Raw genomic sequence first — 54190 nt, forward strand, 5'->3', positions numbered from 1 at the left:
TCCTCCAGGGACGGATTTACGGCGTCCCCGCACTCCGACACCGCCCCGCCATCCCACGGAATGCACGCTGTTGCTGTTGCCGTTGCCCCGGTTTGTAGCGGGTGCAGGGCGCAGCCCTGCAAAGAACCCTACCCTCGCGGTCGGCTGCGCGACGGCACCAGTGCGAACGTATCCACCGCCAACTTCTCGGCATGGTTCAACCACGCGCGGATCTCCAGATCATCCACTTCGTGGTCCAGCCCGAACGTCACGTTGATCTTGCCGTCGGCATCGGGCTGCACCCACTGCTGGGCCAGCACCACCTTGCGCTGCGACGACACTGCTTCGATCCAGAAGCCGCGATCCGGGCGCGTGCTCGCCACCAGCTGCAACATGTACTGGCCGGCACGGGTACGGCGGCCCTTCTGGGTGATCATGTGCGCCTGGCGCACGCTCGGTCGCGGTCCCTGGAACGCATCCAGCGGCGCATCCACGGCGATGCCGGCACGCAGGTCGTTGTCGCGGTACAGCTTGATGCCGTTGTCGCGGTTGACCAGCAGCGCACACCAGTCGCCGTCGGCCGAGCCGTCCTCGAACGCGGTGCAGCGATCAACATAGGCCAGCGTGTTGTCCGGATCCGCGTCATCGAACTGGCGCGAGGTGTTCTCCAGGTAGACCGACTTCAAACCCCAGTCCTTGTCGTACTCGAGCAGCACCGGTGGCTGCACGTGCTGCAGGCCGACCACCACCTGGTCGTCGCCGTCGATCTTCAGTTCACGCGTAGGTTCACCCAGCCACAGCGAACGGGCGAACGCCAGATACTGCGGGTAGTCGCGACCCTGGTCGCGTCGCGCGGCCACACTGGCGCTGGGCGCGCGTTGCGGGTCGATCAGTGAACGGCCGAAGCCCATCGTCTTCAGGTTCGGGTCCAGCAGGCTGAGCAGAGTCGCACCCGAATCCAGCGTGGTGCCGGCGTCGGCGCTGAGCTGCTGCGGCGTAATGCCATCGCCCAGGAACAGCAGCAGGTTCTCGCGCTTCTGCCGGGTCAGGATGTGGGTCAGATCGTTGGGCATCGCCAGGTGGTCGGAGGCGATCACGATCAGCGTGTCCTTGCCGTACGGGCTGGCCTGGATGCGTTCGACCAGCTGCGAGATCAGCCGGTCACTGCATTTGAGCGCGTTGAGCATGTTGATGTTGCCGTACTGGCTCTGGTAGCGCTCGCCCTTGCACGACACCGGCAGGTGGCCCGCCGGGTGGTGGGTGTCCATGGTGAGCGTGGTGAGCATGAACGGCGAGCCGGCGCGCGAGAGCTGTTCGAAGCGCTGGTAGGCGGTATCCAGCAGCACGTCGTCGTGCACGCCCCAGGCCGAGTAGTGGATGCGACCGATCTTTTTCTGCTGCTTGAACCAGGCGAGGTCATGCACTTCGTCAAAACCGTGGCTGGCCAGGAACTGGCCCTTGCCGGCGAACTGGCCGTTGGCTCCGCCCAGGTAATGGTTGGTATAGCCCTGCTGCTTCAGGTAGTCGCCCAGGCACACTGCCTTGGGCAGGAAGCTGCCCATCCGGTCCATGCTGTTTTCATCGCCCTGCGAGGTGGTCAGCGGCACGCCGCACATCGACGACACCAGACCGGCGATGGTCCAGCCGCTGCCTTCGGCCGAGGCAAGGCCGCGCACGTCCAGCGACTTCGTGGCCAGGCGGTTGAGATTGGGCATCAGGCCTGGGAACACGTTCTCGTCCAGGTAGGTGCGCTCCAGGCTCTCGCCGTAGATCCAGACGATGTTGCGTGGGCGCTGCAAGGGCTGCGTCGGTACTTGATACTCGGGGGCGATGCGGGAGAAGTCGACCGGGCGCAGCTGCTGGTACAGGCGTTGGCCGTCGCGGGCCAGCGGGCTGATCATGATCGTGGCCACCCACACGGCCGCGAAGCCCGCGAACAGCGCGCCACCGTGGCCGGGCCGGCGCCAGCGCTTCACCCGCGTGGCGAACAGCGGCAGCAGCGAGACCAGCGCCAGCACGATGAAGCCGGCGATGTAGCCCTTGAAGTCGGAGACACCGGCGCCTTCCATGTCGGCGCCGAGGTGGTAAAGGGTGGCAGCGTTGAGCCCATCACCGGACAGCTTGTCGATCAGCCACCATGCGCTGAGCATGAGCAGCAGCAGCGAGAACGCACTGGCCTTCCACCACACCCATTTCTCGGACGCGAGGAACAACCAGCACAGCAGCAACAACGACAGCAGCAGTATCCAGAGCATAGGCAGCTTCGGCAGTGACGGGGTGGTGGTGATGGACGTCGTACCGACGCGTGTCCATCCGACCGGCGCTGCCGCAAGCACATGCATGTGACAGGCCGATGACCCGATAGTGCATGCACGAACCTGACTGAAATGTTTGTTGAAATGACGCGCGCGCAATCGCGCTCAGAAGGTAAAACAAGCGTGAAAGGCTTCGTTGGATTACATTAAAAACCGCATGAATACGTGTTTTTCCCCGATTCGCTAGCGATGCCCGCGTTCTTCGCGTGCCCGCGCACGACGGTCGAACAGCAATGCACTGGTTACGATGCCAAGGCCGAGCACCACGCCGATGAACAACAGAATCAGGGCGATGAGCGGATAGCCGAACAGGTGCCAGCCGGTGTCGATCTTCATCATCATCGCGGCGGCCATGATCAATGCCGCGCTGATGATGCCGGCCGCCACGCGGTTGGCGATCTTCTGCAGGTTCTCCATCAGCCGCGATTCTTCCAGGCCCGTCACCTTCATCTGCAGACGGTTCTCGGCCAGCAGCGCCATGATGTCCGACAGCTTGCGCGGCCCATCGCGCAGCAGCTGCTGCAGCTCCATCGCCTCGCTGGCGATGTTGGCTGCGGACAGTGATTTTTTCAGGCGCGCACGCATCACATGCTGCAGCTGGCGCTCGACGATGCGGCGCGTGTCCAGCTCTGGCGCCAGCAGCCGGCACACGGTTTCCAGGTTGAGCAGGGCCTTGCCGAGCAGGCTCAGTTCCGGCGGCGTGCGCAGGCCGCAGGCGGTGGCGATGCGCACCATGTCCAGCACCACGCGGCCTTCGGAGAACGTGCCGCTGGCGGCGTAACGCGCGATCAACTGGCCGGTCTCGCGCAGATAACGTTCCTCGTCGAACGCCTCCAGCCGCGTGCTGATGCTGATCAGGTCGTCAGCCACTTCCTCGCCACGGCCATCGACCGCTGCGAACAGGATCTTCAGCAAGCGCTCGCGCAGGCGCGGCGGCATGTGCGCAACCATGCCCAGGTCGAAGATCGCCAGCCGTCCATCGGGCATCACCCGCAGGTTGCCGGGGTGCGGGTCGGCGTGGATCTCGCCGTGCACGAAGATCTGGTCCAGGTAGCCGCGGATCAGCGCCGCCGCCAGCGGGTCCATCGATTGTTCGGTGCGGCGCACATCGGGAATCGCATCCACGCGCACGCCGGTGGCCAGTTCCATGGTCAGCACGCGCTGGCTGCTGTAGTCCCACAGCGGCTGCGGAATCCACAGGCGGCGGAACGGCTTCAGATGCCGGCCGAAACGGGCCAGGTTCTCGGCCTCGGCGTGGTAGTCCAGCTCCTGCATCAGGGTCTTGGCGAACTCGTTGAGCCAGTCGCGCAGGCGCACGCGGCGGCCCACCTGGGTCAGGTGGTCGGCGGCCAGCGCGAAGCTGCGCAGCGCCTCCAGGTCCGAGCGAAGTTGTGCGGCCACTTCAGGCTTCTGCACCTTCACCGCCACCTGGCTTCCGTCGTGCAGCACGGCCCGATGCACCTGCGCGATCGATGCGCAGCCCAGCGGCTCGGGGTCGAACGCGGCAAACAGTTTGTTCACCCCTACGCCCAGCTCCTGCTCGATGATGGCGTGGATGCGCTCGACGGGAATCGGCGCTACCTTTTCCTGCATGCGCTCCAGCGCCGTGGCGAACTCTACCGGCACCATGTCCGGGCGCGTGGACAGCATCTGGCCCAGCTTGACGAAGGTCGGGCCCAGCGCTTCCAGATCGCTGACGAACTGTTCCGGGTTGCCATCTGCCGGTACGTCGGCCGGATTGCCCGCGGCATCCAGGTTCATTCCCGAGAACACCCCTGAATGGCGATAGCGCATCAGCAGGCGCAGGATCTGGCTGCGCCGGTTCATGCCTTTGACCAGCGGAGGATTGCCATTGGCGGTGGGCGGATTGCTCAAGCGGAACTCCCATGCGACGAAGACAGGTAGCGCCGGCCACGGGCCGGCAATGTCCGGATTCCGCAGTGTCGCCGGGGGGCGGTGGGCACGCGGTGAATCCGACGTCTTCCGCAGTCCACACCGGATCGGTCAGAATCCGCTCATTCCCTCTCTGGACTTCCCATGGCCGGTGCCAGCCTGTTCGCCCTGCTCGACGATATCGCCACCCTCCTCGACGATGTCTCGGTCCTGACCAAGGTCGCGGCGAAGAAAACCGCCGGCGTGCTGGGCGACGACCTGGCGCTGAACGCGCAGCAGGTGACCGGAGTCAACGCCAACCGTGAACTGCCGGTGGTGTGGGCGGTGGCCAAGGGCTCGCTGGTCAACAAGGTGATCCTGGTACCGGCAGCACTGGCGATCAGCGCCCTGGAGGCCTGGCTGCGCAGCCGCGGCTGGAACGTGCCGCTGATCGTGCCGCTGATGATGATCGGTGGTGCCTTCCTCTGTTTTGAAGGCGTGGAGAAGCTGGCGCACCGCTTCCTGCACTCAGCTGAGGACGACGCCGAGCATCAGGCCGAACGGCGCAAGGCGCTGGCCGATACGCAGGTGGACATGGTGGCGTGGGAGAAGGACAAGGTGAAGGGCGCGATCCGCACCGACTTCATCCTTTCGGCCGAGATCATCGTGCTGACGCTGGGGGTGGTCGCCACCGCACCGTTCACCAACCAGCTGGTCACGCTGGCCGTGGTTGCACTGGCAATGACGGTCTTCGTCTATGGGCTGGTGGCGGGCATCGTGAAGCTTGATGACGTCGGCCTGTACCTGTCGCGCAAGGGTGGGGCTTTGGCCGCCTTCGGTCGCGGCCTGGTGGCCTCGGCGCCGTGGCTGATGAAGTTCCTGTCGGTGGCTGGCACCATCGCCATGTTCCTGGTCGGCGGCGGCATCCTGGTGCACAACGTGCCGGCGCTGCACCACGCGGTGCAGGCGCTGGGCGGTGAAGGGCAGTGGGGCTGGCTGATCAGTGCTGCGGCCAACATGGTGGTCGGCATCATCGCCGGCGCCATCGTGCTGGCGGCGGTGACCGGGTTCCAGAAGCTGCGCGGGAAATGATCTGTAGAGCCTAGCCCACGCTCGGCTGCTCTACGGCGCTGCGCGCCGCCGCCCGAGCATGGGCTCGGGCGCTACACCGTCTGCACGCTGGATCATCAGCCCGCCTGCACCCGGTTCTTGCCTTGCCGCTTGGCCGCATACAGCGCGTCATCGGCGCGGCGCAGCAGGGTCTCGGTATCGTCACCGGGTTGCCATTGCGCCAGCCCGGCGCTGAAATGCACCGGCACGCGCCGGTCCTGCACGGTCAGCACGCGGTGCGACAGTGAACGTTGCAGGCGCTGCACGGTGGCCATGCTGTCGGCGCCCTGGGTTTCCGGCAGTACCAGAACGAACTCGTCGCCGCCCAACCGTGCGATGCCGTCGGTGGCGCGCAGCAGCAGCTTGCACACGGCCACCAGGTGCTGCAGCAACGCATCGCCACCAGCGTGACCGTGCGCCTCGTTGGTCAGGTGGAAATCATCCAGATCGATCACCGCCACGCCCAGCGGCGAGTTGTTGCGCATGGCACGCGCCAGTTCACGCTGGAGCAGTTCGTCCAGGCCGCGGCGGTTCAGTGCCTGGGTCAGCGGATCGATACGCGCCAGGTCACCGGCAGCACGCAGTTCCTGCTCCAGCTCGGCAATGCGCTGCTCTGCGCGTTCCACTTCCTGCCGCGCGCTGGCCAGGTGATCGCGGGCCTGCGCGGCCTGCTGCTGCACCTTGCCGGTATCGCGCATCACCTCCTGCAGCAGCTGGTTGAGGTCGGCGATGCTGCGTGCCTCGCGCAGCTGCAGGGCGTAGCTGCCGATGCGGTCGTGGTATTCACCGGTGCTGGTGGCCATGCCATCCATGCGTTCGATGAACTCGCCCATCAGTCCGCGCATCGCGGCCTTCGAATCATCAATGCCCTGGCGCAGCAGGCCCTGCTTGTAGATCACTTCGCGCAACTCGGCGCGGGTGCGCTCGACCGCTTCCGCTTCCAACGGCCCGTCCAGCAGCTGGCGTACTGCCGCGATCTGGCCCTGCAGCCAGCTGCGGTCATCCAGCAGCTCGCTGACGTTCTCCAGCAGCAGCGCGAACAGCTCCAGCAGCAGCGCCTGCTGCTCCTGCCAGCTCTCGGCACGCACACCGACCTGGTGGCCGAGTTCGCGCACTCCTTGTTCGATCGGCTCCAGTGCGGTACCCGGCTGCCACTGGCGGAGGCGCGTGGCCAGGGCCTGCGCCTGTTCGCGCAGGTCCGGGTCGTGCTGCAGCAGGGCCACCACCGCACCGCCCAGCAGCAGCCGCAGCTGCTCGGACAGGCGCAGGCTTTCCGGCTGCCCGTCTGGGGAATGCTGTTCGATGGTGCGGATGTACTTGTCGATCAGCTGCCGCATCGCGCGCCCATAGCGCGGCCAATCGGCGCTGGCCTGTGCCGACTGCAGGCGGTCGCCCATGTCGCCCAGCTCGCCCGGCAGGGTGGCCATGCCGTTGGCGAACGCCGCCAGCAGCGGTTCCGGCGCGTCGGCGCCTGAGAACAGCTGCTGCAGGGCCACGCCACCGCCGCCCTGCAGCACCACGCGGTCACCCAGCCCATCGTCCACCACCGCGCGCACGCGTGCCGGCGGCCCAAGGGCGGTACCGGAGGCAGGGCGGTGGTCGGGCTGGTCCGTCATGGAGCGAATCCTGGGGCTGGCAGGGACTGGTTCCAGCATATCGGCGCGGCCGCCGACGGCTTGAACGGCTAGGATGGGCGACAGGATGCCGCAGTGGAGGTGCTGATGCGCGTGATGTTGCTGGGGGCGACCGGCCTGGTCGGTGGGCTGACCCTGTCCAGGCTGCTGGACGACCCGCGCTGCAGCGCCGTGGTGGCGCCCACTCGCCGTCCGTTGGGTGTAACTCACGGGAAGCTCGAGAACCCGGTGCTGGCCTTCGACGCGCTGCCCACTTCGCCAGAATGGGCGCGCGTGGACGCGGTCATCTGCGCACTGGGCAGCACCATCGCCCAGGCCGGCAGCCGCGAGGCCTTCCATCGCATCGATCATGACTACCCGCTGGCGTTCGCACGCCTGGCAAAAGCACAGGGGGCGCAGACCTATGTGCTGAATTCCGCAGCCGGCGCCAACCCACAGTCGTCGATCTTCTACAGCCGGGTGAAGGGCGAGCTGGAGCGTGATCTGCGTGCGCTGGGCTTCAATTCGTTGACCCTGGTCCGCCCAGGACTGATCGGTGGCGAGCGCAACGAGGTTCGCCGCGGCGAACGCCTGGCACTGACGGTGCTGGGTGCACTGGGGCCGGTGTTGCCACGGGCATGGCGGATCAACCCGGCCAGCGAAATTGCCAGGGCGCTGGTCGAGGCTGCGCTGGCCCCGCAGCCGGGCGAGCACGTGGTGGCGTCGAGCAGGCTGGTCGGCTGATGTCGCGAGCGCTGCGCCTGACCCAGCTGCTGCAGCTGCTGCGCCGTCATCGACGGCCGGTGGCCGGGCAGGCGCTGGCCGAAGCGCTGGGCATCAGCCTGCGCACGCTATACCGCGATATCGAGACCCTGCGCGAGCAGGGCGCCGACCTGCGTGGCGAGGCCGGCGTCGGCTACCAGCTGGCACCCAGCGATACCCTGCCGCCGATGACCCTGCCACCGGCCGAGATCGACGCGCTGGTGCTGGGACTGCGTTGGGTCGCGGCGCGCACCGAGCCGGCGCTGGCCGAGGCTGCACGTGACGCCCTGGCGCGCATCGCGCACGTATTGCCCGTGGCGCGCCGCGAGGCCCTGCGTGACAGCGGCCTGCGCGTTGGCCCATCGCGTGCTGCGGCCAAGGTGCCGGCTGCACGCCTGCAGGCCGTGCGCGAAGCCGTGGGATCGCAGCAGCGCCTGAAGTTCGCTTACGAGGATGCGCACGGCCAGCGCAGCGTGCGCGTCGTCTGGCCGTTCGCGCTGGGCTACTTCGATGAGGTGCCGATGCTGGCGGCGTGGTGCGAGCACCGCGAGGATTTCCGCCACTTCCGGCTGGATCGCATCCGTCAGGTGCGTGTGCTGGAGGACCGCTACCGCGTGCCGCGCGCCACCCTGCTGCGGCGCTGGCAGAAGGCGCAGGGCATCGCGCCGGACTGGTTGGACCGTTCGTAGCCAGAGCAACAGCGGGGAGCGGGCGGCGGGGTAGAGTCGACTGTTAGTCGACTATCGCGCGCAGCGCGGGGTTTCAAGCGCATTGAAGGAAGAGCAGTCGACTAACAGTCGACTCTACCGACGGTCGACTCTACCGGCAGTCGACTCTACTGACAGAATCTGTCAGCAGGGCCGTACCACCATGATCGCTCCCAACAACGGAGCTTCCCCATGTTCAAGCCCAGCACCCTGCTGCAGTACGTGCGCGACGTCGCCGCCAGCGCCACCTTCTACAGCGGCATCCTCGGCAAGCCGCCGGTCGAGCAGTCGCCCGGCTTCGCCCTGTTCCTGCTCGGCGATGGCGCCGCACTGGGCCTGTGGCAGCGCGACGACGTGCAACCGCCGGTGTTCGCGCAGGCAGGCGCCGCCGAACTGGCAATGGTGGTGGCCAACCCCGACGCCGTGCAGCAGATGCACGATGCGTGGCGCGCTCTTGGTGTGGAGATCCTGCAGGCGCCGGTGACGCTGGAGTTCGGCCATACCTTTGTCGGGGCAGATCCTGATGGCCACCGCCTGCGGGTCTACAGCCGTGCCGAGGGCTTGGTCGCGCGCGATTGATCGCCCGCATTGTGTAGATCCACGCCATGCGTGGATGGAGCGCGACGGAGCAGGCACAAAAAACGCCGGGCTGTGCCCGGCGTTTTTCCAGTTCATGTGCCAACCAACGGTTGGCACCTACCGGTCAGGTGGCCGATCAGCTGGCCAGCGCCAGGTCGTCCATCATCGCGCGCAGGAAGCGGGCGGCTTCACCACCCGTAGCCGCGCGGTGGTCGAAGGTGACCGACAGCGGGATCACCTTGTGCGCTTCCACGCCGCCCATCACCGGGGTCATCTGGTGGCGGGCACGGCCGGCACCGACGATGGCCACGCACGGCGGCACCACGACCGGGGTTGCGTAACGACCGGCGAACATCCCGAAGTTGGACAGCGAGATGGTGTAGCCGCTCAGTTCCGAGGCAGCGATCGAACGCGATTCCACCTGCTCGCGCAGGCGGTTGACGCCCTCGCGGATGCCGCGTGCGTCGAGCATGTCGGCATTGCGCAGGGCCGGCACGAACAGGCCGTCGTCGGTGTCCACGGCGATGCCGATGTCCACCTGCGCGTGCAGGGTGCGGGTCAGCGCTTCGCCGTCGAACCAGGCGTTCATCGCCGGCACCTTCTGCGCGGCGACCACGATCGAACGCACCAGGCGCGCGGTAACGTCGTTGCCCGGCAGCCAGGCGTGGATGTCGGCGTCGTCGTTCAGCGTGGTCGGCACGACCTTGCTGTGCGCGTCGGCCATCACGCGGGCCATGTTGCGGCGCACGCCCTTCAGCGGTTCCGGCTGGCCCTTGGCGACCACGCCCGGCGGCTGGGTGCGCATCGGCTTGCCGGCGGCAGACAGCGGGGTGCGCGCTTCGCTCTGCACCGGGGCAGACACCTGCGCCGGGGCCGGCGCGGCATACGCGGCGGCAGCGACCGGTGCCGGAGCGGCGCCGAGCTTGGCGGTGCCGTTGGCGGCGGCCTGCTTGACGTCGGCCATGGTGACCGCGCCATCGGTGCCGGTAGCGGCCACGCGGCTCAGGTCCACGCCCAGCTTGCGCGCCATCGCACGCACGGCCGGCACGGCCTTGACGCCACCGACGGCCAGTGCCTGTTCGGCATGCACAGCATTGGAGCTCTGCATGGCGCCGACCACGGTACCGGCGTCATCGCGCTCGGCTGCGGAGGGCTTGGCTTGTTCCGCGGCGACCGGCGCAGCCGGCAGCGGCGGCGGGGTCGGTGCGGCAGCCGGCGCGGCCGGCGCAGCGTGACCATGGCTGTGGCCGGTGTCCTGGCCATCAGCGCGCTGCGGCAGGTTCGGGTCCAGTTCGAAGCTGGCCAGCACCGAGCCGGTCGGGATGATGTCGCCGGCGCCGCCGGACAGCTTCAGCACCTTGCCGGAGAACGGCGAGGGTACTTCCACCACGGCCTTGGCGGTCTCCATCGAGACCAGCGGCTCGTCCAGCTTGATCACATCGCCTTCCTTGACGAACCACTCGACGATGGTCGCGTCCGGCAGGCCTTCGCCCAGGTCGGGCAGGTTGAAGTTCTTGGTCTGGCTCATTTGCAGTTCTCTTCCAGCAGTTCCAGTTCGCGGGCCGGCAGCCAGCCCGTCGCGCCATTGGCGCGCTCGGACCACCACCACCCACCGTGTTCGTGATGAAGCTTCACCATCTCGCCACTTTCCACATCCAGCTCGCGGGCGTCGTAGTCGCACAGGGCTTCGGCGCGACCCTCGTCCAGCAGCTGCAACCAAGCGATGGGCGCCCAGCCAGCGCGCCCATCGTTGGTGCGTACCCAGGCAAACGCCGGCCATTCCTCGTCACGGACACCTACTTCGACGATCTGGCCGGTGTGGAACCGGAGCGGGTTGGGATACTGGCTGCGGTAAGCCCCCAGAAGGCGGGCCCGCATGTCAGCCGGCCGCCACCGCGCGCTTGGCTGCAGCCACGATCCGCTCAACGCTCGGCAGGTACTTCATTTCCAGGCGGAACAGCGGAATGTGGGTGTCGTAGCCAGTGACGCGTTCGACCGGCGCCAGCAGGTCGTAGATCGATTCCTCGGCCAGGCGCGCGGCGATCTCGGCGCCGAAGCCCGCGGTCTTCGGGGCCTCCTGCACGATCACGCAGCGGCCGGTCTTGGCCACCGATTCGGCGATGGTGGCGAAGTCCAGCGGACGCAGCGTGGCCACGTCGATGACTTCGGCACTGATGCCTTCGCCGGCCAGCTTGTCGGCCGCTTCCAGCGCTTCCTTCACCTGCGCGCCCCAGGTCACCAGGGTCACGTCGGTGCCGTCGCGCAGCACGAAGCAGACGTCCAGCGGCAAGGCTTCGCCGTCGTTGACGACCACTTCCTTGTACTGGCGGTAGATGCGCTTGGGCTCCATGTAGATCACCGGATCCGGCTCGCGGATCGCGGCCAGCAGCAGGCCGTAGGCGCGCTGCGGCGACGACGGCAGCACCACGCGCAGGCCCGGCACGTTGGTGAAGATCGCCTCGTTGGCTTCGCTGTGGTGTTCCGGCGCGCGGATGCCACCGCCCCACGGCACGCGCAGCACCATCGGGCAGTGCAGGCGGCCACGCGTGCGGTAACGCAGGCGCGCGGCGTGGCAGACGATATGGTCGACCATCGGGTACATGAAGCCATCGAACTGGGCTTCGGCCACCGGCTTCATGCCCTGCGCGGCAAGACCAATCGTCAGGCCGGCGATGGTGGTTTCATCCAGCGGGGTGTCGAGGATGCGGTCCGAGCCGAAGCGCTGCTGCAGACCGGCAGTGGCGCGGAACACGCCGCCGTTGACGCCCACGTCTTCGCCCAGCACCAGCACCGACGGGTCGTGTTCCAGCTCCCAGGCCAGCGCCTGGGTGATGGCTTCGATGAGGGTGATCGGGGTGGTGGTCATGCTCTCTTCTCCGCGCGCGACCGCAGCGCTGTCGGCGGCGTTGGTGTGCGCGCCGGGCGCGCCGTTCTTGATCTCATCCATGGCGCTTCTCCAGGGCGATCGCCTGGGCACGCTGGGCCAGCAGGTCCGGCGGCGGATCGGCATACAGGAAGTCGAACATGGCCTCGACCGGCTGCACCGGCGTGTTGAGGTACAGGTTCACTTCCTCGTCCACGCGCGTGCCGCACTCGGCGACCCAGGCGCTTTCCTCGTCCTCGCTCCACACACCGGCGTTGATCAGGTACTTGCGCAGGCGCAGCATCGGCTCGCGCTGCCAGGCATCCTTCACTTCGGCGTCGTCGCGGTAGCGGCGCGCGTCGTCGGCGGTGGTGTGGTCGGACAGGCGGTAGGTCATCAGTTCCAGCACGGTGCCGCCGTCGCCGGCCAGCGCACGTTCGCGCGCCTGCTCCATGGCCGCCAGCACCGCGATGAGGTCATTGCCATCCACCTGCAGGCAGTGCAGGCCGCCGGCCAGGCCCTTCTGCGCCAGTGTTTCGGCACCGGTCTGGGCCGAACGCGGGACCGAGATGGCCCAGCCGTTGTTGACGATGCACAGGATCAGCGGGAGCTTGTAGGCGCCGGCCGAATTCAGTGCTGCGTAGAAGTCGGTCTTGGAGCTGCCGCCGTCGCCGCACACCGCCACCGCGATCTGCGGTTCCTTGTTGAGCTTGAACTTCAGCGCCGCGCCTGCGGCATGCAGGCACTGGGTGGAGATCGGCACGCAGAACGGGAAGTCCTTGGCCGCATTGCCGCCGTAATCGTTGCCGCGTTCGTCGCCGCCCCAGTACATCAGCACGTCGTGCGGGCGCACGCCACGCATGAACATCGCGCCATACTCGCGGTACGAAGGCGCGAACACGTCGTCCTTCTGCATCGCCGCGCCGATACCCACGTGCGCGGCTTCATGGCCCAGGCAGGCGGCATAGGTGCCCAGCTTGCCGGTGCGCTGCAGCGCGATGGATTTGCTGTCGAACGTGCGTACGAACAGCATCTGCTTGAACAGCGGTACCAGGACCTTGGGGTCGCGCAGCGACGCGGGCAGGTCGTCACGGACGAGCGTGCCGTCCGTGTCCAGGTACTGCAGGTATTCGATCTTGAATTCAGCGGCAACCGTCATTGCGTACTGCACCTTCGACAGAGAAGTTACAAATGATATGAATCGCCATGTTAAGGAACGCGTACGGAATAGCCTTCCTGCGCCGCAACACGGGGATTCCCCGTTTTACCCCTGCCGGCGGGTGGGGGGCCAATAACAACAACGTATTCAGTCGTTGCTGCAAAGCATCAGAATACGCCTCTGGCTGACCGCCAGTACAACGGCCTGGACGGTTCCACGCGCAGGCCCGGGATCGGCCGATGCTCCACGGCCAACCGCACGCTCCGGTATGGACCCGGCGGCTGCCAGCGCGGCGGCAACGCGCTACCCTTGCCGCCCCCGATCTGGTCCCGCCCATGTCCGTCGACAACAACCAACGCGATCTCGAAGCCGGCATCCACACCGACCTGCAGGGACGCCTGACCTACGGCGGCTACCTGCGGCTGGACCAGCTGCTCAGCGCGCAGCAGCCGCTGTCCAGCCCGCCGCACCATGACGAGATGCTCTTCATCATCCAGCACCAGACCTCGGAGCTGTGGCTGAAGCTGCTGGGCCATGAGCTGCGTGCCGCAATCGGCTTCCTGCAGCGCGATGAAGTCTGGCAGTGCCGCAAGGTGCTGGCGCGCAGCAAGCAGGTGCTGCGCCAGCTGACCGAGCAGTGGTCGGTGCTGGAAACGCTGACCCCGTCCGAGTACATGGGCTTCCGCGACGTGCTGGGCCCGTCTTCGGGCTTCCAGTCGCTGCAGTACCGCTACATCGAGTTCCTGCTGGGCAACAAGAACGCGCAGATGCTGCAGGTGTTCGAGCATGACCCGGCCGGGCAGGCGCAGCTGCGCACCGTGCTGGAGGCGCCGAGCCTGTACGAGGAGTTCCTGAAGTACCTGGCCCGCTTCGGCCATGCCGTGCCGGCGGTCTACGAGGCCCACGACTGGACCCAGCCGCACGTGGCCGACGACGCATTGCAGCCGGTCTTCGAACGCATCTACCAGGACACCGACCGCTACTGGCGCGAGTACGCGCTGTGCGAGGACCTGGTGGACCTGGAGACCGCCTTCCAGCTGTGGCGCTTCCGCCACATGCGCACGGTGATGCGGGTGATCGGCTTCAAGCGCGGCACCGGTGGCTCGTCCGGCGTGGGCTTCCTGGCCAAGGCACTGGAGCTGACCTTCTTCCCCGAGCTGTTCCAGGTGCGCACCAGCCTGCAGGCCGCGCCCCCGACAGCGCTGGGTTGATCCCCATTCAGCTTGGATCCCAGCCGGCGGCTGGATCGTTTCAGATGCAAGTTCAGGGAGCAGGCTGCCACCTGCCTCAAACGGCGTGTATTTGACGTGAACGCCAGAAGTCGGTGATCCTCGCGCGTTGCTTCAACTGCACAGCGGACGTGCTCGTCATCCACCGAACCAGGAAATCCGCATGAGCGTAAACGCCACTGCGAACACCCCAGAGCCGGCGCTGCCGGACTTCAAGACCACGCTGGGCCACCCGCGCCCGTTGTGGATGCTGTTCATGACCGAGTTCTGGGAACGCTTTGCGTTCTACGGCATCCGCTGGGCCTTGGTGCTGTACATCGTCGCCCAGTTCTACAACGGCAGCGCTGCCGGTGAAGGCGACGCCAGCCGCATCTATGGCGCCTACCTGGCCCTGGTGTACGCCGCGGCGATCTTCGGTGGCTACGTGGCCGACCGGGTACTGGGCTACCAGCGCTCGATCCTGACCGGCGCGATCATCATGGCCGCCGGCCTGTTCATGATCTCGCTGCCGCAGGAGCACATCTTCAAGCTCGGCCTGGCCACGATCATCGTCGGCAACGGCCTGTTCAAGCCCAACATCTCGACCATGGTCGGCAAGCTGTACGGGCTGAAGGACGAGCGCCGCGATTCGGGCTTCACCATCTTCTACATGGGCATCAACATCGGCGCGATGATCGCCCCGGTGCTGACCGAGTACCTGGCCCGCAAGGTGTTCGGTACCGATGCGATGCCGTCCTACAAGGTCGTGTTCATCGCCTCCGGCGTGGGCATGCTGATCTCGCTGGTGTGGTTCTACATCGGTCGTGCCGGCCTGAAGGGCATCGGTGCACCGCCGGCCGGCGCTGAAGGGTTCGGCCGCATCATCATGGTGCTGGCCGGTGCCGTGGTCGCCATCCCGGTCGCGTACTTCCTGCTGGCCACCGGCGCGACCGCGCTGGCCTGGATCCTGGGTGCGATGTTCACCGCGCTGGCCGTCCTGCTGCTGGTCGAGGGCATCCGCGAAGGCAAGGTGCAGCGCGACCGCGTGATCGCCATGCTGATCATCTTCGCCTTCAACGTGATGTTCTGGATGTTCTTCGAGCAGGCCGGCAGCTCGTTCACCTTCCTGGCCGAGAACATCGTCAACCGCCAGTTCGGCAGCTGGACCTTCCCGACCGCGTGGTTCCAGTCGGTCAACTCGGTGGCGATCATCACCCTTGCCCCGGTGATCGCCTGGATCTGGGTCGCCATGGGCCGCGCCAATCCGTCCATCCCGCGCAAGTTCGGCCTGGGCCTGCTGTTCAACGGCGCCGCCTTCGCGCTGCTGATGTTCGCCCTGTCGCAGATGGTGGTGGACGGCAAGATCCCGTTCTGGACCCTGTTCATGGTCTACGTCATCCAGTCGGTGGGTGAGCTGTGCCTGTCGCCGATCGGCCTGTCGATGGTGACCAAGCTGGCCCCGGTGCGCCTGGTCGGCTTCGGCATGGGTGGCTGGTTCCTGTCCACCGGCATCGGCAACAACCTGTCGGGCATCTTCGCTGGCGTGGTCAGTGGTGAAGGCGGCATGACGGTCGAGTCGGCCCTGAAGGGGTATACCTTCGGGTTCTGGGCCCTGATCGGCTCCGGCGTGGTGCTGTTCCTGATCGCCCCGCTGATCAACAAGCTGATGCACGGCGTCAAATGATGATGAGAGGGTAGAAGGCATGCGTAGCAAGCTCGGTACTGCGGTAGTGGTGGTCTGTGCGGCGCTGATAGGCGCCTGTTCCCAACCGCAACCACCTGCGACCGCCGAGCCCACGCAGCCCCTGGATACCCGACCCACCGAGCCACCGGTCGCTGACCCCAGCGAACCGGTGGCCTCGGGCAACACCCCGGTGGCGGCGGACATCGCCGCCATCGCCGGGCTCGGTGCGCAGTTCGACCCGGCCCGCAACCCCGCCGATGACCTGGCCACCGCCAAGGTGGAAGCCCAGCGGGGCAAGAAGCGCATCCTGCTGGAGATCGGCAACGCCGCCTGTGAGCGCTGCCGGGCGCTGGACGATGTGGTGGAAGGCAACGGCGACCTGCGTCGCTTCCGCGATGCCCACTACGTGTGGGTGAAGGTCAACGCCAGCGACGAGCAGCCCAACACCGCGTTCCTTGCCCAGTTCCCGGTGATGGAACGCGACTATCCGCATCTGCTGGTGCTGGACGCCGATGGTGGCCTGCTGGTGTCGCAGGCGACCGCTGAGCTGCGCAGGGGCGAGGCGTTCCAGCCTGCGCGGGTGAGCGCGTTCCTCAAGCAGTGGGCACCCGACAAACCGGAATAGGGGAGTGCCGACCGCTGACCGCCAACCCCGGCGGATGCCGACCGCTGACCGCCATCCCCGGTGGGGGCCGACCGTTGGTCGGCACAGAAGTGCATCCACGCATGGCGTGGATCTACTGTGGTTGCGGTCACATTCCCGGAATCGGCATCTCAATATCGCAACGCGCTCGCCGTTACCGGCAAGGACCTCAGTCGACATCCCGTCGATGCAACCTTCCGGAACGCCCATGCACAGCGACCACGCCGAACGATTGCCCGGACCCGCCAGTGAGCTGGCCGAGGGTGGAGCAGGCGAGGGCGTGACCCTGCCGCCGCAGGAGGCGCTGCTGGATGACGCCGGTACCGGCGAGGCCAACGTCGACCTGGCACCGCCGCGCCATCGCCTGCCGCAGATCGCGCTGCCCGATAACGTGGTGCTGAAGGGTGCGGTGCAGAAACTGGTCGAGCAGAAATCGCGGCTCGATGCACTGGCCGCCGATGGCCAGCTGGCCGGGCTGCTGCCACCGGAGTGGCAGGGCCATGGCGTGCGCGCGATTGAACTGTCCACCTTCATCCAGGGCGTGCTGCCGTTCCTGCAACCCGGCGAACGTGGCGAAACCGCGCCGGCGCGCCTGCCGGTGCGCCATGTGCTGGGTGACGACAGCCGCTGGGGCCTGGACGATGTCGCCGAACCGAAATCGTTGGCCTGGTACCTGGCTAGCGACGAACGCGCCACCGCCGGCAGCAAGGACGTGGCCGAGGCCTATCTGGTGGGTGCACTCGGCCTGGCGTGGATGCAGGAGGGGCGTAGCCGCCCCGGTTTCCTGCGCGCGATGGGCCAGGACAGCCTGGCGGCACGGGTGACCATGCTCGGCTACCCGCCGGCCAACGAACTGGCGCTGTACAGCGTCACCGCGCACGGCCAGTCGCAGATCTGGTGCGTGCATGGTCGCCGTCGCATGCGCCCGCTGGTGGCGCCGTGGCTGAGCGTGCCGCTGCTGACCGCGTATGGCGTGCCGGCGCCGGTCGCGTGGCCGTCCAGTTTCCCGCCTGTGGAGGCCGTGGCCGAGCTGTTGGCAACCGCACGGCAGGGGCGCGCGCTGCCGGAAGTGGATCTGGGCAAGGCCGTGGCGAAGATCGCCGAAGAGGCCGCATCCGAAGCCTGGCAACCGGTCAGCCTGCTGCAGCTCAACACCTGGTCACCGCGTTGGCATTTCTTCCTGGGCACCTTCGTCGGCCTGCCGTCGCTGCTGCTGGTGGCGGCGGCGCTGGCGCTGCCCGGTGCGGTCGAGGCGGCCACGGTTGCTGCATCACTTGGCTTCGCCGGTGGTGCCATCGCGGCGCTGGCGGTGCCGTGGATCCACGCGCGGCGCAAGCACCTGAGCTGAAAAAAGGGGACGGAGGGGATTAAGTCGTTTCAGGCACACCTGTACTCATTACGACTTAATCCCCTCCTTCCCCTTTTTCTTTCAGACGCCTTCGCCCATCCGCTCCAGGCCGTCACCGGCCAGGCGCAGGATCAGCTTTTCCAGCAGCTGTTCCTCCTCCTCGCTCAGCACCGACATCAGCTTGCGGGTGATCTCGATCACCATCGGTGCGATGGTCTCGTACACCTCGAAGCCGGCCGCGGACAGCGCCAGCACCGAGCGGCGGCGGTCATCGCCGTGGGTCTCGCGCTTGATGAAGCCGCGCTCCAGCAGGCGGGCCACGGCGCGGCTGACCGCCACCTTGTCCATCGCCGTGCGGTCGGAGACCTCGCTGGCCGAGGAACCCGGGTACAGCGCCAGGATGGTGATGACCCGCCACTCGGGGATCGCCAGACCGTAACGATCGCCGTATAGCTTGGCGATGTTGCCGCTGACCCGGTTGGACAGCACGCTCAGCCGGTACGGCAGGAACTGTTCCAGGTCGAGCAGGACGTGCGAGGCACGCAGGCGGGTCGAGGCGGGATCGGGGCTCATGTTGCGGTGCACCTTGCTGGTGGTTTCAAGTGTAACTATAAGGGGTGGGTCCAGACCCTGCATTCTCGCCGGGTCCCTACCTGCCCGCACCTGGTTTGTACCGATGCGGTACCGATTCGGAGCCACGCCATGAATACCGCAGTCCCGACCGCCTCGCACCCCAACCCCGGCATGCAGGTCACCACCTTCGAGAACCCGATGGGCATCGACGGCTTCGAGTTCGTCGAATTCGCCGCCCCGGCCGGCCGTGGCCAGGAGCTGCACGAGTACTTCCGGAAGATGGGCTTCAGCGCGGTGCTCAAGCACAAGCAGCGTCCGATTACCGTCTATCGCCAGGGCGACGTCAACTTCCTGGTCAATGAAGACCCCGATTCGTTCGCCGCCGACTTCGCCGAGAAGCACGGTCCGTGCGCGTGCGGCTTCGCCATCCGCTTCAAGAAGCCGGGCCAGGAGGTCTACCAGACCGCGCTGGGCAACGGTGCCGAAGCCATCGCCTTCAAGGCGGACAGCAAGGCGGTCAGCGCCCCGGTCATCAAGGGCATCGGCGATTGCATGCTGTACCTGGTCGACCGCTACGGCGCGGCCGGCAGCATCTACGACGGCGACTACGAGCCGATCGCCGGCGCCGACCTGCACCCGGTGGGCTTCGGCCTGACCTTCATCGACCACCTTACCCACAACCTGTACTTCGGCAACATGCAGCAGTGGTCGGATTACTACGAGCGCCTGTTCAACTTCCGCGAGATCCGCTACTTCGACATCAAGGGCCTGAAGACCGGCCTGGTGTCCAAGGCGATGACCGCGCCCGATGGCATCGTGCGCATTCCGCTGAACGAATCTTCGGACCCGAAGAGCCAGATCAACGAGTACCTGGACGCGTACAAGGGCGAGGGCATCCAGCACATCGCCTGCTTCACCGAGAACATCTACGAGACCGTCGAAGCAATGCGCGCGCAGGGCGTGGACTTCCTGGATACGCCGGAGACCTACTTCGAGGTGATCGACCAGCGCGTGCCGAACCACGGTGAAGACGTGCCGCGCCTGGCCAAGAACAAGATCCTGATCGATGCCGATCCGGAAACCCACCAGCGCAAGCTGCTGCAGATCTTCACCCAGAACTGCATCGGCCCGATCTTCTTCGAGATCATCCAGCGCAAGGGCAACGAAGGCTTCGGCGAAGGCAACTTCACCGCGCTGTTCGAGAGCATCGAGCGCGACCAGATCCGACGCGGCGTGCTGTAAGGTCTGCAGGCAATGTCGGCTTCCGGTCGACATTGCCTGTCCGAATGGTAGTTCCGGCCGCTGGCCGGCAATCTCTGGAGTTCCCATGTCCCCCGCCATCACCGCCCGCGGCTACCAGTCCGGCTTCGGCAACGAATTCGCCACCGAGGCCGTCGCCGGCGCGCTGCCGGTCGGACAGAACTCACCGCAGAAGGTGGCCCACGGCCTGTACGCCGAACAGTTGACCGGCACCGCCTTCACTGCGCCGCGCGGCAGCAACCGCCGCAGCTGGCTGTACCGGATCCGCCCGGCGGTGGCCCATGGCGAGTTCACCCCCTTCGCGCAGTCGCAGCTGCAGTGTGATTTCGGCGCTCAGCCGGCCTCGCCAAACCAGCTGCGCTGGAGCCCGCTGCCGCTGCCGGAGCTGCCGACAGATTTTGTCGAAGGCCTGTACACGATGGGTGGCAACGGCTCGCCCGATGCGCATGCCGGCGTGGGCATCCACCTGTACGCTGCCAACCGCGACATGGTCGGCCGCTACTTCTACGACGCCGACGGCGAGCTGCTGATCGTGCCGCAGCTGGGCGCGCTGCGCCTGCTGACCGAGCTGGGCGTGATCGAGATCGAGCCGCAGCAGATCGCGGTGATCCCGCGCGGCGTGCGCTTCCGCGTTGAACTGCCCGATGGCCCGAGCCGTGGCTACATCTGCGAGAACTACGGTGCGCTGCTGAAGCTGCCCGACCTCGGCCCGATCGGATCCAACGGCCTGGCCAATCCGCGCGACTTCGAAACCCCGCATGCGGCGTTCGAGGATGTGGATGGCGACTTCGAACTGATCGCCAAGTTCGAAGGCCGCCTGTGGCGTGCACCGATCGACCATTCACCGCTGGACGTGGTGGCCTGGCACGGCAATTACGCGCCGTACCGCTACGACCTGCGTCGCTTCAACACCATCGGTTCGGTCAGCTTCGACCACCCGGATCCGTCGATCTTCCTGGTGCTGCATTCGCCCAGCGACACCCCGGGCACCAGCAACATGGACTTCGCGATCTTCCCGCCGCGCTGGCTGGTGGCGCAGAACACCTTCCGTCCGCCGTGGTTCCACCGCAACATCGCCAGCGAGTTCATGGGCCTGGTGCATGGCGCCTACGATGCCAAGGCCGAAGGCTTCGTGCCGGGCGGCGCGTCGCTGCACAACTGCATGAGCGGCCACGGCCCGGATGCACCGACCTTCGACAAGGCGTCCAATGCCGACCTTTCCAAGGCCGATGTGATCAAGGACACGATGGCCTTCATGTTCGAGACCCGCGCGGTGATCCACCCGACCGCACAGGCACTGGCCGCCGGCCACCGCCAGGGCGACTACCAGCAGTGCTGGAACGGCCTGCGCAACAACTTCCGGTCGTCCCGCTAGCGTGGTGGGTGCCGACCGTTGGTCGGCACGATGCGCCGGAACCTGCGCTTACGCCACCTCGGCGAAGGCGTCGCAATGCTCCCGCGGCAACGCCTCCAGCAGGCGCTGGCGCACGCGCTGGCAATAGCCATCCCAAGTCAGCGCGGGCAGCAGCTGCATCGCCGACTGCAGCCGCTGCAGCACCTCATCCTCCGCACGCGCCTGCTGCAGATCGCGGAACAGTGCCGCTGCCTGCGGATGCCGCTGCATTTCCAGGATACCCAGCAGGTAGATGCGCGCTGCCACCAGCGAACGGCGACGTTCGACCGGCGTGGCGCTGGCGTTCGTTGGCACCTTCACCAGCGCCGCATTGGCCGGTTCGGCAGCGGCGTGAGGGGGTGCCGCCGCCGTTGCCGTGCCGGTCGCCAGATAGCCCGCCTGCACCAGCTGGATGACCATCGCCGGCGCATCCTGTCCAAGCAGACCGGTCAGGTCGGCGACGGTACGCTGGCCGTCGCACAGGATCAGCAGCCGGCGCTGGCGCATGTCCAGCGGCGCGCGGTGGGCCTGCAGCGCGGTTCGGGCGAGATCGGTCTTGCGCGGTTGCATGGAAGGGACGGCCAGATCGGTGCTCGCCGAGCCTGAACGAGGGCGATGAAACCGCGATGACAATGCAGCGCCTGCACACCGGATGGGTTAGCGTGCAGCCATCTTCGTGCCAGGGAACCGCACCGATGAAGCACCTCCCGATTGCTGGTCTGTTGCTCCTTTCGCTCGCCGCCTGCAGTGCGGGCCCTGACAAGCAGGGGGCGGCCGGTAGCGGCAGCGACACCCCGGCGGAAACCGCCTCGGCGACCGGGCCAGCGCAGTCGGCCGATCCTGATCTGGCAACCCGCCCCGCCAACGACCTTCGCGAGGACAGTCCCGCGCGCCTGGATGGCTTCGCTGGGGCAAAGCTGGGTGCCGGCATCGCCGAGGTCCGTGCCGGCTTCGGCACGCCGCTGCAGGGTCTGGGCACCGATGCGGCCGGCAAGCCGCTGCCGGCTGACGACAGCAACGACGGCTGCTACTTCCTGCGCCCGCAGGATGCCGAAGATCCGCGCCTGATGATCGAAGGCCGCAAGCTGGTGCGCTACGACGTGCGCAGCGCCGCCATCACCGCACCAGGCGGCGGCAAGGTCGGCATGACCCTGGGTGAGCTGCAGGTGCTGTACCCGGAGCGGGCCGATGTCGGCCCTGACAAGTACGACGAGAAGGCCCAGCACCTGCGCGTGCGCCCGGCGCAGGAGGGTGGTGCGGTCATCGACTTCGCGCTCGGCGCTGATGGTCGGGTCAGTGCCTGGCGCGTCGGCAAGACCCCACAGGTCGATTACGCCGAAGGCTGTGGCTGATCCTTGATCCACCGCCGAGCCATGCGCTCGGGCCACGCGTAGAATCGCGCCACCACCGCTGGGGGAGTGCTCGATGATCGCCATTGCCATTGCCTGGTTCCTGCTCGGCCTGCTGCTGCTGGCGCTGGGCGGGGACTCCATCGTCAAGGCCGTGTCCGGCCTGGCCCAGCGTTTCGGGGCCAGCCCATTCACTGCCGGGCTGCTGCTGCTCGGGGTGGCCACCTCGTTGCCGGAGCTGGCAGTCAACGCGCGCGCGCTGGCGGTGGGCCAGCCAGAACTGGCGCTGGGCAATGCGGTCGGCAGCAGCATCACCAACCTGGGCCTGACCCTGGCCGTGGCGGCCATGGCTGCGCCCCTGCTGCTGCGCGCGCGCCTGCAGACGGTGCTGTGGTGGTCGCTGCTGGCGGCAGGTGTGCTGCTGATCCTGTTCGGGCTTGATGGCGGCCTGGCACGTTGGGAGGGCGGCATACTGCTGGCCGGCTTCATCGTGGTGCAGGTGCTGCTGCTGCGCCGTGGTCGCAGCGAGAGCGCGGAGGTGCAGGTGGCCATCGCCGAGTCCGCACTGAGCCGCACCAGCCTGCCGTTGAACGTGCTGCGCGTGCTGATTGCCGCGTTGACGCTGTACTGGGGCGCGCGCCTGGTGGTGGGCGCCGCCGCCGACTTTGGCGTCGCCCTGGGTTGGACGCCGCTGCTGGTCGGCCTGCTGCCGGTGGCGATCGGTACCGCACTGCCGGAAGTGGCCACCGCCATCGCCGCCGCGCGTCGCGGGCATGGCGACATGGTGCTGGGCCACGTGCTGGGTTCCAGCGTGGTCAACCTGCTCCTGGTGATCGGTGCGATGGCCGTGCTGCAGCCGCTGGCGCTGCCGGCCTCGTTCGTGCGCCTGGAACTGCCGGCGCTGCTGGCGTTCGCGCTGGTGCTGTACCCGATGCTGCGTGGCGACCTGAAGATCAGCCGCGGCGAAGGTGTGATCCTGCTGGTCGCGTTTGTCGGCTGGTTCGTGCTGGAACTGCTGCTGGTCGGCGCACCGGCGCTGTAGAGCCGAGCCCATGCTTGGCTGCTGTTCGTGCCGACCAGCGGTCGGCACCTACGGGGCGTCACATTGCCGGCCAGCGGCCGGTTCTACCGGTTCTGCGTGGTTTCTTCTTCCCGCACCGGCTCCGGCGGTGGCAGCTGCTCCTCGGCGGCACGTTCGTTGCCCGGCAGGGTGGGGCGGGTCTCCATCAGCAGCGACAGCGCGGCCTTGGCCATCATGTGCGCGCTGATCGGTGCGGTGATGAACAGGAACACGGTGATCAGCAGCTCGCGCGGCTGCGGGTCCTGGCCGAGGAAGATGTGGTAGCAGACCGAGCACACCAACACGCAGCCCACGCCCAGCGTGCTGGCCTTGGTCGGCGCGTGCAGGCGCTTGAAGAAGGTCGACAGCTTCACCAGGCCCAGTGCGCCCACCAGGATGAAGAAGCAGCCGAACAGCAGCAGGATCGACAGGCCGATCTGGATGGCAGTGATCATTCGACGATGTCCCGGCGCAGCACGAACTTGCTCAGCACCACGGTGCTGCCGAAGCCGAGCATGGCGATGATCAACGCCGCCTCGAAGTAGATCGGTGAATTGAGGTACATGCCGAACAGCATCAGCTCGGCGATCGCGGTCACCGACAGGGTGTCCAGTGCGAGGATGCGGTCGGGCACGGTCGGCCCGCGCAGCAGGCGCCAGGTGGCCAGCAGCATGGCCAGGCCGACCACGTGCATGCACACCACCAGGGTGGTCTGGATGACTTCAAAACCGGTCATGGGAAGATCTCCATCAACGGCGCCTCGTAACGGCGCTTGATCGTATCGATCAGGTCCTGTGGATCCTCCAGGTGCAGCACATGCACCAGCAGGAACTTGCGGTCGTCGCTGAGCGCGGCCGAGACCGTGCCCGGGGTCAGGGTGATCATGCTGGTCAGCGCGGCGATGCCGTGGATGTTGGCGATGTCCAGCGGCAGCCAGATGAAGCCCGGGTGGATGTTCTTTTCCGGGCCCAGCACCTGCAGGGCGACGCGGATGTTGGACATCAGGATGTCCCACAGGGTCACGCACACCAGTCTGGGCAGCGGCCGCAGGGTGCCGATGCGCGCGAACTCGCGGTCCAGGCGCGCGGCGAACAGCGGCACCACCACGCCCAGCACAAGCCCCAGCACGATCTGGCCGAGGGTGAAGCTGTCGGACATCAGCAGCCAGAACGCCACCACCATGATGCTGAGCATCGGCGAGGGAATCAGGCGACGGAACAGGGAGTGCTGGGCAGTCATGGCTGGCGGATCTCCGGCGTGGTCGCGCGCAGCTGCTGCACGTACTCGCTGGGATGCAGCAGCTGTGCGGCGGTGGCGTCGGTGTAGCGCATCAACGGTGCAGCGGCCAGGGTCATGCCGATGCCGTAGGCCAGCAGCAGGCAGGCGGCGTAGAGCTCTACCCGGCGCAGGGGAGCCTTGCGCGGCTTCGGTGCTTCTGGATCGACCGGCGGCACGCGCCAGAACAGGCGGATGCCGCCGCGGGTCAGGCCCATGATCACCAGCAGGCTGCTGACCAGCACGGCGGTCCAGACCGGCCCGGTGTACTGCGCCGGCATGCCGGCCAGCAGCGCGGCCTTGGCCAGGAAGCCGGACAGTGGCGGCAGGCCGGCCACCGACACTGCCCCGATCAGGAACAGCACCGCTGGGGTTTCCTTGCCCGGCATCGGTGCCACCACTTCCTTGCGGTCGCTGGCACCGCCGCGACGACGGCGGATCAGGTCGGCGATCAGGAACAGCGCGGCGGCGACGAAGCTGCTGTGCGGCAGGTAGTACAGGCCCGCTGAGAGTACCTGCGGCGTGCCCACCGAGAAGGCGATGAACAGCGTGGCCGCCGACACGATCACCAGGTACGAGATCAGGACGCGCAGGCGGGTCGCGGCCAGTGCACCCAGGCCACCGAGCACCAGCGTCGCCACGCCGGCCCACAGCAGCCAGTCGCGGCCATAGCCGGCCATCGCGCCTGCGTCATCGCCGAACCACAGCATCTGGATGCGCAGCACCGAGTACAGGCCGACCTTGGTCATGATCGCGAACAGCGCAGCCACCGCTGCTGGCGCACGCGAATAGGCTTCCGGCAGCCACAGGTACAGCGGCATCAGCGCGGCCTTGGCGCAGAACACCAGCAGCAACAGGCCCATCGTCGCCTTCACCAGGGTCAGCTGCGCCGGCGGTATTTCGGCGATGCGCTGCGACAGCTCGGCCATGTTCAGCGAACCCAGCGTGGCGTACAGCAGGCCCAGCGCGATCAGGAACAGGGTCGAGGCGGTGACGTTGAACACCACGTAGTGCAGGCCGATGCGCATGCGCAGGCCGCGGCCACCGCTGAGCAGCAGGCCGTAGGAGGCGATCAGCATCACCTCGAAGAACACGAACAAGTTGAAGATGTCGCCGGTCAGGAACGCACCGTTGAGGCCGACCAGCTGGAACTGGAACAGCGCATGGAAGTGCGGTGCGCGGCGGTCCCAGCCCGAGCAGGCGTGCAGCAGGCAGGGAATGGCCAGCAGCAGGGTGGTCAGCAGCATCCACGCCGACAGCCGGTCGGCCACCAGCGCGATGCCCAGCCGCGACGGCCAGTCGCCCAGCAGGTAGACATTGATGTCACCGCCCGCGGTCGACGCGAACAGCAGGCCCACCGCCAGCGCCAGCGCCGACAGCGCGGTCCACGCGACGGCGCGCTGCACCCTGGGGCCGTAGCGACGGTGTTCGACGAACAGCGACAGTGCAGCACCCAGCAGGGGAATCAGGATCGGCAGGATCACCAGGTGGTTCATGCGCGGTCCTCGCCCTGGCGCGGCGGCACGCGCTCATCCTGCAGGTCATCGTCGGGCTCGTGGGCGTCCACATGGTCGCTGTGGTTGTCGCTGCGGCTGCGCATGGCCAGCACGATGCTCACTGCGGTCATCGCGAAGGCGATCACGATCGCGGTCAGCACCAGCGCCTGTGGCAGCGGATCGGTGTAGTTGCCGAGGTGGCTGTCCACGCCCTCCTGCAGCACCGGCGCCTTGCCCAGCACCACGCGGCCACCGGCGAAGATCAGCAGGTTGGTGGCGTAGGACAGGAAGGTCATGCCGAGAATCACATCGAAGCTGCGCGCGCGCAGCAGCAGGTAGATGCCGATGGCGGTCAGCACGCCGATCGCGGTCGCAAGGGCCAGTTCCATCAGTGCATCTCCCCGGTGCGGGCCGAACGGCGTTGCAGGTCGATCTCGCCCTTGCGGGCGGTGCGGGTACGCGAGGGCTTGATCGTGCCCATCATCGACAGCATCAGCATGGCGCCGCCGAACACCACCAGGTAGACGCCGATGTCGAAACCGATCGCACTGGCCAGCGGCACGTCGCCGATCAGCGGCAGGTGCAGATCGAGGTGGCCGCTGGTGAGGAACGGCACGCCGAACAGCATCGAGGCACTGCCGCTGAGCAGGGCGATCAGCAGGCCCATGCCGATGCAGCGGATGTAGTCGAAGCCGAAGCGCGACTCCACCGATGCGGTGCCCTGGATCACGTACTGAATCAGCAGCGGCACCGCCAGCACCAGGCCGGCGATGAAGCCACCGCCCGGCGCGTTGTGGCCGCGCAGGAACAGGAAGATCGATACGGTCAGGGTCAGCGGGAACATGATCTGGGCCAGGTCGGCTGGTACCGGCAGCTTGATCGGAGGGCCGGGCATGATCTGCTCCGGTGCCATCCGCGTGCGCCGCAGCAGGGCATGCACCACCAGCGCGGCGATGCCGAACACGGTGATCTCGCCGAAGGTATCGAAGCCGCGGAAGTCGACCAGGATCACGTTGACCACGTTCTGGCCATAGGCCTCGGGCAACGCACGGGCGAGCAGTTCGCCGGCCATGGTGTTCGGCGGCAGGGTCATCGCCGAATAGGCCAGCGCACCCAGGCCGGCGCCGGCGATGATCGCGATCACCGCATCGCGGCGCTTGCGCCAGCGCGGACGTTCCGGCCCGGACTGCGCCGGCAGGTAGTTCATGCCCAGCAGCATCAGCACCAGGGTGACCATCTCCACCAGCAGCTGGGTCAGGGCCAGGTCGGGTGCGGACAGGAACACGAAGGTCAGCGCCACCATCAGGCCGACGCCGCCGACCAGCAGCACCGCCAGCAGGCGCTGCTTGTAGATGCGCAGGGTGGCGACCGCACAGGCCATCATCACCAGCCAAAGCGCCCAGCCCAGCAAGGGAACCGGCTGCGGCGCGGTCCAGTTCGGCGAGGCCGGATTTGCCACGAACGGCGCGGCGGCAACTGTGATCGCCACCAGCACCAGGCCCAGCAGCATGCGCTGCAGGCTGCCGTTGGCGATGCCGTTGGTCAGGCGCATGGCCAGTGCGGACACGGCATCCAGCTGCGCATGGAACACATTGCGGCCAGTGCTGACGTTGGTCACGGCGTGCAGGTTGATCAGCTTGCGCAGGCCGAAGTACAGCGCCACGCCGCCGATCACGCCGATCGCGCTCATCGCCAGCGGCAGGTTGAAGCCGTGCCATACCGCCAGGCTGTACTCGGGCATGGCGCTGCCGAGGATCGACGCCGCAGCGGCATGCAGCACCGGCGCCACGGTCAGTGCCGGGGCGATGCCTACTGCCACGCAGATCACCACCAGCAGTTCCACCGGTACCTTCATCCAGCGCGGCGGCTCATGCGGCACGCGATCCAGGTCGTGCGGGCCGGGGCCAAAGAAGGTGTCGTGCACGAAGCGCAGGCTGTAGGCCACGCCGAACACGCCGGCCAGCAGCGCGGCGATCGACACCGCCGTGCGCATGATCCCCGGGCCGCCGGCCGTGATCGCCTCGGCAAACAGCATTTCCTTGGACAGGAAGCCGTTGAGCAGCGGGATGCCGGCCATCGCCAGCGAGGCAATGATTGCCAGCGCGCTGGTGAACGGCATCAGCCTGCGCAGGCCGCCCAGCTTGCGCATGTCGCGGGTGCCGGTCTCATGGTCGATGATGCCGGCGGCCATGAACAGCGAGGCCTTGAAGGTGGCGTGGTTGAGGATGTGGAACACACCGGCCACCACCGCCATCGGCGTGGACAGGCCGAACAGCAGGGTGATCAGGCCCAGATGGGAAATGGTCGAGTAAGCCAGCAGGCCTTTCAGATCGTGCTGGAAGATCGCGTTCCAGGCGCCGATCAACAGGGTGATCGCACCGATGCCGCTGACCGTGTAGAAGAACAGGTCGCTGCCGGCCAGCGCTGGATGCAGGCGCGCCAGCAGGAACACACCGGCCTTCACCATGGTGGCCGAGTGCAGGTAGGCAGAGACCGGAGTGGGCGCGGCCATCGCGTGCGGCAGCCAGAAATGGAACGGAAACTGCGCGCTCTTGGTGAAGATGCCCGCCAGCACCAGGAACAGCGCGTACGGGTACAGCGCGCTGGCGCGGATCTGCTCGCCAGCGGCCAGCACCACGTCCAGGTCGAAGCTGCCGACGATGCGGCCGATCAGCAGCACGCCACCGAGCAGGGCCAGGCCGCCGCCGCCGGTGATCACCAGCGCCATGCGCGCGCCCTCGCGGGCGTCCTGGCGATGTGACCAGAAACCGATCAGCAGGAACGAGCTGATGCTGGTCATTTCCCAGAAGATCATCAGCAACAGCAGGTTGCCCGACAGCACCATGCCCAGCATGGCGCCCATGAACAGCAGCAGGTAGCAGTAGAAGCGGTGCGCGTTGTCCTGCTGGCTCAGGTAGTAGCGTGCATACAGCACCACCAGCGCACCGATGCCCAGCACCAGCCCGGCGAACATCCAGGCCAGCCCGTCCAGGCGCAGGGTGAAGTCCAGCCCGATCTGCGGCAGCCAGGGCACCAGGGTGCGGACCACCTGGCCATCGAGCACGGACGGCGTGAGCCAGCCGAGTATGGCCAGCCCGCCCAACGGCGCCAGCGCCGCCAGCCAGGCAGCAGTCGAGCGCGAACTACGGGGGAAGGCCGCAACAGCCGCTGCCATCAGGAACGGCAGGGCCAGCAGCAGGGGCAGGCTGGGGAGCATGCAGGGAATCCATGATTCACGAGCAGGTCAGGGAGGATAACAGGCTGCGAAATGTCGCTGAAACCCATCGAACAGCGATCAATTGCATGTAACGTCCGGTGATTCATATTTTCTGCGACGCAACATCGCGTTCCTGCGTGTTCTCCTCGCTTGCCCTCTGGGGACGCCCTACGCCCCCGCAGGGAGACCGCAGGCCCTGTCGCACAGGGGCTGCCGTCGACGGGCGGGCAATGGGGAGCGGATCACCGTCGCAGGCTGGCAGGGCTCCCGTGGACTACGGGTGACGGAATCTGCCCGTTCAGGAAACGACGGCCGCTGTCGGCCGCCGCCAGGTCAGTAGCGCCAGTCCAGCTTGCGGTAGAACTTGGCCATCACCCAGGCCGGGCCGATCAGCAGGTAGGTCAGGTCGGTCAGGAAGCTGGGCTTGCGGCCCTCGAATTTGTGGCCGATGAACTGCGCGATCCAGGCCACCACGAACACGCCCACCGCCAGCCAGCGCAGGGCCTGCAGGCCGATTTCGGCTTCCAGCAGGCGGCACAGGCAGCCGAACACGAAGAACTGGATGAGCATGCCGATGCCCAGCGGGCGCGACAGCTTGTTGTAGAAGCACCAGGCGCTGAACATCGCGAACGCCGACCAGATGCCGTACTGGAACCAGGTGATCAGCGGCGGCAGGCACCACAGCAGGGCCACCACCGACCACAGGATCGCCGGAACCGCCACCACGTGGATGCGCTGGTTGATCACATTGCGGTGGTCGTCGGAGTAGCTGGCGAAATAGCGGTCGATCGGCCGCGCAAGCTCGGTGGATGTCTGCATGCTGCGTTGCTTCCTCGGACAACGGTAGTGCCGGCCGCTGGCCGGCACTCCAGAGCATAGCCGAGTTCATGAGGTTGCCGGCCGGCGGCCGGCACTACCAGAGCCAGGCCATGCCTGGCTGCGGATTCGCCGAGGTTGCCGGCCAGCGGCCGGCACTACCCCTTCAGAGTGCCCCCGCCTGTCCGGCCGGGGGCGCAGGCGGATCAGTCGACGCTGATCCCGGCCAAGCGCTGCAGCGCCTCGGCGTACTTGGCGCGGGTGCGCTCGATGATCTCGCCCGGGATGGTCGGGCCCGGGGCGGTCTTGCCCCAGTCCAGCGTCTCCAGGTAATCGCGCACGAACTGCTTGTCGTAGCTCGGCGGGCTGGTACCCACTTCGTACTCGTCGGCCGGCCAGTAACGCGAGGAATCCGGCGTCAGCATCTCGTCCATGATGTACAGGCGGCCATCGGCGTCGGTACCGAACTCGAACTTGGTATCGGCCAGGAGGATGCCGCGTTCGCGGGCGTAATCGGCGGCGAACTTGTAGATGCGCAGGGTGGCGTCGCGCACGCGCTCGGCCAGGTCCGCACCGACCTGCTTCACCATCGCGTCGAAATCGATGTTCTCGTCGTGGTCGCCGACGGCGGCCTTGGTCGAGGGGGTGAAGATCGGCTCGGGCAGCTGCTCGGCCTGGCGCAGGCCGTCGGGCAGATCGATGCCGCTGACCTTGCCGGTGCGCTGGTAATCCTTCCAGCCGCTGCCGATCAGGTAGCCGCGGGCGATCGCTTCCACCGGCACCGGCTTCAGCTTGCGGGTGACCACCGCGCGCTTGGCATACAGGGCCGGGTCCACGCCTTCGGGCAGCACGCTGGCCACGTCGATGCCGGTCAGGTGGTTGGGCATCAGGTGCGCGGTCTTGGCGAACCAGAAGTTGGAGACCTGGCAGAGCATCTCGCCCTTGCCCGGGATCGGGTCGGGCAGGACCACGTCGAACGCCGACAGGCGATCGGTGGCCACCATCAGCAGGTAGTCGCCCGGCGGGGTCCCTGCAGGCAGCCGCTCGCGCGGGATATCGAACACATCACGCACCTTGCCGCGATGGCGCAAGGGCAGGCCGGGGAGATCGGATTGCAACAGCGTGGTTGGCACGGGCACTCCTGGGGCGTTGTCGATACGGCTGCCCAGCGGACCCGGCGGGCCCGCTGACCAGCGGGCGGCCTAGTGTAAAGCGGTCCGGGCCCGCTGTGACGTAAAATGAGCATCCATTTCGCCGGTCGACCCTGGGGCGCCATGCGCTGGTACGGAAAACTGCTCGGTTTCATCGCCGGGGCCCTGCTGTTCCGGCCCAATCCGCTGTTCGGCGCGGTAGTCGGCCTGATGATCGGCCATGCCTTTGATTCGGACTGGTTCCGCCTGAACAAGGAGAACCCGTACCGGGAGCTGGGGCTGACCTCCGAGGCCACCGATGCCGAGATCGAGCGCGCCTACCGAAAGCTGATCTCGCAGTACCACCCCGACAAGCTTGGCGGCGCCGCCCCCGAGCTGCAGCAGCAGGCCGAGCAGAAGTCGCGGCGCATCAACGCCGCCTACGACCGCATCAAGACCCTGCGCAAGCGCTGATCCGACAGTCCCGCCTGCGGGCGGGAGAATCCTTTCCCCGTTCCGAAGGCCCCGGCCATGTCCAACTGCCTCATCGCCCCGTCCATTCTCTCTGCCAACTTCGCCCGTCTCGGCGAGGAAGTCGACAACGTCCTCGCCGCTGGCGCGGACTGGGTCCACTTCGACGTGATGGACAACCACTACGTGCCGAACCTGACCATCGGCCCGATGGTCTGCCAGGCGCTGCGCAAGCACGGCGTGACCGCGCCGATCGACGTGCACCTGATGGTCGAGCCGGTGGACCGCATCATCCCGGACTTCGCCGAGGCCGGTGCCACCTACATCAGCTTCCATCCGGAGGCGAGCCGCCACGTGCACCGCACCATCCAGCTGATCCGCTCGCTGGGCTGCAAGCCGGGCATCGTGCTCAATCCGGCCACCCCGGTGGACATCCTCGACTGGGTGCTGGATGACCTGGACCTGGTGCTGCTGATGTCGGTCAACCCGGGCTTCGGCGGCCAGGCCTTCATCCCCTCGGCGCTGGACAAGCTGCGCGTGGTGCGCAAGATGATCGATGCCAGCGGCAAGGACATCCGCCTGGAGATCGACGGTGGCGTGAAAGCCGACAACATCGGTGAGATCGCCGCCGCCGGCGCTGACACCTTCGTTGCCGGTTCGGCCATCTTCAACGCCAGGACCAGCTACCAGGACGTGATCGCGCAGATGCGCGCGAACGTTGCTGCGGCAAGGGGCTGAGCCATGGGTACGGTGGCCGTGTTGAACATCCGCCCGGCCACCGTGGCCGACGCTGGCCTGATCCTGCGCTTCATCCGCGAACTGGCCATCTACGAGAAGGCCGAGCATTCGGTGCAGACCGATGAGATCGGTATTGCCGAAAGCCTGTTCGGTGCCGATGCGACTGCCCGCGCGTTGATCTGCGAAGCCGACGGTGAGGCCATCGGCTATGCGGTGCATTTCTACAACTACTCCACCTGGCTGGGCCGCAAGGGCATCTACCTGGAAGACCTCTACATCAGCCCGGAGAAGCGCGGCGGCGGCGCCGGCAAGGCACTGCTGAAGTACATCGCCCGCCAGGCCGTGGCCGAAGGCTGCGGTCGTTTCGAATGGTCGGTGCTGGACTGGAACACCCCGGCCATCGAGTTCTACACCGCCGCCGGCGCAAAGCCGCAGGACGAGTGGACCGTGTACCGGCTGCAGGGCCAGGCGCTGCACGATTTCGCCAACGGTTGACGTGAAATGCATCCACGCATGGCGTGGATCTACGGCCGGCAAAAAAAAGGCCACGCCAATCACTGGCGTGGCCTCGCTGCATGCGTGGGAGGCTGATCCTGCCTCCATCCGTCGTCCCTGCTATGGACTCCCATTCTCCGGTAGCTGAATGACATCTGCGTGACATTCACCGCGGGAAAACAGCGCATTGCTAGCCTGTGCCACCGCATCCCTGGAAGCTCTGCATGACCACCCCGCGCTGGCGCCTGATCCTCAACGGCAAATCCGCCGGCAACGATGAGTTGCGCGACGCCGTCGGCCATTGGCGCGGACAGGGCGTGCAGCTGGAAGTGCGGGTGACCTGGGAAGACGGTGACGCCGAACGCTACGTGGCCGAGGCGATCGATCATGGCGTGGACGTGATCGTGGCCGCCGGTGGCGATGGCACGCTCAGTGCGGTGGCCGAGACACTGGCACATCGTGAGGAGCCGGCAGATGCGCTGCCCTCGCTGGCGCTGATTCCGATGGGGACCGCCAACGATTTCGCGACTGCTGCCGGCATTCCCACTGAGCCGAAGGAGGCCTTCGCCTTGATCGGGCAGGCGACGCCGCACGCCATTGACCTGTTGCGCGTGGACGCCGATGGCACGCAATGGTGGTGCGCCAATCTCGCCAGCGGTGGCTTCGGCACCCAGGTGACGGTGGAGACCGATGCCGGCCTGAAGAAGATGCTGGGCGGGCTGGCCTATGTGATCACCGGCATCGCCAAGCTGGGCCGCATCGAGCCGATCACCGCGCGCCTGTCCGGCCCGGATTTCGCCTGGGAAGGCGACTTCATCGCCCTGGGCATCGGCAATGGTCGCCAGGCCGGCGGTGGCCAGCAGTTGTGCCCGCAGGCCGTGATCGACGATGGGCTGCTGGATGTCACCGTGCTTCCGGAACTGGAGGGTGAGGTCACCGCCACGCTCGGCCAGATGCTGAAGTCGGGCACCCAGGCGGCGCTGGAACAGCTGGCCACGCGTGCGCGGCTGCCGTGGCTGCAGGTGGAGTCCGAGCGCCCGTTGACCCTCAACCTGGACGGCGAACCAGTCCAGGCCCGCCAGTTCCGCATCGCGTGCGTGCCGGGCAGGGTGCGCATGCACCTGCCGGTCGGTTGCCCGTTGCTGGCTGGGTAGGGGAGGTAGAGTCGACTGTTAGTCGACTGCTTTTCGTTCCGACGGCGTAAAATCCCGCGCTACGCGCGCAAGTCGACTAACAGTCGACTCTACCGGTTCCCGCGCCGGTCCCCCACCGGTCCCCGCCATGAGCCCTGTGCTTTCCCGTGGTTCAGTTTCCCAGGGTTCCCCTCCCGCCCCGGCTGCGATACAGTCAGGGGGTGTCCAGCCTGACGACCCCGCATACCCTTTCTTCCGCACGCCGTTGGTGGCGATGGTGGCCCGTTGCCGTCGTCCGCCCCCATAACGCTGTGTCCCGGAAGGAAAGTCGTCTTGAACTCGCACGCTCAGTTTCAGCAGCAGGCCGCTGAAGGCCACACCCACATTCCCGTCGTCCGTGAAGTGCTGTCCGACCTGGACACGCCGCTTTCGGTCTATCTGAAGCTCGCCGACGGCCCCAATACCTACCTGTTTGAATCCGTCGAAGGCGGCGAGCGCTTTGGTCGTTACTCGATCATCGGCCTGCCGGCGCGTCGCGTGTACGCCTTCCATGGCCACACGCTGACTGTGCGCGAAGACGGCCAGGTGGTGGACACCCGCGAGGTGGCCGACCCGTTCGCCGAAGTCGAGGCGCTGCGCAGCGCCCACTCGGTGCCGAAGCTGGAAGGCCTGCCGGGCTTCACCGGTGGCCTGGTCGGCTGGTTCGGTTTCGAGTGCATCGGCTACATCGAGCCGCGCCTGGCCCCGCCGGCCGGCCGCGATGAGCTGGGCACGCCGGACATCCTGCTGCTGGATTCCAACGAGCTGGCGGTGTTCGACAATCTCAAGGGCCGGCTGTACCTGATCGTGCACGCCGACCCACGGGTCGAGGGCGCCTTCGAGCAGGCCCAGGCACGCCTGGATGCGCTGACTGCCAAGCTGCGCGCGCCCGGCGCCGGTTATCCCGCACCGCTCAACAGCGACGTGCTGGACGAGTCCGACTTCGTCTCCGGCTTCACCCGCGAAGGCTTCGTCGATGCGGTCCAGCGCAGCAAGGAATACATCCGCGCCGGTGACATCTTCCAGGTGGTGCTCAGCCAGCGCCTGAGCGTGCCGTTCAAGGCGCGCCCGGTGGATGTGTACCGCGCGCTGCGTGCACTGAACCCGTCGCCGTACATGTACTTCCTGGATGTCGGCGACCTGCAGGTGGTCGGTTCATCGCCGGAAATCCTGGTACGCCTTCAGGACGGCGAAGTCACCGTGCGCCCGATCGCCGGCACCCGCCCGCGTGGCGCCACGCCCGAGCTGGACCTGGCGCTGGAAGCCGAGCTGCTGGCCGATCCGAAGGAACGCGCCGAGCACCTGATGCTGATCGACCTGGGCCGCAACGATGCCGGCCGCGTCTCCAAGGCAGGTACCGTGGAGGTGGGCGAGCAGTTCGTGATCGAACGCTACAGCCACGTGATGCACATCGTCAGCGAAGTGACCGGGCAGCTGCAGCCGGGCCTGAGCTATGCCGACGTGCTGCGTGCCACCTTCCCGGCCGGCACGGTCAGCGGCGCGCCGAAGATCCGCGCGCTGGAAGTGATCCGCGAGCTGGAACCGATCAAGCGCAATGTCTACGCCGGCAGCATCGGCTACATCGGCTGGCACGGCGATGCCGATACCGCGATCGCGATCCGCACCGCGGTGATCAAGGACGGCCGCCTGTACGTGCAGGCCGGCGCCGGCATCGTCTACGACTCGGACCCGGACAAGGAATGGGATGAGACGATGAACAAGGGCCGCGCGCTGTTCCGCGCCGTCGCCCAGGCCGCCAAGGGCCTGTGATCCTCCCCGTGCCGTGGCCTGCGCCGCGGCACCTTCCGCTGTTCCCATTCAAGACAAGGAGTACCGCATGAAGCTGCTGAGCGCATTGCTGTGGTCGTCACTGCTGGCCACGATGGCCCCGTCTGCGTGGGCGCAGGCCAACACGATTCCCTCGCAGCCGCACCTGCTGGTGAAGGGGCAGGGCAGCCGCACGGTGATGCCGGACCGGTTCGGCCTGCAGTTGAACATCGAAGAGACCGACATGGACGCCGACGCCGCGCGCCGCCGCGTGCAGGACAACGTTGCCCGCGTGCTGGCACTGTTCAAGCAGCACAAGGCGGTGGACGGCAGCGTGCGTGCGGACAACCTGCGGATCGGCCCGGCCACGCTCTATGAGCAGAACCGGCAGGTCTTCATCGGTACCCGTGTATCGCGCCAGCTGCGTGCCAGCTTCGCCAGCGTGAAGGCGATGCAGGATGTGCTGGGGGCGTTGAAGGCCAACGAGAACGTACAGGTGAGCAGCCTGGCGCCGACCTATTCGGGCGAAGTGGCGCTGCGCCGCGAACTCAAGGGCGAGGCAGCGGCCCAGACCCGCGAGTCCGCGCAGGGCCTGGCCAAGGCCTATGGAACAAGAGTGCGTGGCCTGTACAGCATCTCCGATGTGGCGCCGGACTTCGCCTACGGCATCCGGGCCGGGCAATGGCCCCAGCAGGGCGAGGACGGCGGGGACCTCGACAGGATCTCGGTGACCGGCAGCTACGCGCCCGCCTCCGCGCCCGCGCCCGCTGAGCCCGAATCCATTGAAGCCGGCCCCATCACCTACACCGAAAACGTGTACGCCATTTTCCTGATAAGCGACGGAACCTGACCATGTTGTGGATGATCGACAACTACGACAGCTTCACCTACAACCTCGTGCAGTACCTGCAGACGCTGGGCGCCGAAGTGAAGGTGGTGCGCAACGATGTGATGAGCGTGGACGAGATCGCCGCGCAGAAGCCCGAGCGCATCGTCATTTCGCCCGGCCCGTGCACCCCCAACGAAGCGGGCGTTTCGCTGGAGCTGATCGAACGCCTGGGCCCGACCACGCCGATCCTCGGCGTGTGCCTGGGCCACCAGGGCATCGGCCAGGTCTACGGCGGCACCGTCATCCGCGCCGGCAACATCATGCACGGCAAGACCTCGCCGATCCGACATGAAGGCAAGGGCGTGTTCGCCGGCCTGCCGGACCGCTACCAGGCCACCCGCTACCACTCGCTGGTGGTGGACAAGAACAGTCTGCCCGACTGCCTGGAAGTGACCGCCTGGACCGAGAACGAGGACGGCTCGATCGAAGAGATCATGGGCCTGCGCCACCGCCAGTTCCCGGTGGAAGGCGTCCAGTTCCATCCCGAATCCATCCTCACCGAACACGGCCACGCGCTGCTGCGCAATTTCCTCCAGCGCCCGGCGGCCTGATCCAAGGAGCATACCCATGAGCTTCTCCCCCCAGGAAGCCCTGCATCGCACCATCGAGCACCGCGAAATCTTCTTCGACGAAATGGTCGACCTGATGCGGCAGATCATGCGCGGCGATGTGTCTCCGATGATGACCGCCGCGATCCTCACCGGCCTGCGCGTGAAGAAGGAGACCGTGGACGAAATCGCCGCGGCGGCCACCGTGATGCGTGAATTCGCCCGGCCAGTGCCGGTGGCCGATACCTCCAACCTGGTTGATATCGTCGGTACCGGTGGCGATGGCTCGCACACCTTCAACATCTCCACCTGCTCGATGTTCGTCGCGGCCGCCGCCGGCGCGCGCGTGGCCAAGCATGGCAATCGCAGCGTGTCGTCCAAGTCCGGCAGTGCCGATGCGCTGGAAGCGCTGGGCGCGGTGATCGAACTGCAGCCGGATCAGGTGGCCGCGGCCATCGAGCGGACCGGCATCGGCTTCATGTTCGCGCCGATCCATCATCCGTCGATGAAGGTGGTCGCGCCGGTACGCCGCGAGATGGGCGTGCGCACCATCTTCAACATCCTCGGCCCGCTGACCAATCCGGCCAGCGCGCCGTCTGTGCTGATGGGCGTGTTCCATCCCGATCTGGTGGGCATCCAGGCCCGCGTGCTGCGCGAACTGGGCACCGAGCGCGCGATGGTGGTCTGGGGCCGCGACAACATGGACGAGATCTCGCTGGGGGCGGGCACCCTGGTGGGCGAGCTGCGCGACGGCAAGGTCCGCGAGTACGAGATCCACCCGGAAGACTTCGGCATCGCCATGTCGGCCAGCCGCAACCTGCGCGTGGACGGCCCGGAACAGTCCATCCAGATGCTGCGCGCGGTGCTGGACAACGAGCCGGGCCCGGCGCTGGACATCGTGGCGCTCAATGCCGGTGCCGCCCTGTACGTTGCCGGCGTGGCCAGCGATATCGGCGATGGCCTGGCCCGTGCCCGTGCCGCCATCGCCAATGGCAGCGCCCGCCAGCGCCTGCAGCAGTACATTGAAACCACCCGCGCGCTGGTTGCCTGAGCGCGCGGTTCAGCCTGACCCCGTCGATGGCCCGATAATGGCCGTCCTCACCGCCCCCGCACCGACCCGAAGACGATGAGCGACATCCTGCAGACGATCCTGGCCCGCAAGGCCGAAGAAGTGGCCCAGCGCCGCGCCCAGCGCCCGCTTGAGGAGCTGCAGGCCGCCGCGGCCAGCGCCCCGCCGGTACGCGGCTTCGTGCGCGCGCTGCAGGCGGCGGTGGCCAATGGCGACCCGGCGGTGATCGCCGAGGTGAAGAAGGCCAGCCCATCCAAGGGTGTGATCCGCCCGGACTTCCGCCCGGCCGACATCGCCGTCAGCTACGAATTCGGCGGTGCCAGCTGCCTGTCGGTGCTGACCGACGTGGACTTCTTCCAGGGTGCCGACGCCTACCTGCAGCAGGCCCGCGAGGCCTGCACGCTGCCGGTGCTGCGCAAGGACTTCGTGATCGACGCTTACCAGGTGTACGAAGCGCGCGTGCTGGGCGCCGACTGCATCCTGCTGATCGTGGCCGCGCTGGACGACACCCAGCTGGCCACCTTGTCCGAACTGGCGCTGTCGCTGGGCATGGACGTGCTGGTGGAAGTGCACGACATCGACGAACTGGAGCGTGCGCTGCAGGTGCCGGCACCGATGATCGGCATCAACAACCGCAACCTGCGCACCTTCGAGGTGTCGCTGCAGACCACGCTGGACATGCAGCAGGCCGTGCCGCGCGACCGCCTGCTGGTCACCGAGAGTGGCATCCTGGGGCCGCAGGACGTGGCGCTGATGCGTGATGCCGGCATCCACGCGTTCCTGGTGGGCGAGGCCTTCATGCGCGTGGAAGAGCCGGGCGAGGGCCTGCGTCAGCTATTCTTCGCGGCATGAAAACGCACTATCCGACGCCGCGCGAGGATGCGCCGCTGGTGGTCTTCGACTTCGACCACACCCTCTACGACGGCGATTCGGGCACCCATCTGTTCGCCTCGCTGATCAAGCGCAACCCGTTGCGCATGCTGGCGGCGCTGCTGGTCACGCCGATCGCCGGGCCGATGGTGGCGCTGCTGCCGACCCGTCGTGCCGGCATTTCGGTCTACGTGTGGATCGGCAGCTTCGGCCTGCACCGTGCGCGCGATTTCAACAAGGTGATCGACGCCTATGTGCTGCGCAACGAGGCGCAGATGCGCGCCAAGCTGCTGCCGCAGGCGCTGGAGGTGTTCGCCGCGCACCGGGCCAAGGGCGACCGCGTGGTGGTTGCCACAGGTGCGCCGCCGGAGCTTGCACGCGCGATCCTGGCCTTCGTGGCCCATCAGGATGTGCCGGTGATCGGTACCGAGGTCGGCCCACGGCTGGGCGGCGTCGGTCCAACCCGTCACTGCCACAACGAAGAGAAAATGCGCATGCTGCGCGAGCGCGGCTACGGCGATATCGATATCGCCTACTCCGACAGCACCGCCGACCTGCCGCTGCTGCTGGCGGCCAAGGCACCGGTGGTGGTGAACCCGAAGCCGGGCCGGGTGGCGTTCTTCCGCCGCGTGCTGCCCGCCGGCACCCGCATCCTCAACTGGGGCTGCGCTGACCGCGGCGGTGACAAGGCGTAGCCCGGGGTCAGATCCGCGTAGGGCCTCCGACCCCATCGCACGATGACGGATCTGCCGGCCAGCGGCCGGCACTACCCTTCTCCGTCGCGGTTGTGCCGGCGCTTCTCCGTCCGGTAGTGCCGGCCGCTGGCCGGCAAGCGCTCAGCGCCCCAGGTGCCCGTACACCGCGTGGCCGATCTGGAACAGGCTGATGCCCAGCACCAGCACGCCCACGGCCACCAGCACCCAGCGCTCCTTCACCCGCTTGACCAGGATCGCCGCCACCGGCGCGGCCATCATGCCGCCGATCAGCAGGCCGGCGACGATCTGCAGGTGCTGCACGCCCATCGACAACAGGAAGGTCGCTGACACCGTCAACGTGACCACGAACTCGGCCGCGTTGACTGTTCCGATGGTGGTGCGCGCCTGGCCGCCCCGGGCGAGCAGGGTGGACGTGGCGATGGGCCCCCAGCCACCGCCGCCGCTGGCGTCGAGCAGGCCGGCGAAGAAGCCCAGCACCGGCACCCGGCGGATCTCGCCCTTGGGCATCCAGCGCCCAGCGGCGCGGGCCAGGATGATGATCGCCAGCACCAGCAGGTACAGGTAGATCAGTGGCCGGATGATCTCGCCCGGGAGCTGCGTGAGCACGTACGCGCCCATGGCGCCGCCCACTGCGCCGGGCAGGGCCAGGCGCAGGAACAGGCGTTTATCGACATTTCCGGCTGCGAGGTGCGACACCCCCGAGGCGCCCGTGGTGAACACTTCAGCGGTGTGGATGCTGGCGCTGACCTGCGCCGGCGGCAGGCCCATGCTCAGCATCACCGACGAGGACACCAGGCCGAACGCCATGCCCAGCGCGCCGTCGACCAGCTGTGCGCCCAGGCCGATGAGGATGAACCACCAGAATTCGCTGCTCAGCTCCATGCACCGAGCCTAGCGCGCCAGGGAGTGCGGACCAAGGTCCGCACCCACCGGGTGCTCAACGGTCAACGGGTGCCGTACAGCACCACGGTCTTGCCGCGGGCATGCAGCAGGCCGTCGGTCTGCAGTTTCTTCAGCACGCGGCCGGCCATCTCGCGCGAGCAGCCGACCAGGCGCGCCAGCTCCTGGCGCGATACACGCAGCTGGCTGCCTTGCGGATGGCTCATCGCCTCCGGTTCCTGCGCCAGGTCGTGCAGGGTGCGCACGATCCGGTCGGTCACGTCCAGGAACGCCAGGCGGCTGGCCTTGCGGCTGGTGTCGAGCAGGCGCTTGGAAATCTGCTGGCCCAGCGCATACAGCAGGCGCGGGGCATCGGCCGACAGCGGGCCGAGGAACAGCTGATGCAGGCGCTCGTAGCTGATTTCAGCCAGCTCGCAGGCGGTGCGGGTCCGCAGGATCACCTCGCGGCGGTCCGATTCGACGAACAGGCCCATCTCGCCGACGAATTCGCCGGCACCAAAGTAGCCCAGCACCAGCTCGCGATCGTCATCTTCCTCGGCCATGATCGAAACCGAGCCGCTGATGACGTAATACAGGGTTCCCGCCGGGTCCCCGGGCCGGAAGACGTCGGTACGGGTGGGGTATCGCCGCCTGTGGCTGTGCGCCAGGAAACGATCGATTGTGGCGATATCCAGGGCCAGTGGACTGCTAGCTAGGCGCACGGTTGACACGATAGGAGCGCTCCCTCTGCGCATGAACGGATTCACGGGGTCGATAGCGGAGCTTAACCAGCGCAATTGTTAAGGGCAAACAGTGTGCCAGATGTGAGCGCTCTTCACGTTCCCCCCGGGGGCAGTTTGCCCCATAATTCCCCCTTTCCCTTCTTACACAGGAATCGACCGCCGTGGTCAAGCCGTTGCCTCGCCTGAGGCTGCAGGGTTTCAACAACCTCACCAAGGCGCTGAGCTTCAACATCTATGACGTGTGTTACGCGCGCACCGAAGAGGAGCGTCAGCGTTACATTGAATACATCGATGAAGAGTACAACGCCGACAGGCTGACTCAGATCTTGACCGATGTCGCCGAGATCATCGGCGCCAACATCCTGAACGTGGCCCGCCAGGACTACGACCCGCAGGGTGCCTCGGTGACCATCCTGATCTCCGAAGAACCGGTGATCGACAAGAAGCTGGCCGGCAAGGAGCTGATCTCCGACGCCGTGGTCGCGCACATGGACAAGAGCCACATCACGGTCCATACCTACCCGGAGACCCATCCGCAGGAAGGTATCGCGACGTTCCGCGCGGACATCGACGTGGCCACCTGTGGCGTCATTTCCCCGCTGAAGGCCCTGAACTACCTGATCGAGAGCCTGGAATCGGACATCGTGATCATGGACTACCGCGTCCGTGGCTTCACCCGTGATGTGAAGGGCAAGAAGCACTTCATCGACCACAAGATCAACTCGATCCAGAACTTCCTGGCCAAGAACATCAAGTCGCGTTACGAGATGTTCGACGTCAACGTCTACCAGGAAAACATCTTCCACACGAAGATGCACCTGAAGGACTTCGACCTGGACCAGTACCTGTTCGAGGAAAAGGCCAGGAACCTGTCGTTCAAGGAGCGCATGAAGATCGAGGCGCTGCTCAAGCGCGAGATCGAAGAGTTGTTCCACGGCCGGAACCTGTCCGAGTAAGCCCCATGTGCGATGCCCGCAGGCATCGCCACCCAGGCGGGACGACCCGCCCCGTGGAACTGGCGTCGCACGCGCGATTTGCTCCATGGTGATGTACCGACCCACGGCCCGGTGTGAAAACACCGGGCCGTTTCGTTTTTTCCCAAAAAGGTAAGGAGCCCCCACCCATGCCCTGGATCTACCTGCTGCTGGCCGGCCTGTTCGAGATCGGTTTCGCCCTCGGAATGAAGTACTCGGAAGGCTTCAGCAAACCCTTGCCCACCGTTGCTACGGTGGTCTCCGCCCTGATCAGCCTGTACCTGATGAGCCAGGCGATGAAGAGCATCCCGGTCGGCACGGCCTATGCGATCTGGACCGGCATCGGTGCCATGGGTGTGGCGGTGCTGGGCATCTACCTGTTCAACGACAGCGCATCGCCGGCGCGCCTGGCCTGCGTGGGCCTGATCGTGGCCGGCGTGATCGGCCTGAAGCTGGTGTCGCCGAACTGATTGATGGCCCGACCAACGGTCGGGCCCCACCGTCGGCCCCCACCGTCGGCCCCCACCGTCGGCCCCCCCCGCACCTCCTGGTAGGCCCGCACGGTTGGTGCGGGCGGCCGTTCAAATGCGGTAAGCGATGGTCTTCATCACCCTGGAGGCCAGTGCCATCGCGCCCGGAATCGGGAACGGAAGGCGGCGTGCGCCGGCCTGCTCGGCGTGCTCGGCATGGCGGGCCTCGTCCTCCTTCATCACCTGGATGACCGCGCGGCTGCGCAGATCGCCGGGCGGCAGATTGACCAGGTGCTCGTCCAGATGGGCTTCCACCTGGCGCTCGGTCTCGACCACGAAGCCCAGGTTCCAGCCGTCGCCGCGCAGCCCGGCCAGGGTGCCGATCGTGTAGCTGCCGGCGTACCACAGGGGGTTGAACAGGCTGGGACGGCTGTCCAGTTCGGCCAGCCGGGTGGCACACCAGGCCAGATGGTCGGTCTCTTCCTGGGCCGCTTCCAGCAGGTGTTCACGCGTGGCCGGGTCGCGGGCCACGGCGGCCTGGCCGAAATACAGGCCCTGCGCGCAGACTTCGCCGACGTGGTTGATCCGCATCAGGCCGGCTGCATGGCGGCGCTCGGCGCTGCCCATGCCGGGCTCGTCGGTCTCCGCAGCCGGGTAGGGGCGGGCCGCCGGTGGGTTGCCGAACACCGTGTCCAGGGCGCGCTGCGCCTCGGTCAGCAGGTGGTCCAGCGGGGTGGTCTGGCGGAGCACGGTCATGGCAGTACGCGGTGGGGCGGAAGTCCCCCCGATTCTCGCCCGGCCCTGCGTCCGTGCCAACCCGGCCTGACGGTCCACTTGCAAGTGGCTGGCAAGGCCAGTACAATCCCGCCTCTTGCGCTTCACCTTTTCACAACGCGTGGCAGAGTTCCGGCGAGCCTTTCGCCGCAATGAGCCCGACCTAACCTAGAGTTCTTCATGAGCACTTTCACTGCCAAGAACGAGACCGTCCAGCGCGACTGGTACCTCGTCGACGCCGAGGGCAAGACCCTGGGCCGTCTCGCCACCGAGCTGGCCCGCCGTCTGCGTGGCAAGCACAAGCCGGTCTACACCCCGCACGTTGATACCGGCGACTACTTGGTCGTCATCAATGCAGAAAAGATTGCCGTCACCGGCAAGAAGCTGCAGGACAAGATGTATCACCGTTTCACCGGTTACATCGGCAACCTGAAGACCGAGTCCCTGGCCCAGGCGCTGGAGCGCCACCCGGAGCGCGTGATCGAGATCGCCGTCAAGGGCATGCTGCCGAAGGGCCCGCTGGGTCGCCAGATGTACCGCAAGCTCAAGGTCTACGCCGGCACTGAGCATCCGCACGCCGCACAGCAGCCGCAGGTTCTGGATATCTAATCATGGCTATCACTCAAAACTACGGCACTGGCCGCCGCAAGTCCTCCACCGCTCGCGTGTTCCTGCGCAAGGGTTCGGGCAACATCACCGTCAATGGTCGTCCGCTGGACGAGTTCTTCGGTCGTGAGACCGCGCGCATGATCGTGCGCCAGCCGCTCGAGCTGACCAAGAACACCGAAAGCTTCGACATCCTGGTCACCGCCGCTGGCGGCGGCACCACCGGCCAGGCCGGTGCGATCCGTCTGGGTATCGCCCGTGCGCTGGTCGAGTACGACGAAAGCCTGAAGTCCGAGCTGCGCAAGGCTGGCTTCATGACCCGCGACGCCCGCGAAGTCGAGCGTAAGAAGGTCGGTCTGCACAAGGCCCGCCGCGCCACCCAGTTCTCCAAGCGCTGATCTGCTGCGCCTGGTTGGGCTCCTTCGGGGGCCCGCTGGATGGAAAAGCAAAAGCCCGGCTTCGGCCGGGCTTTTGTCGTTTTGGAGTCAGGCATTTCGTGGTTGCCGGCCAGCGGCCGGCACTACCCGTCTTTTTGCATGTCCGACCCCGGGCCTCTCTCTGGAGAAGAGCCCCCTTGTTGTTCAAGGGGGTGCGCCGACAGGCGCGGGGATAAGGTGGAATGCGTGACCAAATTAAAAGCAAAAGGCCAGATCTTTCGATCTGGCCTTTTGCTTTTAATTTGGCTGCCCCGGATGGATTCGAACCACCGAATGCCTGAGTCAGAGTCAGGTGCCTTACCGCTTGGCGACGGGGCAAAACGTACAACGATTTTCTCACTTATCACGCTGAAAAACAACTTCATTTTCAGTGTGGTGGCTATGGGTGGACTCGAACCACCGACCCCAGCATTATGAGTGCTGTGCTCTAACCGGCTGAGCTACATAGCCTTGGTGAGCCCGCTATTCTGCGGATGTGTACCGTCCCTGTCAACACTTTTGTGCCGTGCTTGTGGGCCGACAGAGGGCGTGGGATAGTCCCGGGCAGTAGATTTTCTTAGGAGTCCGCATCGTGATCGATCCGGACGGCTATCGACCGAACGTCGGCATTGTGCTGATGCGGCAGGACGGCCAGGTGTTCTGGGCACGACGCGTGCGCCGGGATGGTTGGCAGTTCCCGCAAGGGGGCATGAACACCGATGAGACGCCCGTCGAGGCCATGTATCGTGAACTGCAGGAAGAAACCGGCCTGCTGCCTGAGCATGTGGAAGTGCTCGGGGCCACGCCCGGTTGGCTGCGCTACAAGCTGCCGGCGCGGGCCATCCGCCGCAACGAGCGGCAGGTCTGCATCGGCCAGAAGCAGGTCTGGTTCCTGCTGCGCCTGACCGGCGACGAATCCCATGTGAAGCTGGACCACACTGACTCGCCCGAGTTCGATCATTGGCGCTGGGTCGATTTCTGGTACCCGGTGGAGCATGTGGTGGTGTTCAAGCGCGGCGTCTATGCGCGCGCACTGCGTCATCTGGCGCCTTTGGCGCGCGGGGTCGCCGGGCAGGGCGTAACCGCCATGCCCAAGAGCGCCGCCGAGGCTTGGATGCCCGGCCACACGGCCGGCCACGACCGCCCGCGCAAGCGCCCGCGGACGCGCGGCTACTGGCCGAAGAAGGCCACGGGTGATGGCCCAGCCAGCTGACGGGCTGAACGGTATCGAGAATGGTTCAGGTCTCTGATTGACAACCATTCTCGTTTCCATTGGAATAGCCACCAGGCCGCTCCTGGCCTGTCAGCCCGGTTCCCGCCTGTGTACGTCTGCATCTGCAACGGAGTCACCGACCACCAGATCCGCGAAGCCGCCAGCCATGGTGTCAGCACGGTGGCCGAACTGACCATGCGGACCGGCTGTGGTGCGACCTGCGGTTCCTGCCTGGACATGGCCGCGGACCTCTTGGCCAAGGCGCGTGCGACCCACGATCTGCCGCTGCCGGTATTGGGCCTGGCCCAGGTTGCCTGATCGTTTCTTCGCGGCGCATTGACGCCGCGCTTTTGCATCCTTCACGCGCGGCCGCACAGGCCAATGCGCACGATTCGCGTTCCTTCACGGCCGCAGGCAAGGCGTTAAAGTGCCTGCGTTTTCAGCGTGCAGGAGCATCCCATGAAGGGCGACACCAAGGTCATCGAATTCCTCAACAAGGTCCTCTACAACGAGTTGACCGCGATCAACCAGTACTTCCTGCACGCCAAGATGCTGAAGAACTGGGGCATCAAGGAACTGGCCGAGCACGAGTACAAGGAATCGATCGACGAGATGAAGCATGCCGACATGCTCGCCGACCGCATCCTGTTCCTCGAAGGCCTGCCGAACTTCCAGGCGCTGGGCAAGCTGCGCATCGGCGAGAACCCGACCGAGATCCTGCAGTGCGACCTGTCGCTGGAGCGCGACGGCGTGGTCACCCTGCGCGAGGCCGTCGCCTATGCCGATTCGGTCGGCGACTATGTCAGTCGCCAGCTGTTCGTGAAGATTCTCGATTCGGAAGAAGAACACATCGACTGGCTGGAAACCCAGCTCGACCTGATCGAGCGCATCGGCGAGCCCAAGTACCTGCTGAGCAAGCTGGAAGAGTGAGTCAGCTGTCCTGGCCCGCACGATGCTGCGCCAGGTAGCCCGTCAGGGCCACACGTGCCCGGGCGAATTCGGCAACCAGCAGCGCGACCGCCACCGCGGGGCGCTGCAGGCTGCCACCACGGGCCTCGCGTTCGATGCGCTGCGCGACCGCCGACAGCGACAGGGCTCCCACGTTCGCACTCGACGATTTCAGGCTGTGCGCGACCGCCTGCAGGCGGGGCTCGTCGCCGCTCTGCGCGGCCTGCTGCAGCTGCTGCACCATCGCTGGCGCATCGTCAAGAAAGACCGACACGATCTGGATGGCGGCGTCGCCGATCACCGCGTGCAGTTCGTCCAGCACATCGCGGTCGAGTACCGGTTGTGGCTTGGAGCCCACTCGGCTGTCATCGTCCTGCAGAGCCGAGCCATGCTCGGCTGATGGAGCCCCACTGCTGTTGGCCGTCAGCCGAGCCATGCTCGGCTCTGCAGAAGGCCGTGCAGGTGATGCGGCTTTACCGCCACCCCAGCGCTTCAACAGCGCATGCAGCGTGGCGCGGGCGATCGGCTTGGACAGGTAATCGTCCATGCCAGCCTGCAGGCAGCGCTCGCGGTCGCCGGCCATGGCATTGGCGGTCATCGCGATGATCGGCAGGCGCGCTCGCCCGGTTTCCGCTTCTTCCGCACGCCAGTGGCGCGTGGCGGCGTAGCCGTCCAGCACCGGCATCTGGCAATCCATCAGCACGATGTCCACGCCGCCTTCGCGAAGTGCGGCCAATGCCTGCTCGCCATCGACGGCGTTGCGCACCTCGCACTGGAATACGCGCAGCAGCTGCTCGGCCACCATCCGGTTGACCGTATTGTCTTCCACCAGCAGCACGCGCAGGTGCAGTGGCGGCAGCACCGGCGCGGGTACCCCATCTCCGGCACTGGAAAGCAGGGCGGCAGGACGGGCAGGCGTGACAGGTGCGGCCAGGAGTGCATGCAGTGCGGCATCGTCGAAGTGCGTGGGCAGCTGGCGCTGGCGCGGTCGTTGCGCTGGTGCATCATCCTGCAGCCAGAGCACCTGCAGTGCGTCGTCGTCACCGCGCTCGGCCAGTGCCTGCTGCAGCATCGCCTCGCCGCTGCGCCGCGCGCGTGCATCGACCAGCAGCCACGCCGGTGCCGGTTGCCCGGGTTGCGGCGCGGTGCGCAGCTGTTCGACCACGGCGTCCAGCTGGCTCAGCATCTGCACCTGCAGCCCATGGTGGGCGGCGATGCGCTCGATGCGTTTCTGCAGCATTGCATCGGCACTGAACAGCAGCAGCGCTGTCGGCGCGCGGGCCATCGCCGGCAGGTCGCCGGGCACCTTCAGCAGCGGAATCTCGAACCAGAACGTAGCACCCTGGCCGGGCGTGGACTGCACGCCGATCTGCCCGTGCATCAGGTCGATGATGCGCCTGCAGATGGCCAGGCCCAGGCCGGTGCCGCCGTAGATGCGCGTGGTCGAGGCATCGGCCTGGCTGAAGGACTGGAACAGGCGTGCCTGCAGTGCCTCATCGATGCCGATGCCGGTGTCGATGATCTCGAAGCGCAGCTGGTGCTGGGCCGCGCCTTCGCCCAGCCGCTGCACGCGCAGCTGTACCTGGCCGCGCGCGGTGAACTTGATGGCATTGGCCAGAAGATTGCTCAGCACCTGGCGCAGGCGTACCGGGTCGCCGCGCACCGGCAGGCGCACCGACGGGTCAAGCTGCAGGGTCAGGGACAGGCCCTTGGCGTCGGCGGCGCGCTGCATCAGCTGCACCACGCCATCCAGCAGATCGCGCAGGTTGAAGCTGGTGATTTCCAGTTCCAGCGCCTGTGCTTCCAGCCGTGAGTAGTCGAGGATGTCATCGACGATGCGCAGCAGCTGCTGTGAACTGGCCGAAGCGGTGGCCAGCATCTGCCGCTGGTCCTCGCCCAGCGGCCCGTGCGCGATCAGCTCCAGCATCGGCAGGATGCCGTTGAGCGGGGTGCGGATCTCGTGGCTCATGGTGGCCAGGAACTCGCCCTTGGCCAGCACCGCTGCTTCGGCGGCCTGCTTGGCCTGCAGCAGCTGCTGTTCCAGCTGGCCCTGGCGTTCGGTGGTACGGCGCAGCTGGTCGCGTTCGACGGCGAGCGCATCGTGTGCGCGTTGCAGCCGGGCCAGTGCACGGCTGCGTGCGCGCAGGCGCAGACCCAACAGCAGCGCCACGGCGGCCGCGGCAAGGGCAACCAGCAGCACGCCCCACAGCGGCACGTCAGAGCACCGCGTTGTGGAAGTCGAAGTTCAGGTCGCTGCCGGCCGACTGCACCATGTTGCCCTGGATGTAGTCGACGCCGCCGACCCACATCGCCGCGGCGGCCTGTGGGTCCTCGATCTGCTGCCCGATGATCTGCAGCCCGGCCGCATGTGCCTGTTCGATCGCCTTGCGCAGTTCCTCGCGCGTGGCCGGGTTGGCATGGCTGCTGGAGAAGCGCGCGGCCATGCGCACGAACGACAGCGGCAGCTGGGTCAGCAGGGCGTCGGCTTCGCCGCTGGGCTCGAACTGGCTCAGGCAGAATCGCACCCCGGGGCCGGCCATGCGCTGGCAGAACTGTTGCAGCGGCACGGTGTGGATCAGTGCGTCGGGCAGGCGCACGTCGATCACCAGCGCACTGCCCGGCAGGTCACGCTGCTGCAGCGATTCCAGCAGCCAGTCGGCGAAGGCGTCGCGCTGCAGGGTGCGCAGCGACTGCGAGACGAACAGGTTCAGCGGCGGCGTGGCGTGCCGGTAGAGATCCAGCAGGCCCAGCGCGTGCTCCATCACCTGCTGGTCGAGGTCGGCGATACGGCCTGCCGCTTCGGCGGCCGGAATAACCTGGCCGGCCGCCAGCACCGTGCCATCGGCCTGGCGCAGGCGCAGCAGCAGCTGGTACTGCGCGGTGTTGCCACCGGCGACGGCGACGATCGGCTGATAGGCCAGCTCCAGCTGGCCTTCCAGCAGTGCCAGGTGCTCCTGTTCGGTGACGGCCTGGCGGTGCACATGGCCCGCCACACCGGCGCTGAGCAGGCGTGCCTGCAGAGTGGTGCGCTCGATCGCTTCCAGTGCAGCGTTGGCATCGTCGAAGCCCGGCGACAGCGGCGCATAACCCACCACGCCGCGCAGGTGCACCGATTCGTCGTCGCGGATCACGAAGGCACGCGCCGACAGCTGCTCGCGCAGGGAAGCGGCGATGCCTTCCAGGGCATCTTCGTCGGCGTTGCGGGCCAGCAGCAGGAAACTGTTGTCGTTCAGGCGTGCCAGCAGGTGTGGATGGCCGGCCTCGGCCAGGCGCTGCCCGGCCTGTACCATCAGGCGCTCGAAGGCGGCATAACCATAGCGTTCGCGCAGCCCCAGCGCGCTGGCCACTTCGATGAAGAACACACCGCCCCGGTCGCGGTGGGCGAGTGCGGTGTTGAGCTGCTGCAGCACGTGATGGCGCGTCGGCAGGCCGGTTTCCGGATTGCTGGTGGCCGGTACGCCGCTGGCACCGGGCAGGGTCGCGGCCTGCGCACGTGCGCGGCGGATGCGGTTGGCCACGGCGGCGATCAGGTGGCGCGGGCGGATCGGCTTGCTCAGGTAATCGTCGGCGCCGCTGTCGAGCACTTCGAACTGGCGCTCTGGATCCGGATCGCCGCTGAGGAACACGATCGGCAGCAGCTGCAGGCCGGGCTGCTGGCGGATCAGTGCGGTCAGTCGCATGCCATCCAGTCCGGGCAGGTGCAGATCCATCAGGATCAGGTCGGGACGGTGTTCCTTGATCGCCTGCAGCGCGCCATCGGCGTCGCTGTGCACGATTGCCTGCATGCCGGCGCCGTGCAGCACGCTCTGCGCGAACAGGGCCTGGGCGCGGTCGTCCTCGACGATCAGCACGCGGTAGGGCGAATCGGAGGCCAACGGCGCCTGGTCGTTGTTGCCAGCCTCGGCCAGGAAGGCCGGGCCCGGCAGAGGCGGTGGCGCGCTGCCGATCGATGCGGGCATGTCGCAGCTGGCCAGCGGCGGAACCACTGCGGGTACTGCGGCGACCGCGCTCGCCGGCTCCGCGGCCCAGCGTTGCCAATGATCGGCCGGAGGGGATTCAGCGCGTCCCGGGCGGGCGCCCGCGGGGGATTCGTTTGCGGCCATCGGTGCTCCTGGTGTTCGCGTCCATTATGCGACAAGCCCGAGGTTCAACCGGTACCCGGCTGGCGCGGACCGTCCGGCGACGCACTGCGTGCCAGCCAGCGCACGCCCTTCCACAAGGTGCGCCAGACCAGCCACACCAGCAGCGCGCCCGCCAGGCTGCAGGCCAGCACCACGATCAGCGCGATCCACGGGTGCGCCAGGGCCAGGGCCAGGCCCCCGACCACCACGGTGTCCTCGGCGGCGGAGGCCACCCAGTTGCTGGCAGGCTCGGGCGAGGTATTGAGCAGGGCACGGGTGCCGGCTTTCAGTCCATGGCTGGCCAGCGCGACACCGGCACCGGCAGCAAGTGCGCCGGTACCCAGCTGCCCATCCGGCGACAGCGTGGCTGCGGCAAGGAAGGCACCTGCGGGTACACGTGCCAGGGTCTGCACCAGATCCCACGCCGAGTCCACGCCGGGAATCTTGTCGGCGAAGAATTCGGTCACCGCCAGCGCCGCCGAAGTGCCCAGCACCCACCACGATTCAGTAGCCTGCAGGGCCGGTGGCAGGTCGACCCAGCCGAGCAGGCCGGCCAGGCCGACACCGAACACGGTGAGGTAGACGCGGATGCCGGCCAGCCAGGCCAGCAGGATGCCGATCACGAACAGGTGGGCTTCGGTCATGGCGATGCTCCGGCGACGGAACTGTGCAGGGGACCACACTATCGACGATGGCATGCCTGAACGCCACAGACCGTGGCTCGCTGCTGCGCAGGAAACCCACCCGTCCTGTCATACACTAGCCCGTCGTTTGCCACAGGGGCCGTACCGGTGTCGCCCTTGCGATACCCCGGAAACCACCCATGACCAACCGTCCTCCCATGCGCGTGCAGGTCCGCCTGCCCGGCGCGCCGCAACCGCCTGCCGACCGTCGCCGCCTGCTGGTGATCGGCGGCATCTGGCTGCTCAGCCTGGTGCTGGCCGTGCTCGGTGGCTGCTGGATGGCCACCCCGCGCGATGCCCAGGGCCAGCGCCTGCAGGCCGCCGAGAAGCGTGCCGAGACGCTGCAGGCGCAGCTGACCGAACTGCGCCAGAAGCAGGCCACGCTGGAAGCCTCCGACCGCATCAGCCGCGCTGCCAACACCGAGGTGCAGTCCTCGCTGGCCGAGCGCGATGAGGAAATCGCCGGCCTGCGTGCCGACGTTGCCTTCTATGAGCGCCTGGTGGGTTCGACCAGCCAGCGCAAGGGCCTGAACACCCATTCGATCGAGTTCAGCCCGGAAGCGGCCGGCACCTGGCAGTACACCGCCGTGCTGACCCAGAACCTCAACCGCGGCGCCATCAGCCAGGGGCAGATGCGCTTCACCGTGGAAGGCGTCAGGAACGGCAAGCTGGCCACGATCAGCTGGGATGATCTGCACCAGCGCAGCAAGGTACCGGGACAGGATTACTCGTTCCGGTACTTCCAGCAGCTCACCGGCAGCGTGATGCTGCCGGCTGACTTCACCCCGCAACGCGTGCGGGTGACATTGGGGAGTGGTACGGGGGGTACCACCCAGGTATTCGACTGGAAACAGGCCGGTGCGCCGGCCGCCAAAGGGGAGTAGGCAGATGTTCGGAAGCAGCAAATCCAACCGTGAAGGCCAGCTGGTGGTGGATGCCCTGATCGGCAACCAGGTGGTGATCCGCGGTGATGTGGAATTCAGTGGTGGCCTGTACGTGGAAGGCCGCATCCATGGCAAGGTGATCGCCGCCGAAGGCGCCAGTGGCGCGACCCTGACGGTCGCCGAGCATGGCGTGATCGAGGGCGAGATCCGCGCGCAGGTGGTGGTCATCAGCGGCCGCCTGGACGGCGATGTACACGCCACCGAGAAGGTCGAGTTGACCCCGAGCGCACGGGTCAATGGCAACGTCCATTACCAGGTGGTGGAGATGAATGCGGGCGCCCAGCTGAACGGCCGCCTGATCCATGCCAGCGCCCCGATGGCGGCCCTGCCGGCGCCGGAAGGCGATGAGGCCAATGGCGGCAAGGGCGACACTGCTGCACGCCGCAAGCTGGCCGAGGCGATGGCTTGAAAGCCATCCCCGGCACCCCCATGCTGGCATCATGAGCACGCTAGTCTCCCTGCCCGGCGCCACTCCGGTTGCCGCGCCCGATTACCAATCGCTGGAGCGCCCGCTGAACTTCACCGAGTCGGCGGCCGCCAAGGTCAAATCCCTGATCCAGGAAGAGGGCAACCCCGACCTGGCCCTGCGTGTGTACATCGAGGGCGGCGGCTGTTCGGGCTTCCAGTACGGGTTCGAGTTCGACGAGAACCGTGCCGAGGATGACCTGGCGGTACAGACCAGCGGGGTGACCCTGCTGGTCGATCCGCTGAGCCTGCAGTACCTGATGGGCGCCGAGGTGGATTACACCGAGAGCCTGACCGGTGCCCAGTTCGTGATCCGCAACCCGAACGCAAAGACCACCTGCGGCTGCGGCAGCAGCTTCAGCATGTAAGAGCCCTGTGGCCAGGATGTGCCAACCACGGTTGGCACCCACCAGAGCGGATCAGTTGATCCACGCCGTGCGTGGATGCTCTGTGCCTCCATGCACACAACAGCAGATTGCGCACAGCGCCGACCTTGCCACCCGCATCGATTGGCGGCACGCTTGCCGGATGCCCAATACTTCTTCGCCGCTTTCCGGTTTCGCCTTCGTTGGCGAACCGCTGGAGCGCGCCGATGCCCTGCGCGACGATGCCGATGCACTGGCGCGCCTGTGGCCGGGCGCGCACATTCTCGTGCTCGATCAGGACGGCAGCGCCTTTACCGGCGATGACGACCAGCCGCTGGCGCTGACCGGCGCCGACATCGGGGGTGGTCCCGGCTCCGCGATCTTCCTCGGCCTGCGCGGGGAACAAGCATGGTTCTCGGTTGAAGCCGCCAGCGTCACCGTCA

General features: G+C 66.9%; 55 protein-coding genes, 2 tRNA genes and 1 pseudogene (1 of these 58 cut by a window edge). 33 read left to right on the top strand and 25 right to left on the bottom strand.

All coding sequences use genetic code 11. The features are described from left to right. Positions 1–128 precede the first annotated feature (128 nt). Together ACTXG9_RS11455 and ACTXG9_RS11460 are read right to left on the bottom strand one after the other, a co-directional pair. Positions 129–2234, bottom strand: coding sequence for a phosphoglycerol transferase I (locus ACTXG9_RS11455; RefSeq protein WP_134732432.1), 2106 nt, complete (start codon positions 2232–2234; stop codon positions 129–131). Positions 2235–2477: 243 nt separating this feature from the next. Next, positions 2478–4124: pseudogene (locus ACTXG9_RS11460) on the bottom strand (ABC1 kinase family protein); the annotation flags it as partial. A gap of 207 nt (positions 4125–4331) precedes the next feature. Between ACTXG9_RS11460 and ACTXG9_RS11465 the strand changes: the two are divergent. Further along, positions 4332–5258 carry a DUF808 domain-containing protein gene (locus ACTXG9_RS11465; RefSeq protein ID WP_021202649.1) on the top strand — a complete coding sequence of 309 codons (927 nt, stop codon included), beginning with the start codon at positions 4332–4334 and terminating at the stop codon, positions 5256–5258. Positions 5259–5353: 95 nt separating this feature from the next. Here ACTXG9_RS11465 and ACTXG9_RS11470 read toward each other — a convergent pair whose 3' ends face one another. Then, entirely contained in the window at positions 5354–6892 is a 1539-nt protein-coding gene (locus ACTXG9_RS11470; RefSeq protein ID WP_456115787.1) for a diguanylate cyclase domain-containing protein, read from the bottom strand. Between the two features lie 105 nt (positions 6893–6997). Between ACTXG9_RS11470 and ACTXG9_RS11475 the strand changes: the two genes are divergently transcribed. From ACTXG9_RS11475 to ACTXG9_RS11485, 3 genes are all read left to right on the top strand, one after another. Continuing rightward, positions 6998–7633 carry an NAD-dependent dehydratase gene (locus tag ACTXG9_RS11475; protein ID WP_456115786.1) on the top strand — a complete coding sequence of 212 codons (636 nt, stop codon included), beginning with the start codon at positions 6998–7000 and terminating at the stop codon, positions 7631–7633. Continuing rightward, positions 7633–8340, top strand: a complete 708-nt coding sequence (locus ACTXG9_RS11480) for a helix-turn-helix transcriptional regulator (protein ID WP_164144966.1) — start codon at positions 7633–7635, stop codon at positions 8338–8340. The genes ACTXG9_RS11475 and ACTXG9_RS11480 overlap by 1 nt, the downstream gene beginning before the upstream one ends. Positions 8341–8550: 210 nt before the next feature. Further along, the gene (locus ACTXG9_RS11485; RefSeq protein ID WP_456115785.1) at positions 8551–8937 is read left to right on the top strand and encodes a VOC family protein; all 387 of its coding nucleotides are present in this window, start codon (positions 8551–8553) and stop codon (positions 8935–8937) included. Positions 8938–9073: 136 nt separating this feature from the next. Here ACTXG9_RS11485 and ACTXG9_RS11490 read toward each other — a convergent pair whose 3' ends face one another. From ACTXG9_RS11490 to pdhA, 4 genes are read right to left on the bottom strand one after another with little or no spacing between them, the layout of a single operon-like run. Continuing rightward, positions 9074–10465 (bottom strand): dihydrolipoamide acetyltransferase family protein, encoded by a 1392-nt coding sequence (locus tag ACTXG9_RS11490; protein ID WP_456115784.1) that lies wholly within the window; start codon positions 10463–10465, stop codon positions 9074–9076. Next, positions 10462–10815, bottom strand: a complete 354-nt coding sequence (locus ACTXG9_RS11495; protein ID WP_005411349.1) for an SH3 domain-containing protein — start codon at positions 10813–10815, stop codon at positions 10462–10464. The genes ACTXG9_RS11490 and ACTXG9_RS11495 overlap by 4 nt, the downstream gene beginning before the upstream one ends. 1 nt (position 10816) lies before the next feature. Next, positions 10817–11884: an alpha-ketoacid dehydrogenase subunit beta gene (locus ACTXG9_RS11500; RefSeq protein WP_005414714.1), complete on the bottom strand. Its 1068-nt coding sequence runs from the start codon at positions 11882–11884 to the stop codon at positions 10817–10819. Beyond that, on the bottom strand, positions 11877–12959 hold the full coding sequence (gene pdhA / locus ACTXG9_RS11505; RefSeq protein WP_021202655.1) for a pyruvate dehydrogenase (acetyl-transferring) E1 component subunit alpha: 1083 nt from the start codon (positions 12957–12959) through the stop codon (positions 11877–11879). Before pdhA ends, ACTXG9_RS11500 begins: the two co-directional genes overlap by 8 nt. A 335-nt stretch (positions 12960–13294) precedes the next feature. On the opposite strand from pdhA, the gene ACTXG9_RS11510 reads away from it, so the two are divergent. The 4 genes from ACTXG9_RS11510 (at position 13295) to ACTXG9_RS11525 (ending at position 17842) form a co-directional block, all read left to right on the top strand. Further along, positions 13295–14170, top strand: a complete 876-nt coding sequence (locus ACTXG9_RS11510) for a tryptophan 2,3-dioxygenase (protein ID WP_010482684.1) — start codon at positions 13295–13297, stop codon at positions 14168–14170. Positions 14171–14351: 181 nt separating this feature from the next. Then, positions 14352–15851 carry a peptide MFS transporter gene (locus ACTXG9_RS11515; RefSeq protein WP_005419890.1) on the top strand — a complete coding sequence of 500 codons (1500 nt, stop codon included), beginning with the start codon at positions 14352–14354 and terminating at the stop codon, positions 15849–15851. A 19-nt stretch (positions 15852–15870) separates the two neighbouring features. After that, entirely contained in the window at positions 15871–16476 is a 606-nt protein-coding gene (locus ACTXG9_RS11520; RefSeq protein WP_019661528.1) for a thioredoxin family protein, read from the top strand. Between the two features lie 226 nt (positions 16477–16702). After that, on the top strand, positions 16703–17842 hold the full coding sequence (locus ACTXG9_RS11525) for a hypothetical protein (RefSeq protein WP_227852528.1): 1140 nt from the start codon (positions 16703–16705) through the stop codon (positions 17840–17842). Between the two features lie 81 nt (positions 17843–17923). Here ACTXG9_RS11525 and ACTXG9_RS11530 read toward each other — a convergent pair whose 3' ends face one another. Next, positions 17924–18415 (bottom strand): MarR family winged helix-turn-helix transcriptional regulator, encoded by a 492-nt coding sequence (locus ACTXG9_RS11530; protein WP_026347199.1) that lies wholly within the window; start codon positions 18413–18415, stop codon positions 17924–17926. A gap of 129 nt (positions 18416–18544) precedes the next feature. On the opposite strand from ACTXG9_RS11530, the gene hppD reads away from it, so the two are divergent. Beyond that, the gene (gene hppD, locus ACTXG9_RS11535; RefSeq protein ID WP_021202657.1) at positions 18545–19657 is read left to right on the top strand and encodes a 4-hydroxyphenylpyruvate dioxygenase; all 1113 of its coding nucleotides are present in this window, start codon (positions 18545–18547) and stop codon (positions 19655–19657) included. 85 nt (positions 19658–19742) lie between these two features. Continuing rightward, positions 19743–21050 (top strand): homogentisate 1,2-dioxygenase, encoded by a 1308-nt coding sequence (gene hmgA, locus ACTXG9_RS11540; protein WP_155030231.1) that lies wholly within the window; start codon positions 19743–19745, stop codon positions 21048–21050. A gap of 48 nt (positions 21051–21098) precedes the next feature. Here hmgA and ACTXG9_RS11545 read toward each other — a convergent pair whose 3' ends face one another. Further along, positions 21099–21638: a hypothetical protein gene (locus tag ACTXG9_RS11545; protein WP_456115783.1), complete on the bottom strand. Its 540-nt coding sequence runs from the start codon at positions 21636–21638 to the stop codon at positions 21099–21101. 125 nt (positions 21639–21763) lie between these two features. On the opposite strand from ACTXG9_RS11545, the gene ACTXG9_RS11550 reads away from it, so the two are divergent. Both ACTXG9_RS11550 and ACTXG9_RS11555 read left to right on the top strand, forming a co-directional pair. Beyond that, positions 21764–22420, top strand: coding sequence for a hypothetical protein (locus ACTXG9_RS11550; RefSeq protein ID WP_021202660.1), 657 nt, complete (start codon positions 21764–21766; stop codon positions 22418–22420). A gap of 73 nt (positions 22421–22493) precedes the next feature. After that, entirely contained in the window at positions 22494–23459 is a 966-nt protein-coding gene (locus ACTXG9_RS11555) for a sodium:calcium antiporter (protein ID WP_021202661.1), read from the top strand. Positions 23460–23542: 83 nt separating this feature from the next. Here the strand turns inward: ACTXG9_RS11555 and ACTXG9_RS11560 are convergent, their stop codons facing one another. From ACTXG9_RS11560 to ACTXG9_RS11595, 8 genes are all read right to left on the bottom strand, one after another. After that, positions 23543–23932, bottom strand: a complete 390-nt coding sequence (locus tag ACTXG9_RS11560) for a Na+/H+ antiporter subunit G (RefSeq protein WP_012481450.1) — start codon at positions 23930–23932, stop codon at positions 23543–23545. Continuing rightward, complete coding sequence (locus ACTXG9_RS11565; protein WP_005411334.1) at positions 23929–24213, bottom strand: K+/H+ antiporter subunit F; 285 nt, start codon at positions 24211–24213, stop codon at positions 23929–23931. The genes ACTXG9_RS11560 and ACTXG9_RS11565 overlap by 4 nt, the downstream gene beginning before the upstream one ends. Then, the gene (locus ACTXG9_RS11570) at positions 24210–24716 is read right to left on the bottom strand and encodes a Na+/H+ antiporter subunit E (RefSeq protein WP_021202662.1); all 507 of its coding nucleotides are present in this window, start codon (positions 24714–24716) and stop codon (positions 24210–24212) included. The genes ACTXG9_RS11565 and ACTXG9_RS11570 overlap by 4 nt, the downstream gene beginning before the upstream one ends. Next, complete coding sequence (locus tag ACTXG9_RS11575) at positions 24713–26248, bottom strand: monovalent cation/H+ antiporter subunit D (protein ID WP_111103650.1); 1536 nt, start codon at positions 26246–26248, stop codon at positions 24713–24715. The genes ACTXG9_RS11570 and ACTXG9_RS11575 overlap by 4 nt, the downstream gene beginning before the upstream one ends. Beyond that, positions 26245–26637, bottom strand: a complete 393-nt coding sequence (locus ACTXG9_RS11580) for a Na+/H+ antiporter subunit C (protein WP_005419863.1) — start codon at positions 26635–26637, stop codon at positions 26245–26247. The genes ACTXG9_RS11575 and ACTXG9_RS11580 overlap by 4 nt, the downstream gene beginning before the upstream one ends. Continuing rightward, positions 26637–29465, bottom strand: a complete 2829-nt coding sequence (locus ACTXG9_RS11585) for a monovalent cation/H+ antiporter subunit A (RefSeq protein ID WP_171952554.1) — start codon at positions 29463–29465, stop codon at positions 26637–26639. Before ACTXG9_RS11585 ends, ACTXG9_RS11580 begins: the two co-directional genes overlap by 1 nt. A 333-nt stretch (positions 29466–29798) precedes the next feature. After that, positions 29799–30284, bottom strand: coding sequence for an Mpo1 family 2-hydroxy fatty acid dioxygenase (locus tag ACTXG9_RS11590; RefSeq protein ID WP_021202665.1), 486 nt, complete (start codon positions 30282–30284; stop codon positions 29799–29801). 203 nt (positions 30285–30487) lie between these two features. After that, a complete protein-coding gene (locus ACTXG9_RS11595; RefSeq protein WP_167693003.1) occupies positions 30488–31414 on the bottom strand; it encodes a phosphoribosylaminoimidazolesuccinocarboxamide synthase in 927 nt (308 codons plus the stop codon). A 141-nt stretch (positions 31415–31555) separates the two neighbouring features. Here ACTXG9_RS11595 and ACTXG9_RS11600 point away from each other — a divergent pair, with 141 nt between their 5' ends. From ACTXG9_RS11600 to ACTXG9_RS11645, 10 genes are all read left to right on the top strand, one after another. Continuing rightward, positions 31556–31885, top strand: coding sequence for a J domain-containing protein (locus tag ACTXG9_RS11600; RefSeq protein ID WP_456115788.1), 330 nt, complete (start codon positions 31556–31558; stop codon positions 31883–31885). A 57-nt stretch (positions 31886–31942) separates the two neighbouring features. Continuing rightward, on the top strand, positions 31943–32620 hold the full coding sequence (gene rpe / locus ACTXG9_RS11605; RefSeq protein ID WP_006474082.1) for a ribulose-phosphate 3-epimerase: 678 nt from the start codon (positions 31943–31945) through the stop codon (positions 32618–32620). A gap of 12 nt (positions 32621–32632) precedes the next feature. Further along, entirely contained in the window at positions 32633–33115 is a 483-nt protein-coding gene (locus ACTXG9_RS11610) for a GNAT family N-acetyltransferase (protein ID WP_134735182.1), read from the top strand. 224 nt (positions 33116–33339) lie between these two features. Continuing rightward, complete coding sequence (gene yegS / locus ACTXG9_RS11615) at positions 33340–34269, top strand: lipid kinase YegS (protein WP_019661512.1); 930 nt, start codon at positions 33340–33342, stop codon at positions 34267–34269. Positions 34270–34581: 312 nt separating this feature from the next. Further along, on the top strand, positions 34582–36057 hold the full coding sequence (gene trpE / locus ACTXG9_RS11620) for an anthranilate synthase component I (RefSeq protein WP_014648670.1): 1476 nt from the start codon (positions 34582–34584) through the stop codon (positions 36055–36057). Positions 36058–36124: 67 nt separating this feature from the next. Next, positions 36125–36904, top strand: coding sequence for an SIMPL domain-containing protein (locus tag ACTXG9_RS11625; protein WP_456115782.1), 780 nt, complete (start codon positions 36125–36127; stop codon positions 36902–36904). A gap of 2 nt (positions 36905–36906) precedes the next feature. Next, positions 36907–37494: an anthranilate synthase component II gene (locus ACTXG9_RS11630; RefSeq protein ID WP_019661509.1), complete on the top strand. Its 588-nt coding sequence runs from the start codon at positions 36907–36909 to the stop codon at positions 37492–37494. A 16-nt stretch (positions 37495–37510) separates the two neighbouring features. Further along, a complete protein-coding gene (gene trpD, locus ACTXG9_RS11635) occupies positions 37511–38542 on the top strand; it encodes an anthranilate phosphoribosyltransferase (RefSeq protein ID WP_019661508.1) in 1032 nt (343 codons plus the stop codon). 75 nt (positions 38543–38617) lie between these two features. Next, positions 38618–39412, top strand: coding sequence for an indole-3-glycerol phosphate synthase TrpC (gene trpC / locus ACTXG9_RS11640; RefSeq protein WP_019661507.1), 795 nt, complete (start codon positions 38618–38620; stop codon positions 39410–39412). Further along, a complete protein-coding gene (locus ACTXG9_RS11645; protein ID WP_021202670.1) occupies positions 39409–40125 on the top strand; it encodes a haloacid dehalogenase-like hydrolase in 717 nt (238 codons plus the stop codon). The genes trpC and ACTXG9_RS11645 overlap by 4 nt, the downstream gene beginning before the upstream one ends. Positions 40126–40266: 141 nt before the next feature. On the opposite strand, the gene ACTXG9_RS11650 is transcribed toward ACTXG9_RS11645, so the two are convergent. Together ACTXG9_RS11650 and crp are read right to left on the bottom strand one after the other, a co-directional pair. Beyond that, a complete protein-coding gene (locus ACTXG9_RS11650; protein ID WP_456115781.1) occupies positions 40267–41028 on the bottom strand; it encodes a sulfite exporter TauE/SafE family protein in 762 nt (253 codons plus the stop codon). A gap of 62 nt (positions 41029–41090) precedes the next feature. Next, positions 41091–41780, bottom strand: a complete 690-nt coding sequence (gene crp / locus ACTXG9_RS11655) for a cAMP-activated global transcriptional regulator CRP (RefSeq protein WP_010482649.1) — start codon at positions 41778–41780, stop codon at positions 41091–41093. A 149-nt stretch (positions 41781–41929) separates the two neighbouring features. Here crp and speD point away from each other — a divergent pair, with 149 nt between their 5' ends. Further along, a complete protein-coding gene (gene speD, locus ACTXG9_RS11660) occupies positions 41930–42724 on the top strand; it encodes an adenosylmethionine decarboxylase (protein ID WP_019661504.1) in 795 nt (264 codons plus the stop codon). Between the two features lie 167 nt (positions 42725–42891). After that, entirely contained in the window at positions 42892–43212 is a 321-nt protein-coding gene (locus ACTXG9_RS11665) for a DMT family transporter (RefSeq protein WP_005419816.1), read from the top strand. A 111-nt stretch (positions 43213–43323) separates the two neighbouring features. Here the strand turns inward: ACTXG9_RS11665 and coq7 are convergent, their stop codons facing one another. Next, positions 43324–43968, bottom strand: a complete 645-nt coding sequence (gene coq7 / locus ACTXG9_RS11670; RefSeq protein ID WP_058978875.1) for a 2-polyprenyl-3-methyl-6-methoxy-1,4-benzoquinone monooxygenase — start codon at positions 43966–43968, stop codon at positions 43324–43326. A 198-nt stretch (positions 43969–44166) separates the two neighbouring features. On the opposite strand from coq7, the gene rplM reads away from it, so the two are divergent. Both rplM and rpsI read left to right on the top strand, forming a co-directional pair. Next, positions 44167–44595, top strand: coding sequence for a 50S ribosomal protein L13 (gene rplM, locus ACTXG9_RS11675; protein ID WP_005414692.1), 429 nt, complete (start codon positions 44167–44169; stop codon positions 44593–44595). Positions 44596–44597: 2 nt separating this feature from the next. Beyond that, positions 44598–44990 carry a 30S ribosomal protein S9 gene (gene rpsI / locus ACTXG9_RS11680; protein WP_019661502.1) on the top strand — a complete coding sequence of 131 codons (393 nt, stop codon included), beginning with the start codon at positions 44598–44600 and terminating at the stop codon, positions 44988–44990. A gap of 282 nt (positions 44991–45272) precedes the next feature. Here rpsI and ACTXG9_RS11685 read toward each other — a convergent pair. Both ACTXG9_RS11685 and ACTXG9_RS11690 read right to left on the bottom strand, forming a co-directional pair. After that, positions 45273–45347: transfer RNA gene (locus ACTXG9_RS11685), tRNA-Gln, on the bottom strand. A 55-nt stretch (positions 45348–45402) separates the two neighbouring features. Then, positions 45403–45479 (bottom strand) — tRNA-Met (locus ACTXG9_RS11690). 121 nt (positions 45480–45600) lie between these two features. Between ACTXG9_RS11690 and ACTXG9_RS11695 the strand changes: the two genes are divergently transcribed. From ACTXG9_RS11695 to bfr, 3 genes are all read left to right on the top strand, one after another. Further along, a complete protein-coding gene (locus ACTXG9_RS11695) occupies positions 45601–46221 on the top strand; it encodes an RNA pyrophosphohydrolase (RefSeq protein ID WP_019661501.1) in 621 nt (206 codons plus the stop codon). Between the two features lie 108 nt (positions 46222–46329). Beyond that, positions 46330–46539, top strand: coding sequence for a (2Fe-2S)-binding protein (locus tag ACTXG9_RS11700; protein WP_019661500.1), 210 nt, complete (start codon positions 46330–46332; stop codon positions 46537–46539). A 141-nt stretch (positions 46540–46680) separates the two neighbouring features. Then, positions 46681–47151 carry a bacterioferritin gene (bfr, locus tag ACTXG9_RS11705; RefSeq protein ID WP_005414691.1) on the top strand — a complete coding sequence of 157 codons (471 nt, stop codon included), beginning with the start codon at positions 46681–46683 and terminating at the stop codon, positions 47149–47151. A gap of 1 nt (position 47152) precedes the next feature. On the opposite strand, the gene ACTXG9_RS11710 is transcribed toward bfr, so the two are convergent. Genes ACTXG9_RS11710 through ACTXG9_RS11720 form a run of 3 tightly spaced genes read right to left on the bottom strand, consistent with a single transcriptional unit; the run spans position 47153 to position 51934 of the window. Then, the gene (locus tag ACTXG9_RS11710; protein ID WP_111099170.1) at positions 47153–49384 is read right to left on the bottom strand and encodes an ATP-binding protein; all 2232 of its coding nucleotides are present in this window, start codon (positions 49382–49384) and stop codon (positions 47153–47155) included. A gap of 1 nt (position 49385) precedes the next feature. Further along, positions 49386–51272, bottom strand: a complete 1887-nt coding sequence (locus ACTXG9_RS11715; RefSeq protein WP_111103065.1) for an EAL domain-containing protein — start codon at positions 51270–51272, stop codon at positions 49386–49388. A gap of 44 nt (positions 51273–51316) precedes the next feature. Continuing rightward, positions 51317–51934: a DUF4126 domain-containing protein gene (locus tag ACTXG9_RS11720; protein WP_019661497.1), complete on the bottom strand. Its 618-nt coding sequence runs from the start codon at positions 51932–51934 to the stop codon at positions 51317–51319. A 179-nt stretch (positions 51935–52113) separates the two neighbouring features. On the opposite strand from ACTXG9_RS11720, the gene ACTXG9_RS11725 reads away from it, so the two are divergent. The 4 genes from ACTXG9_RS11725 to nudC form a co-directional block, all read left to right on the top strand. Further along, the gene (locus ACTXG9_RS11725) at positions 52114–52857 is read left to right on the top strand and encodes a DUF6776 family protein (protein ID WP_019661496.1); all 744 of its coding nucleotides are present in this window, start codon (positions 52114–52116) and stop codon (positions 52855–52857) included. Between the two features lie 4 nt (positions 52858–52861). After that, positions 52862–53326 (top strand): bactofilin family protein, encoded by a 465-nt coding sequence (locus tag ACTXG9_RS11730; protein WP_006398829.1) that lies wholly within the window; start codon positions 52862–52864, stop codon positions 53324–53326. Between the two features lie 31 nt (positions 53327–53357). After that, positions 53358–53750: an iron-sulfur cluster insertion protein ErpA gene (gene erpA / locus ACTXG9_RS11735; protein ID WP_005419789.1), complete on the top strand. Its 393-nt coding sequence runs from the start codon at positions 53358–53360 to the stop codon at positions 53748–53750. 160 nt (positions 53751–53910) lie between these two features. Continuing rightward, positions 53911–54190: the beginning of an NAD(+) diphosphatase gene (gene nudC, locus ACTXG9_RS11740; RefSeq protein ID WP_111103067.1), read on the top strand. The gene runs 626 nt beyond the window's last position; only the first 280 of its 906 coding nucleotides appear in the window; the start codon lies at positions 53911–53913; its stop codon lies beyond the right edge, outside the window.

Source organism: Stenotrophomonas maltophilia group sp. LNF247 (genome assembly GCF_054083135.1).

What these genes read in the sequence shown, in the direction of transcription:
- ACTXG9_RS11720 (WP_019661497.1), bottom strand. Translation starts at nt 51,934, where the DNA reads ATGACCGAAGCCCACCTGTTCGTGATCGGCATCCTGCTGGCCTGGCTG.
- hmgA (WP_155030231.1), top strand. Translation starts at nt 19,743, where the DNA reads ATGTCCCCCGCCATCACCGCCCGCGGCTACCAGTCCGGCTTCGGCAAC.
- ACTXG9_RS11485 (WP_456115785.1), top strand. Translation starts at nt 8,551, where the DNA reads ATGTTCAAGCCCAGCACCCTGCTGCAGTACGTGCGCGACGTCGCCGCC.
- ACTXG9_RS11725 (WP_019661496.1), top strand. Translation starts at nt 52,114, where the DNA reads ATGACCAACCGTCCTCCCATGCGCGTGCAGGTCCGCCTGCCCGGCGCG.
- ACTXG9_RS11590 (WP_021202665.1), bottom strand. Translation starts at nt 30,284, where the DNA reads ATGCAGACATCCACCGAGCTTGCGCGGCCGATCGACCGCTATTTCGCC.
- ACTXG9_RS11625 (WP_456115782.1), top strand. Translation starts at nt 36,125, where the DNA reads ATGAAGCTGCTGAGCGCATTGCTGTGGTCGTCACTGCTGGCCACGATG.
- ACTXG9_RS11565 (WP_005411334.1), bottom strand. Translation starts at nt 24,213, where the DNA reads ATGACCGGTTTTGAAGTCATCCAGACCACCCTGGTGGTGTGCATGCAC.
- pdhA (WP_021202655.1), bottom strand. Translation starts at nt 12,959, where the DNA reads ATGACGGTTGCCGCTGAATTCAAGATCGAATACCTGCAGTACCTGGAC.
- ACTXG9_RS11715 (WP_111103065.1), bottom strand. Translation starts at nt 51,272, where the DNA reads ATGGCCGCAAACGAATCCCCCGCGGGCGCCCGCCCGGGACGCGCTGAA.
- ACTXG9_RS11455 (WP_134732432.1), bottom strand. Translation starts at nt 2,234, where the DNA reads ATGCTCTGGATACTGCTGCTGTCGTTGTTGCTGCTGTGCTGGTTGTTC.
- ACTXG9_RS11515 (WP_005419890.1), top strand. Translation starts at nt 14,352, where the DNA reads ATGAGCGTAAACGCCACTGCGAACACCCCAGAGCCGGCGCTGCCGGAC.
- erpA (WP_005419789.1), top strand. Translation starts at nt 53,358, where the DNA reads ATGAGCACGCTAGTCTCCCTGCCCGGCGCCACTCCGGTTGCCGCGCCC.
- hppD (WP_021202657.1), top strand. Translation starts at nt 18,545, where the DNA reads ATGAATACCGCAGTCCCGACCGCCTCGCACCCCAACCCCGGCATGCAG.
- ACTXG9_RS11510 (WP_010482684.1), top strand. Translation starts at nt 13,295, where the DNA reads ATGTCCGTCGACAACAACCAACGCGATCTCGAAGCCGGCATCCACACC.
- ACTXG9_RS11480 (WP_164144966.1), top strand. Translation starts at nt 7,633, where the DNA reads ATGTCGCGAGCGCTGCGCCTGACCCAGCTGCTGCAGCTGCTGCGCCGT.
- trpD (WP_019661508.1), top strand. Translation starts at nt 37,511, where the DNA reads ATGAGCTTCTCCCCCCAGGAAGCCCTGCATCGCACCATCGAGCACCGC.
- ACTXG9_RS11490 (WP_456115784.1), bottom strand. Translation starts at nt 10,465, where the DNA reads ATGAGCCAGACCAAGAACTTCAACCTGCCCGACCTGGGCGAAGGCCTG.
- trpC (WP_019661507.1), top strand. Translation starts at nt 38,618, where the DNA reads ATGAGCGACATCCTGCAGACGATCCTGGCCCGCAAGGCCGAAGAAGTG.
- ACTXG9_RS11530 (WP_026347199.1), bottom strand. Translation starts at nt 18,415, where the DNA reads ATGAGCCCCGATCCCGCCTCGACCCGCCTGCGTGCCTCGCACGTCCTG.
- ACTXG9_RS11465 (WP_021202649.1), top strand. Translation starts at nt 4,332, where the DNA reads ATGGCCGGTGCCAGCCTGTTCGCCCTGCTCGACGATATCGCCACCCTC.
- yegS (WP_019661512.1), top strand. Translation starts at nt 33,340, where the DNA reads ATGACCACCCCGCGCTGGCGCCTGATCCTCAACGGCAAATCCGCCGGC.
- ACTXG9_RS11550 (WP_021202660.1), top strand. Translation starts at nt 21,764, where the DNA reads ATGAAGCACCTCCCGATTGCTGGTCTGTTGCTCCTTTCGCTCGCCGCC.
- ACTXG9_RS11730 (WP_006398829.1), top strand. Translation starts at nt 52,862, where the DNA reads ATGTTCGGAAGCAGCAAATCCAACCGTGAAGGCCAGCTGGTGGTGGAT.
- ACTXG9_RS11585 (WP_171952554.1), bottom strand. Translation starts at nt 29,465, where the DNA reads ATGCTCCCCAGCCTGCCCCTGCTGCTGGCCCTGCCGTTCCTGATGGCA.
- ACTXG9_RS11525 (WP_227852528.1), top strand. Translation starts at nt 16,703, where the DNA reads ATGCACAGCGACCACGCCGAACGATTGCCCGGACCCGCCAGTGAGCTG.
- ACTXG9_RS11570 (WP_021202662.1), bottom strand. Translation starts at nt 24,716, where the DNA reads ATGACTGCCCAGCACTCCCTGTTCCGTCGCCTGATTCCCTCGCCGATG.
- ACTXG9_RS11470 (WP_456115787.1), bottom strand. Translation starts at nt 6,892, where the DNA reads ATGACGGACCAGCCCGACCACCGCCCTGCCTCCGGTACCGCCCTTGGG.
- ACTXG9_RS11500 (WP_005414714.1), bottom strand. Translation starts at nt 11,884, where the DNA reads ATGGATGAGATCAAGAACGGCGCGCCCGGCGCGCACACCAACGCCGCC.
- ACTXG9_RS11520 (WP_019661528.1), top strand. Translation starts at nt 15,871, where the DNA reads ATGCGTAGCAAGCTCGGTACTGCGGTAGTGGTGGTCTGTGCGGCGCTG.
- ACTXG9_RS11545 (WP_456115783.1), bottom strand. Translation starts at nt 21,638, where the DNA reads ATGCAACCGCGCAAGACCGATCTCGCCCGAACCGCGCTGCAGGCCCAC.
- ACTXG9_RS11475 (WP_456115786.1), top strand. Translation starts at nt 6,998, where the DNA reads ATGCGCGTGATGTTGCTGGGGGCGACCGGCCTGGTCGGTGGGCTGACC.
- ACTXG9_RS11560 (WP_012481450.1), bottom strand. Translation starts at nt 23,932, where the DNA reads ATGATCACTGCCATCCAGATCGGCCTGTCGATCCTGCTGCTGTTCGGC.
- ACTXG9_RS11600 (WP_456115788.1), top strand. Translation starts at nt 31,556, where the DNA reads ATGCGCTGGTACGGAAAACTGCTCGGTTTCATCGCCGGGGCCCTGCTG.
- rpe (WP_006474082.1), top strand. Translation starts at nt 31,943, where the DNA reads ATGTCCAACTGCCTCATCGCCCCGTCCATTCTCTCTGCCAACTTCGCC.
- ACTXG9_RS11630 (WP_019661509.1), top strand. Translation starts at nt 36,907, where the DNA reads ATGTTGTGGATGATCGACAACTACGACAGCTTCACCTACAACCTCGTG.
- ACTXG9_RS11580 (WP_005419863.1), bottom strand. Translation starts at nt 26,637, where the DNA reads ATGGAACTGGCCCTTGCGACCGCGATCGGCGTGCTGACCGCCATCGGC.
- rplM (WP_005414692.1), top strand. Translation starts at nt 44,167, where the DNA reads ATGAGCACTTTCACTGCCAAGAACGAGACCGTCCAGCGCGACTGGTAC.
- crp (WP_010482649.1), bottom strand. Translation starts at nt 41,780, where the DNA reads ATGCGCAGAGGGAGCGCTCCTATCGTGTCAACCGTGCGCCTAGCTAGC.
- ACTXG9_RS11645 (WP_021202670.1), top strand. Translation starts at nt 39,409, where the DNA reads ATGAAAACGCACTATCCGACGCCGCGCGAGGATGCGCCGCTGGTGGTC.
- ACTXG9_RS11575 (WP_111103650.1), bottom strand. Translation starts at nt 26,248, where the DNA reads ATGAACCACCTGGTGATCCTGCCGATCCTGATTCCCCTGCTGGGTGCT.
- ACTXG9_RS11665 (WP_005419816.1), top strand. Translation starts at nt 42,892, where the DNA reads ATGCCCTGGATCTACCTGCTGCTGGCCGGCCTGTTCGAGATCGGTTTC.
- ACTXG9_RS11495 (WP_005411349.1), bottom strand. Translation starts at nt 10,815, where the DNA reads ATGCGGGCCCGCCTTCTGGGGGCTTACCGCAGCCAGTATCCCAACCCG.
- bfr (WP_005414691.1), top strand. Translation starts at nt 46,681, where the DNA reads ATGAAGGGCGACACCAAGGTCATCGAATTCCTCAACAAGGTCCTCTAC.
- coq7 (WP_058978875.1), bottom strand. Translation starts at nt 43,968, where the DNA reads ATGACCGTGCTCCGCCAGACCACCCCGCTGGACCACCTGCTGACCGAG.
- rpsI (WP_019661502.1), top strand. Translation starts at nt 44,598, where the DNA reads ATGGCTATCACTCAAAACTACGGCACTGGCCGCCGCAAGTCCTCCACC.
- ACTXG9_RS11555 (WP_021202661.1), top strand. Translation starts at nt 22,494, where the DNA reads ATGATCGCCATTGCCATTGCCTGGTTCCTGCTCGGCCTGCTGCTGCTG.
- ACTXG9_RS11650 (WP_456115781.1), bottom strand. Translation starts at nt 41,028, where the DNA reads ATGGAGCTGAGCAGCGAATTCTGGTGGTTCATCCTCATCGGCCTGGGC.